The sequence below is a fragment of the Roseicella sp. DB1501 genome, from assembly GCF_013112485.1.
Taxonomy (GTDB): Bacteria; Pseudomonadota; Alphaproteobacteria; order Acetobacterales; family Acetobacteraceae; genus Paracraurococcus.
This window is the reverse complement of the sequence record NZ_JABFHG010000005.1, coordinates 111,843-168,113: the sequence shown is the minus strand read 5'-3', so window position 1 is coordinate 168,113 and position 56,271 is coordinate 111,843. Positions and strand designations below refer to the sequence as shown.

The following is a 56,271-nucleotide window of genomic DNA, read 5'->3' as shown; positions in this document are numbered from 1 at the left end:
CCGCCGATGCGTCTCTTGCGATCGCTTCTGCTGATCCCGTTGCTTGCGGGGCTCGGCGGCTGCGCCGTCTATCCCGCCCCCTATTACGGGCGGCCCTATGCCGCGCCGCCGCCACCGCCCGCCTATTACGCCCGCCCCTATTACGGCTGGGGCCGGCCCTATGGCTGGGGCTATCGCCGCTGGTAGCGGCGGCGCCGCGCCGGCGGCAGCTGCCGGGCTAGAGCGTGATCGCTTGAGGCGGACTCACCGAAAAGCGTGCATCACGCGATCAAACAACGGCCTGGACCATGATCCGCGACCCTGTGCGAGCGGATCATGGTCCAGCGCATCTTCCGTTCGCCTGCGTTCACGGCAGATGCTTTAGCCTATTGTTTTCAGGGTATCTTCACCCGCTCGAGTGTTTCCGCTCGAACGGGATCTGCTCTAGCGGAGCTCGCACCAGACCGGGGCGTGGTCGCTCGGCTGCTCCTCGGCCCGCGCGGCGACATCGACGCCGCATTTGGTGAGCCGCTCGGCCAGTTCCGGGCTGAGCAGGATGTGGTCGATCCGCAGACCTCGATTGGATTCGAAGGCCGGGCCGTAATCCCAGTAGGTATAGGGCGCGTCCTGCGGATGCAGCGCCCGCAGCGCATCGGTCATGCCGGCATGCAGCAGGATGCGGAACCGGGCCCGGCTCTCCAGCCGCACCAGCGCATCGGTTGGCGGCAGGGCGCCCGGCGCCAGATCGGCCTCGGTCGGGCAGACATTGAAGTCGCCGAGCAGGGCGAGGGGCTGGAAGGCGTCGAGCCGCGCCTGCGCCCAGTCGGAGAGACGCTCCATCCAGCGCAGCTTGTAGGCGAAGCCCTCGGCACCGCCGGAATTGCCGTTGGGCAGATAGAGGCCGGCGATCTCCATCGCCTCCGTGCGCACCGCGATGAAGCGTGCCTGGGCATCGCCGTCATCGCCCGGCAAGGCCTCCGCCGTCACCTCGAAGGGAATGCGGCCGAGCACCGCGACGCCGTTGCGCCCGCCCGTCTGGCCAACGGCGTGCAGCCTGTAACCCTCCGCCGCCAGGGCCGCCGGAACCTCCTCCGTGCGGCATTTCAGCTCCTGCAGGAAGACAAGGTCCGGGCTGTGCCGGGCCAGGAAGCGCTGCAGGTGCGGGACGCGCCGGCGGATGGAGTTGACGTTGAAGGTAGCGAGGCGGGTCATGCGCCCAGCATCGCCGCTGCCGCCCCGTTTGATAAGCCGTCAGGCGACGGCGAAGCTCACCCCGCAGCCGCAGCCGGAGACCGCCTGCGGATTCCGGATGGTGAAATGGGCGCCGATCAGCGCCTCGTTCCAGTCGAGTTCGGCTCCGGCCAGCAGGTCGAGCGAGACCGGATCGACGAAGACGCGGGTCTCGCCGGCCGCGACGACGAGATCGTCCGGCGCCGCCTGGTCCTCCAGGGCGAAGCCATACTGGAAGCCGGAGCAGCCGCCGGCGCTGACAGAGACGCGGAGCCCGGCCGCCGGGCGGCCCTCGCGGCGGGCGATCTCCGCCACCTGGGCGGCCGCGCGGGGCGTCACGCGGAAGGAGGGCAGGTCGGAACCATCGGGCATCGATCTCTCCTGGCGGCCCCGCTACGCCGGGCCGCCGTCATCTTTGCCCGTGAAGATAGGGGGCAGGGCACCGGAATTCCAACCGGCGGCGCTGTTGCGGGCCCCTGGCCGGCCTGTTAGGCAACCGGCATGACGCACGAGGCCCGCGCCGAGCCGACTGTCCAGCCCCTCGGCGAGCCGCTCGCCCCTTGGGCCGTCCGGCCCGAGACCTCCCGCGGCCGGCTGCATGCGGAGCCGGCCGGCGACCCGCGCTCGCCCTTCCAGCGGGACCGCGACCGCATCATCCATACCGGCGCCTTCCGCCGGCTGCAGTACAAGACCCAGGTCTTCGTCTTCCATGAAGGCGACTACTTCCGCACCCGCCTGACCCATTCCATCGAGGTGGCACAGATCGCCCGCGCCATCGCCCGCCGGCTGCGGCTGGACGAGGACTTGGCGGAGGCGCTGGCGCTGGCGCACGACCTCGGCCACCCGCCCTTCGGCCATGCCGGGGAGGAGGCGCTGGACGGCCAGATGCGCCCCTATGGCGGCTTCGACCACAATGCCCAGTCGCTCAAGGTCGTGACTCTGCTGGAGGCGCGCTACGCCGCCTTCGACGGACTGAACCTCTGCTGGGAGACGCTGGAGGGGCTGGCCAAGCACAACGGCCCGGTGCGGCGCCCGGCCACCTATGTCGCGGAATACGACGCTCGCCACCCGCTCGACCTCACCAGCCATGCCTCGGCCGAGGCGCAGGTCGCGGCGCTGGCCGACGACATCGCCTACAACAATCACGACCTGGATGACGGGATCCGCGCCCGCTTCTTCACCCTGGAGGAGGCGGCGGCCCTGCCGCTGATCGGCGATGCCTATCAGGAGGCGCGGGCCAACCACCCGACGGCGGCGCGCGAGCGCCTGACCACCGAGACGGTGCGCCGGGTCATCAACGCCATGGTGCAGGACGTGGTGCGCGAGACGGCGCGCCGCATCGCCGCGATCGCGCCGCGCAGCGCCGACGACATCCGCGCCGCGCCGGAGCCGGTCGTCGCCTTCTCGGCGCCGATGCAGGAGGCGAACCTGCTGATCCGGGATTTCCTGTTCCACCGCATGTACCGCCACTGGCGGGTGAACCGCGCCATGCAGAAGTCGAAGCGGGCCAGCCAGATGGTCTTCCAGCTCCTGCATGGCGGGCCCCAGATGCTGCCGGACGAGTGGCGCGAGAGGGCCGGCGAGCCGGGCTCGCCGCAGGCGGCGCGGGTGGTCTGCGACTACATCGCCGGCATGACCGACCGCTACGCGCTCGAGGAGCATCGCCGGCTGACCGATCCGAACATCCCGGGCTGACCGGGCGCGGGTCGCTGCCGGTCCGGCGCATCACCCCGCCACGACCTCCTCGCCGACCGCCGCGCGCAGCAGAGCGTCGAGCTCCTCCATGCGGAAGGGCTTGCGGAGCAGCGTCCGCACCGCCTCCGGCTTCCCGCCCGGCAGGCCGGCGGCATAACCGGTGATCATGATCACCGTGAGCCCTGACCGCCGCGCGCGGATCGCCAGCGCCAGCTCGGCGCCGGTCATCTGCGGCATGGCATAGTCGGTGACGACGACCTGCAGTTCGGGCCGCTGGTCGAGGACGATCAGCGCCTCGGCGCCGTCGCGGGCCTCCACAACCTCGTGCCCCATCTCCCGCAGGGCGGCGGCGGTCGCCAGCCGGGCCAGCGCATCGTCGTCCACCAGCAGGATCCGGGCGCCGGCCTGGCCGTCCGCAGCCTGGGCGGGCCCGGGCGGCGGCTCGGTCGCCTCGGGCATCGCCGGCGCCTGCGGCAGCCACAGGCTGACGCGCGTGCCCCGGCCGGGTCGGCTCTCGATGCGCATCGTGCCGCCCGACTGGGTGACGAAGCCATGCACCATGGAAAGGCCGAGTCCGGTGCCTTTGCCGACCGGCTTGGTGGTGTAGAAGGGCTCCAACACCCGCTCGAGCACCTCGGGGGTCATGCCGATGCCGGTGTCGGAGATGGTGAGGACGACATAGTCGCCTGCTCCCGGAGGCCCTTCCGCCGAGCCCAGCGGCGCGTTGCGGGCGCCGATGGTGAGCGTGCCGCCCTCCGGCATGGCGTCGCGCGCATTGATCGCCAGGTTGAGCACCGCCAGCTCGGCCTGGGTCGGGTCGACCAACACGGGGGCGATGTTGGGCTCGATCGCCGTCTCGATGACGACCGGCACGCCGACCGCCTTCGGCAGCAGCTCGCCGACTCCCGCCACCAGGGCGCGCGGATCCACCGGCCGCGGCTGCAACGCCTCGCGCCGCGCGAAGACCATCAGCTGCCGCACCAGCTTGGCGCCGCGATCGACCGCCTGCAGGCTGGCATCCAGCACCTTGCGGGCGCTGTCCGGCACCTTCGGGGCGAGCAGGAAGAGGCCGCTGCGGATCGCCTGCAACAGGTTGTTGAAGTCGTGCGCCACCCCGGCGGTGAGCTGGCCGACGGCGTCGAGCGTCTGCGCCCGCCGCAGCGCCGCCTCGGCCTGCTCGCGCCGCGCGATCTCGGCCGCGAGCTGCTCCGCCATGTCGCGCCAGCGCCGGGAGTCGCGCCGCTGCTCGCGGTACTGCCGCATCACCATCAGCGCCATGCCGAGCAGCGCGGCGACGGCGAGGGCGGTGTAGAGGCCGAGCAGCGCCACGCGGTCGCGCCAGCCATCGAGCGCCGCCGCGGTCTCGACGGAGAAGGCCAGGTGCAGCGGATAGTCGCGGACCTGCGAGAAGGCGGTCAGCCGCTGCACGCCGTCGATCGGCGAGGCGCCGCTGTAGCTGCCCTCCCGCTGCGCCACGGCGCGACCGAGGAAGGGGCCGGTGGGCGAGAGCCGCTCCACCTCGCGGTCGGCCGGCCCGCGTGTGATCACCCGGCCGTCGCTGCGGGCCAGGGTGACGAGATAGCGGATGGTCGGGGCGTAGCGGGCCCAGAAGGTGGTGAACTGGGCGACCGGGATGCTGACACGGAGGATGCCGTCGAAGCGCCCGTCGGCGTTGATCCGGCGGCGGCTGAGGGTGATCTGGCGCGGCGCCAGAGGCGTCTCCGGCTGCAGGCCGACGAAGGGCAGGCTCTGCCGGGCGCGCAACGCCTCGAACTCCTCGCTCCCCAGCAGGCTGTCGCCGCGGGCGGCCGGGAAGCGGATGGTGGTCATCCGCACCCGGCCTTCGCCATCCGCCAGGGTGATATCGATCTGCTGGCCGAGATCGCCGGCGACGCGTTGCAGGTAGTTCCAGAGGCGGATGTCGCGGGCGATGTCGTCCCAGCCCAGCCCCTCGGTCTGCCGGCCGACTTCCGAGAGGACCAGCTCGCTCGTGTCGAAGACCCGGGCGGCGTGCTCGTGCAGCACCGCGATGGTGCGCCGGGCGGCGTGCTCGGCATCCTCGAGCGCCTGGCGGCGTTCGCTCCAGGCCGTCCAGACGAAGAGGCCGAGGGGCAGGAGCACCGAGAAACCGAGCAGCAGCAGATGCGTGGGCGCATGGCGCCCCGGATGATGCGGCGGCGCATGGCCCCCTGGGCGGCGCGACGCCGTGACCGGCGTCGCGCCGCCTGGCTCACCGTCGGGGCTCTGCTTCTCCCGGCGGAACATCATGGCGCGGAGCTTAGTCGTCACGGGCCTGTGCGCAAGCGCATTCGGGCACAGATTCCCCGGAACGGCGTTCGCGAGGGAGGGCATGTGCCGCAAGCCGGCCATGGTCCTCGAAGGGTGCGGTGCCAGGGATCCCGGTGGATGACCGGGTGGGGCCATCAAAGCCAGCGGAGGGAGTTAGGGCCATGGGCGAATCCTTGTTCGGCCGTTCGGGCGGCGGACTGGCGGGCGGCTTGCCGACCGGGGTGAAGATGGCGGCGGTGGCGCTGCTGATTCACATGCTGATGAAGAACTCGCGGAGCAGCCAGGCTCCGGCGCCAGCCCCAAGCCAGGCGCCGCCGCAGGGCGGCTCGGCAGGTGGCGGCCTCGGCGGGCTGCTCGGCACCATCTTCGGCGGGAACGACACCGGCTCCTCGGCGCCACAGGGCCCGGCGCCGTCCGGCGCCTGGGGCCGCCAGGCTGGCGACGCCACGCCGGCGTCCGGCACCTCTGCCGGTCCCTGGGGCCAGCAGGGCGGCGCGGCGCAAGGCCCATGGGGCGGTGGCGGCCAGCCGGCCAATGCCGGCGGCGGGCTTGGCGGCCTGGGCGGCCTGCTTGGCGGGCTGCTTGGCGGCGCGGCCGGGGCTGGGGCGCTCGGTGGCCTCGGTGGGCTGCTATCCGGTCTGCGTGACCAGGGGCTGGGCCGGCAGGTCGATTCCTGGGTGGGCACCGGCCAGAATGAACCCGTCTCGCCTCAGGATCTGGAGCAGAACTTCGACCCGCGAGAGCTTGACGAGGCGGCGCAGCGGGCCGGCACCGATCGCGGCACGCTGCTGCAGGAGCTCAGCACCCTGCTGCCGCAGATGATCGACCGGATGACGCCCGGCGGCCAGGTGCAGCAGCCCCAGCAGCAGCATCAGGCGAGCGGCGGCAGCGGCATCGACGACCTGCTGCAGAACGTCTTCGGCAGCCTCGGCGGCGGTCCCGACCGGCGCTGACCCTCGGGTCGCGGCATTCGCGGGAGATCCCGCGGATGCCGCGGATCGGCGGGCCTGCCGCGAACCGAGTTTACGGTGAGGGCTGCGGCGCGGCGAAGCCTGCGGCCGCCGGCGCCGCGGCATTCATCGCAACGAGCCCCGCGGCGAGGCGCACCAGGATCCGGGCAGCGCGCAGCCGCACCGCCTCCTGACGCTCGATGCCCTCGGGCATGGTGCAGCCCGCCAGGGTGATGGCGGTGCCGAGCAGCCGCGCCTCGAGCGCCGCCGTCACCGCCTCGCATCGCGCCTCGCGGCCGAACTCGGCATCAATCGCCTCGCCGGCGCGGTCGATCTCGGCCTCGACCCGCGCATCCTCGGCGGCGATGGCGAGGATCTCCGCCGGCGGGTCGGGCTCCTCGCCGGCCTGGAGCGCCAGCAACCCCATGCTGGCGATCAGCAGATGCAGCGGGCCGCCATCGCCAGCCCGCGAGGCGAAGGCGCCGAAGGCCACCGCCAGGGCAGCCTCGCCAAGCCCTGCGCGCAGCTCGTCATCCATGCCGGCGAGGCCCGGGTCCTCCCCGGCATCCGGATGGTCGCCGGGACGGTCGGGTATCCCGCCATCGGCGAAGGCGTGGGAGATGGTCCGCAACGCCTCGGACAGGCGTTGTTCGGAGACAGGCGGCATGCTGGTCCTCCACTGGGCAGTCGTCGCGTCACGGCAGAACGACCGGGAGCGGGACGGGATGCGCGTGTCGTGCCGCCGGCCTACTCGGCCGGCAGCAAAGCAGGGGTGGGGCGGCGTCGACCGATGCCGTCCAGAGCCAGGTACACCACCGGCGTCGTGTAGAGCGTCAGCAGCTGCGACAGCAGCAAGCCGCCGATGATGGTGATCCCGAGCGGCTGCCGCAGTTCGGCGCCGGCACCGTTCGCCAGGGCGAGTGGGATCGCGCCGAAGACCGCGGCCAGCGTGGTCATCAGGATCGGCCGGAAGCGCTCGCGGCAGGCTTCGAGGATCGCCGCCTCGCCGCCGAGGCCGTGCTCGCGCTCATGCTCCAGGGCGAAGTCCACCATCATGATGGCGTTCTTCTTCACGATTCCCATCAGCAGGATGATGCCGATGAGGGCGATGACGGTGAAGGGCGTGCCGGTCAGCAGCAGCGCCAGCAGGGCGCCGATGCCGGCCGTGGGCAGGGTGGAGAGGATGGTGATCGGGTGCAGGACGTGCTCGTAGAGCATGCCGAGCACGATGTAGATGGTCGCCAGCGCCGCCAGGATCAGCAGCGGCTGGCCACGGGCGAAGGACTGGAAGGCACGGGCATTGCCGGCGAACTCGGTGCGCATCGTGTCCGGCAGGCCGATCTCGGCGGCGGCGCGCTCCACCGCGGCGGTCGCGTCGCCGAGCGAGACGCCGGGACCGAGGTTGAAGGTGATGGTCGAGGCCGGGAACTGGCCCTGATGCGTGACGGAGAGCGGCGCCGAGCCGGCTTCGAGCGTCACCAGGGAGGCGAGGGGCACCTGCACGCCGTTGCTGCTGCTGAGCCAGATATCCTCGATCTGCCCGGGATACTGCTGCAGCTTCGGCTCGACCTCCAGCACCACCCGGTACTGGTTGCGGGAGCGGTAGATCACCGAGACCTGGCGCTGCGCGAAGGCGCTGTTCAGCGCGGCGGTGATGGCCGAGACGCTGACGCCGAGCCGCGCCGCCGCCTCGCGGTCGATCACCAGCCGCGAGACCGGCCCGGCGCGCTGCTGGTCGGAGGAGACGTCCTGGATGCCCGGCACGGTCCGCAGCTTCGCCACCAGCTTTTCCGACCAGATCTCCATCCCCTCCAGATCGGGCGAGAGGAGGACGAACTGGATCGCGGCATTGCCCGCCCGGCCGCCGATGCCGATATCCTGCACCGCCCGCATGAAGGTCTGGATGCCGGGAATGCTGCCGAGCGCCCGGCGCGTGCGGTTGATGACGTCATTGGCGCTGACGCCGGGCCGCTCGCCGATCGGCTTGAGGCTGATGAAGAGGCGCCCCTGGCTGACCGAGGCATTGCCGCTGCCGCTGCCGACCGCCGAGGCGATGCTGGCGATCGCCGGATCCTTGCGCAGCGCCTCGACCACCCGTTCCTGCAGCCGCATCATGGTGGCGTAGGAGGTGTCGGGCGCGGCGCGCGTCGTGCCCATGATCAGTCCCGTATCCTGGTCCGGGAAGAAGCCCTTCGGCACGATCACATAGAGCCAGACGGTGAGGCCGATGAGGCCGAGGGTGAGGGCCAGCATCGTGCGCCGCCAGCGCAGCAGGGCGGCGAGGCTGCGCATGTAGCCTGCGGTCAGCGCCGCCATCGCGCGATCGAAGGCGCGGCCGAACCGGCCCGGGGGCGGCGGCAGGCTGCGCGCCGAATGCGCCGCCATCATCGGCGTCAGGCTGAGGGAGACGATGCCCGATATCGCCACGGCGAGGGCGAGGACCAGGGAGAATTCCCGGAACAGCCGGCCGACGACGCCGCCCATGAAGAGCAGCGGGATGAAGACGGCAATCAGCGAGACGGTGATGGAGACCACCGTGAAGCCGATCTGCCGCGCGCCTTCCAGCGCCGCCTCGAAGGGGCCGAGGCCGCGCTCGCGCAGGCGCGACATGTTCTCGATCATGACGATGGCGTCGTCGACCACGAAGCCGACCGAGATGGTGAGCGCCATGAGCGAGAGGTTGTCGAGCGAGAAGCCGGCCAGCCACATCACCGCCAGCGTGCCGAGCAGCGAGAGCGGCACGGCGGTCGCGGTCGCGGCCACGGCGGAGACGCGGCGGAGGAAGACGGCCACCACCATGATCACGAGAAGGATCGAGATCAGCAGGGCATGCTGCACGTCGCGCACGCTGGCGCGGATCGTCTCCGACCGGTCGCGGATGGTGTGGATCACCACGCCGCCCGGCAGCCATCGCTCAAGCTGCGGCAGGACGGCCTGGATGCCGTTCACCACCTCGAGCACATTGGCGTCGGCCTGCTTGAAGATGATCATCATCACCGCCGGGCGACCGTCCACCGACCCGCCCTGGCGGCGGTCCCGCACGTCGAGGGTGGCGCGGCCGATGGAGGACAGGCGGACCACCGCGCCATCCTGCTGCTTGACGATGATGCTGTTGTAGTCCTCGGGCGTGTTCAACCGGTCGTTGACGCTGAGCGCGGCCGTCTGGTCGGTGCCGTCGATCAGGCCGATCGCCTGGGTGACGTTGTTGGTGCTGATCGCCTGCCGCACCGTCTCCATGCTGATGCCCGCCGCCTTGGCTGCCGCGGGATCGACGGTGACCCGGATGGCAGGCTGCTCCGAGCCCTGGATCTGCACCTGCGAGACGCCGGGAACCTGGGCGAGCCGCGGCGCCACCACGCTGTCCGCCGCGTCGTAGACCGCGCCGGGCGAGGCGGTCTCCGAGGACAGGGCCATGATCAGCACCGGCGCGTCGCCGGGGTTGAATTTGCGCATGGTCGGCGGCGAGGGCAGGCCCGAGGGCAGGTCGCTGCCGGCGGCGTTGATCGCCGCCTGCACGTCCCGCGCCGCGCCGTTGATGTCGCGCGAGAGGTCGAATTGCACGACGACGGCGACGCTGCCGAGCGAGGAGGTCGAGGTCAGCTCGGTGACGCCGGCAATGGCGCCGAGCCGGCGCTCGAGCGGCGCCGCGACGGAGGAGGCCATGGTCGCCGGATCGGCGCCGGGCTGGGTCGCGGTGACGACGATGGTCGGGATGTCGGCCCGCGGCAGCGGCGCCACCGGCAGGCCGAAATAGGCGACGATGCCGGCCAGGGCGACGCCGATCGCCAGCAGGGCGGTGCCGATGGGACGACGGATGAAGGGTTCGCTGATCGACATGTTGCCTACTCGGCCGGCACCGTCGCGCCGCAGCGGCGCGGGCGCCGCAGCCGCTGTTGCAGCCGCTCCATGGCGAGGTAGATCGCCGGGGTGGTGTAGAGGGTGATCACCTGGCAGAGCAGCAGCCCGCCGATGACGGCGATGCCGAGCGGCTGGCGGAGCTCGGAGCCGGCGCCGGTCTCGACCGCCAGCGGCAGCGCGCCGAAGACGGCGGCGACCGTCGTCATCAGGATCGGCCGGAAGCGCTCGCGGCAGGCCTCGAGGATCGCCGCCTCGGCGCCCCGGCGCTCGGTGCGCTCGTGCTCCAGGGCGAAATCCACCATCATGATGGCGTTCTTCTTCACGATTCCCATCAGCAGGATCACCCCGACCAGCGCGATGACCGAGAAGTCGAAGCCGAAGAGGCGGAGCGCCAGCAGGGCGCCGATGCCGGCGGTGGGCAGGGTGGAGAGGATGGTGATCGGGTGCAGGACGTGTTCGTAGAGCATGCCGAGCACGATGTAGATGGTCAGGATCGCCGCCAGGATCAGCAGCGGCTGGCTGCGGGCGAAGGACTGGAAGGCGCGGGCATTGCCGGCGAACTCGGTGCGCATCGTGTCCGGCAGGCCGATCTCGGCGGCGGCGCGCTCCACCGCGGCGGTCGCGTCGCCGAGCGAGACGCCGGGACCGAGGTTGAAGGTGATGGTCGAGGCCGGGAACTGGCCGCGATGGGTGACGAAGGTCGCCGCGGTGCCGCGGTCGAGAGTGACGAGGGCCGAGAGCGGCACCGGCCTGCCGTCGCGGCCGGTCAGCCAGATATCGTCCACCTGCTCGGGCGCCTGCTGCCGTCCCGGCTCGACCTCCAGCACCACCCGGTACTGGTTGCGCGCGCGGTAGATGATCGAGACCTGGCGCTGTGCGAAGGCGCTGTTCAGCGCCTGGGCGATCGCCTGCACGCTGATGCCGAGCCGGGCCGCGGCGTCCCGGTCGATGGCGAGGCGGGTGATCGGCCCGGGATGCTGCTGGTCGGAGGAAACGTCGTTGATGCCCGGCACGCTGCGCAGGCGCCGCACCAACCGCTCGGACCAGGTCGCCAGGGCGGCGGTGTCGGGGGCGAGAAGGACGAACTGGAAGGCCGCGCCGTCGCTGCGGCCGCCGATATTGATCTCCGGCACCGCCCGCAGCGAGGTCTCGATGCCCGGGATCGTCGCCAGCGGTGCCCGCAGCCGCTCGACGACATCGCCGGCCGAGACCCCCGGCCGCTCCGCCAGCGGCTTCAGGCTCAGCAGCACCCGCCCCGAGGTGACGGAGCCGTTGCTGTTGCCGACGCCGGTGATGGAGGCGACGCGGGCGACAGCCGGATCCTCCCGGATGGCGGCGACGACCTTGTCCTGCAGCCGCACCATCGCCCCGTAGGAGGTATCGGGTGCGGCGCGGGTCGTGCCGGAGATGAAGCCGGTATCCTGGTCCGGGAAGAAGCTCTTCGGCGCGGCGAGATAGAGCCAGACCGTCGTCCCGATCAGGCCGATTGTCCCGAGCAGCATCAGCCGCTGGTGCCGGAGGGCGCGGCCGAGGCTGCGCACATAGGCGGCGGTCAGACCGGCGAGGCCCCGCTCGATGGCGCGGCCGAGCCGTCCCGGCGGCGGCGCGGCCTGGCGCGCCAGATGCGCCGCCATGGCCGGGGTGACGGTGAGGGAGACGAGGCCGGAGGCGGCGACCGCGATGGCGAGAGTGAGCGAGAATTCCCGGAACAGTCGGCCGACGACGCCGTCCATGAAGAGCAACGGGATGAAGACGGCGATCAGCGAGACGGTGATCGAGATGACGGTGAAGCCGATCTGCCGCGCGCCTTCCAGCGCCGCGGCGAGCGGGCCCATGCCGCGCTCCCGCAGCCGGGCGATGTTCTCGATCATGACGATGGCGTCGTCGACCACGAAGCCGACCGAGATGGTGAGCGCCATGAGCGAGAGGTTGTCGAGCGAGAAGCCCGCCAGCCACATCACCGCCAGGGTCGCGAAAAGCGAGAGCGGCACCGCGATGCCGGTCGCCATGATCGCCGAGACCCGGCGCAGGAACACCGCCACCACCAGCACGACGAGCAGGATCGAGACCAGCAGCGTGCGCTGCACGTCGTGCACGCTGGCGCGGATCATGTCCGACCGGTCGCGGACATTCTCGATCCGCACCCCGCCCGGCAGCCAGCGCTCGAATTGCGGGACCAGGGCCTGGATGCCATCGAACACCTCGATGACATTGGCATCGGCCTGCTTGAAGATGGTCAGCAGCACCGCCCGCTGGCCGTCGAGCGTCGCGCCCTGGCGGCGGTCGCGCGCCTCCACCCCGACCTGGCCGATGGCGCCGACCCGGACGACGGACTGGCCCTCCCGCTTGACGATCATGCGGGCATAGTCCTCGGGCTCGGTGAGCCGGTCGTTCACCGAGAGAGGGGCGAATTGCTCCCGGCCATCGGCGATGCCGGTCGGCTGGGTGACGTTGTTCTCGTTGATCGCCTGGCGCACCCGCTCCATGCTGATGCCGGCCGCCTTGGCCGCGGCGGGGTCGATGGCGATGCGGATGGCCGGCTGCTCGGCGCCCTGCAGCTGCACCCGCGCCACGCCCGGCACCTGGGCGATGCGGGGCACCACGATGCTGTCCGCGAGATCGTAGATCGCGCCCGGCGTCAGCGTCGAGGAGGTCAGCGACATGATCAGGACCGGCGCGTCGCCCGGGTTGAACTTGCCGACCCAGGGGGGCGAGGGCAGGGGCGCCATGTCGGTGCCGGCGGCGTTGACCGCCGCGTGCACGTCGCGGGCCGCCCCGTCCGAATCCCGGCCGAGCTCGAATTGCGTGACGATGTAGAAGGCGCCGAGCGAGGACCAGGAGGTCATCTCGCTGACCCCGGCGATGGCGCCGATCCGCCGCTCGAGCGGCGCGACGACGGAGGCGGCGATGGTCTCCGGATCGGCGCCCGGCAGCACGCCGCCGACCGCGACCGTCGGCAGGTCGGTGCGCGGCAGCGGCGCGATCGGCAGCAGGGCATAGGCGAGCAGGCCGAGCAGCGCGACCCCGACAGCGAGCAGGCCGGTGCCGATCGGCCGCAGGATGAAGGGGGTGCTGAAGGACACGCTATTCCGCCGGGACGGGGATGCGCGGGCGGTGCAGGCGCTGCACGCGCTCGCGCAGGCGCTCCATGCCGAGATAGATGACGGGCGTGGTGTAGAGGGTGATCACCTGCGACAGCAGCAGGCCGCCGACCACCGAGACGCCGAGCGGCAGCCGCAGCTCCGAGCCGGTGCCATTCTCAAGCACGAGCGGCAGCGCCCCGAGCAGGGCCGCGAGGGTGGTCATCATGATTGGGCGGAAGCGCAGCAGGCAGGCCTCCTCGATCGCTTCCCGCGGCGTCTTGCCGTGGTCGCGCTGCGCCTCCAGCGCGAAGTCGATCATCATGATGGCGTTCTTCTTCACGATGCCCATCAGCAGCACGATGCCGATCAGCCCGACCACGGAAAGGTCGAGCCCGAACAGCCGCAGCGCCAGCAGGGCGCCGATGCCGGCGGAGGGCAGGGTGGAGAGGATGGTGATCGGGTGGATCAGGCTCTCGTAGAGCACGCCGAGAACGATGTAGATGACGACGATGGCGGCCAGGATCAGCCAGGGCTCGCCCCGCAGCGAGCGCTGGAACTCGGCGGCATCGCCGGCGAAGCTGCCCGCGATGGTGTCGGGCAGGCCGATCTCCGCCTCCGCCGTGCGGATCGCCGCCACCGCATCGCTGAGCGAGGCGCCGGGGGCGAGGTCGAAGCCGAGGGTGACGGCCGGGAACTGGCCCTGCTTGGTCACGGTCAGCGGCCCGGCGGTGCGGTCGATGCGGGCGAATTCCGAGAGCGGCACCTGCGCCGTCCCGGCCGCGGACTGCACCGGCGTGCCCTGCGCCGTCGCCGCCTGGCCGGCGGTCGCCGGAACCCGCAGCAGGCCGATCATGGACGGGTCGTCGCGCAGCGCCGGCGTCGCCTCCAGCACCACCCGGTACTGGTTGTTCTGGGTGTAGATGGTGCTGATCTGGCGCTGGCCGAAGGCGTCGTAGAGCGTGTCGTCGATGCCCTGCATGGTGACGCCGAGCCGGCCGGCCTTGTCGCGGTCGACATCGACCGTCACTCGCAGCCCGCCGTCGCGGCGATCGGAGGAGACGTCGCGCAGCACCGGCAGCTCGCGCAGCCGCCGCTCCAGCACCGGGGCCCAGCGGCTGAGCTCCGCCGCATCGGGGTCCATTAGCGTGTACTGATAGGCGGTGCTGCCCGGCCGGGCGCCGATCTGGATATCCTGCACCGGCGCGAGATGCACCGAGAGGCCGGGCAGCGCGTCGAGCCGTGGCTGCAGCCGGGCGATGATCGCCGCGGCATCTGCCGCGCGCTCCTCCCGCGGCCGCAGCACCGCGGTCAGGCGGCCGGTGTTCTGCGCCGGGTTGACGATGCCCGCGCCGATCACCGAGGTCACGGAGACGACGTCCGGATCGGCCAGCAGCACATCCGCCGCGCCGTGCTGCAGCCCGGCCATGCGGCTGAAGGAGGCGTCCTCCGGCCCCTCGATGGTGGCGACGATCAGGCCGGTATCCTGCGAGGGCAGGAAGCCTTTCGGCATCATCACGTAGAGCGCGACGGTGCCGGCGACGGTCAGCGTCGCCAGCAGCAGCATCAGCCCCTCCCGCCGCAGCGCCCAGCGCAGGCTGCGGGCATAGGCGTCCCGCATCCCGTCGAGGCTCCGCTCGGTCAGGCGGGAGAGGCGGCCGGGCCGCTCGGCCCCGGCCGGGCGCAGCAGCCGGCCGCACATCATCGGGGTCAGCGTCAGCGAGACCAGCATCGAGACGACGACGCTGATGGTGAGCACCAGGGCGAATTCCTGGAACAGCCGCCCGACCACCCCCGGCATGAAGAGCAGCGGGATGAAGACGGCGACCAGCGAGACGGTGAGGGAGACGACGGTGAAGCCGATCTGCGCCGCGCCCTCATAGGCGGCGGCGAGCGGGTGCTTCCCCTCCTCGATCAGCCGGACGATGTTCTCGATCATGACGATCGCGTCGTCGACCACGAAGCCAGTGGCGATGGTCAGCGCCATGAGCGAGAGGTTGTCGAGCGAGAAGCCGCAGAGCGCCATCACCCCGAAGGTGCCGATGATCGAGAGCGGCAGGGCGATGCCCGGGATCAGCGTCGCCCGGCCGCTGCGCAGGAAGACGAAGATCACCGCGACGACCAGGGCCACCGCGAGCACCAGGGTGAACTGCACGTCGTGCACCGAGGCGCGGATGGTCGCGGTGCGGTCGGAGACGATGGAGAGCTTCGCCCCCTGCGGCAGAGCCCGCTCAAGCATGCCGAGCTGCGCCCGCACATCCTCGACGGTGGCCACGATGTTCGCCCCGGGCTGGCGCTGCACGTCGATCAGCACCGCGGGGCCGCCATTGTACCAGGCGCCGTTCAGGGTGTTCTCGAGATCCTGCACCGCCTCACCCACATCGGAGAGGCGCACCGGGGCGCCGTTGCGCCAGGCGATGATCAGCCGCGCGAAATCCTCCGGCGAGCGGATCTGGTCGTTCGCCATGATCGAGGAGGCCTGGCGCGGCCCGTCGACGCTGCCCTTCGGCGTGTTGACATTGGCCGCGGCGATCGCGGTCCGCACATCCTCGAGCGAGAGGCCATAGGCGGCGAGCCGCACCGGATCGGCCTGGATCCGCACCGCCGGCCGCATCGTGCCCTGGACGATGACGCGGCCGACGCCGCTCACCTGGCTGAGGCGCTGCGCCAGCAGCGTGTCGGCGGCATCCGAGAGCCGCCAGATCGGCAGCGTCCCGCTGGTGAGCGCCAGGGTGATGATCGGCGGGTCGGCCGGGTTCACCTTCGCATAGGTCGGCGGGTAGGGCAGGGTGCTCGGCAGCGTGCCCTTGGCGGCATTGATCGCCGCCTGCACGTCCTGCGCCGCGTCGTCGATGTCGCGCCCGAGGTTGAACTGCAGGGTGATGCGCGAAGTGCCGGGGCCGCTGGTCGAGACGATGTCGGTGAGCCCGGCGATCTGCGCCAGCTGCCGCTCGAGCGAGGCGGTCACCAGCAGCGCCACCGTCTCCGGCGAGGCGCCGGGCAGGGTCGTCGTCACCTCGATGGTCGGAAAATCCACCTCCGGCAGGGCCGAGACGGGCAGGCGCAGATAGCCGAGCAGCCCGGTCAGCAGCACCGCGATGGCGAGCAGCGTGGTGGCGATGGGCCGGGCGATGAAGGGGGCGGAGACGCCGCGGAAGCGCCCGGCCGCCCCCGGCCCCGAGCCCGAGCCCGAGCCGGGCCTTCCGGCGCCGCCATCCGCCGCCGGGCTCACGGCCGCGCATCCGCGGCTTGGCGCGGCCGCCGGCGCGGCTCGCCAGGGGGCGGGGCCGGGCCAGGGCCGTTGCCGCCCGAATCGTTCACCATCACGGTCGTGCCGGGGCTGAGGCGCAGCGCGCCCGAGGTCACCACCTGCTCGCCCGCCCGCAGCCCCTGCTGCACCACCGCCTCGGTATTGGTCAGGGCGCCGAGGCGGAGCGGCCGCTGCTCCACCGTATGGTCGGCGCCGAGGACGAAGGCGAAGGCCCCGTCCGGGCCGCGCTGCACGGCGACCAGCGGCACGGTGGTCACGCCCGGCAGGCGCTCGACCTCGAGCCGGACATTGACGAAGGCGCCGGGCCAGAGCCGGAAATCCTCGTTGGCGAAGGAGGCTTTCAGCTTGATCGTGCCGGTCTGCGCATCGACCGCGTTGTCGATGGTCAGCAGCTCGCCCTCGGCCTGCACCGTCGCGTCGCGCGGCGGCGGCAGGGTGCCCGCCGCGGCGCCGAGGCTGGGGCCGGAGCGCACCACCTGCACCGGCACCTTGCCGCGCTGCATCGCCGCCTGCACCCGGCCGAGCTCCTGCTGCGGCAGGGTGAAGACGACGGCGATCGGCTGCAGCTGCGAGACGGTGACGATGCCCGTGGCGTCGCCGGAATGCACCACATTGCCCTGGTCCACGAGCCGGAGGCCGACCCGGCCGTTGATCGGCGAGCGGATGGTGGTGAAGGAGAGCTGGGTGCGCGCCGCGTCGATCGCCCCCTGGTCGGCGGCCACCTGCGCCTCGTACTGCGCGACCAGGGCCCGCTGCGTGTCCTGCTGCTGCCGCGAGATGCCCTGGTTCTGCGCCAGGCTGGTGTAGCGCTGCAGGTCGAGCCGGGCATTGGCCAGCAGCGCCTCGTCCTGCGCCTTCTTGGCCACGGCCTGGTCGAGCGCCGCCTGGTAGCTGCGCGGGTCGATGCGGGCGAGCAGGTCGCCCTGCTTCACCATCTGGCCTTCCTGGAAGGCGATCTCCACCAGCTGCCCGTCCACCTGCGGCCGGACGGTGATGGTGTTGAAGGCCTGGACGGTGCCGATCGCGTCCAGGCTGATCGGCACGTCCTGCACCTTCGCCGCGGCGGCGGTCACCGGCACCGGGGCGCCGGCGCCGCGGAAGCCGGGCCGGCCGCCCTCCTGCGCGGTCGGGGCGGCCTGGCGCTGGTGCCAGACCCAGGCGCCGGCGCCGGCGAGGACCGCAAGGCCGAGGAGGATGAGGAACGGACGACGCATGGACAGGATGGGGACCTCGAGGCTCGGTGCTTCACATACGCCTTGCGGGGCCGAATCCCATGGCCCGGCGCCGGAGGGGCGCGCTCACGCCGGCGTTCCCCAGCCGCCGCCGAGGGCGCGGAACAGGCCGACAGCCGCCTGCAGCCGCGCCAGCCGCGCCTGGGCCAGCGTATTGCGCGCCGAGAATAGGGTCTGCTGCGTGTTCAGCAGGGTCACGAGGTCGATGGTCCCGGCGCGGAGCTGGGCCTCGGAGATGGCATAGGCGCGCTCGGCCATGCGCACGGCATTGGCCTGCAGGGTCTCCTGCTCGGTGGTCTGGCGCAGCGTCACGAGGGCGTTCTCGGTATCGACCAGGGCGTTGAGGATGGCGAAGCGGTAGGTGGAGAGCAGCTCCTCCGCCTGCGCCTCGGTCAGCTGCACCTGGCCGCGCAGCGCGCCGCCATGGAAGATCGGCTGGGTCAGCCCGGCGGTGAGGTTGAAGATCAGGCTCTCCGGCCGGGTCAGCGTCTCGAGGGCGAGGCTGGTCCAGCCGCCCGAGCCGGTGAGGGTGACCGAGGGCAGAAGCTGCGCCCGCGCCACCACGATATTCGCATTCGCCGCGGCGAGCGTCGCCTCGGCATTCAGCACGTCCGGCCGCCGCGCCAGGACCTCGGCCGGCAGGCCCGGCCGCACCGGCGGGACGTCCAGGCGGTTGAAGGTGCCGCCGCGCAGCTGGATCTCCTGTGGCGGGCGGCCGATCAGCGTGCCGAGCGAGTTGCGGTTGGTCTCGACCTGCTCGACCAGGGGCGGGATCAGCGCCTGCTGCTGCGCCGCCACCGTCTCCTGCTGCGCCAGGTCGAGGCCGGTGCCGGTGCCGACCGAGACCCGGTCGCGGATCACCCGCAGCACGCGCTGCGCGGTGGCGAGGTTGTCCTGCTGGATCGCCAGCTGCTCCTGCGCGCCGAGCATGGCGAAATAGGTGTTGGCGACCGAGGCCTGGGTGGTCAGCGTCACCGTCCCGACATCGAAGCGGCTGGCCGAGGCGGATTGCTGCGCCGCCTCGGTCGCGGCGCGGTTCTTGCCCCAGAAGTCGATCTCGTAGCTGGCCGAGAGCAGCGCCCGGTTGCTGGCGGTGACGCGGACCCGGCGGCTGGTCACGCCGGTGATGCTCGCGGTGTTGACGCTGCCGGTCTGCGACCGGGTCGCCTGGCCGCTGCCGTCGACCGTCGGCAGCAGCGCCGCGCCGGCGATCCGCACCTGCGCATCCGCCTGCCGCACCCGGGCGACGGCGCCGGCGATGTCGGTATTCGCCGCCATGGCCTCGGCCATCAGCGTGTCGAGCTCGGCAGAGCCGAAGCCGCGCCACCAGTGCGGATCGGGCCAGAGGGCGGCGGCCGCCGGATCGGTCGCCACGAGCCGGCCGGGCAGGGTCACGCCGGAGGAGGTCGCCGGCGGGGTCAGCCAGGCGCAGCCCGACAGCAGCGATGCGGCCGCGAGCAGGGCGGCCCGGCGGCCGGGCAGGAACGGCGCCATCGGCCTAGCGCCCCTGCCGGCGCGCGGCGGCGATCTGCGCCCGCCCTGTCGGCGAGACGGCCTGCATGGCATGCACCATGGTGCCGTTGAAGGCGGCGTTGAAGGCCGCCCAGCGCTCCGTCCAGGCATCGAGCGCCGCATGCAGGGCGGCGGCATCGAAGGGCTCGCGCGCCGTGGCCTCGTCCACCTTGCCGCTCGCGGCGCGCAGCGCGGCGAGCTGCGGGGCGTAGCGGTCGCGCTCGGCATCGAGCACGGCGCGGAATTTCGGCCGGTCCTCGGCCGGCAGCGCCGCCTCGATCCGGCTCACCAGGCGATCGAGGCCGCGGCCGCGACGCTCGTGCGGGCCGCCGGAGAAGACCAGGAAGGCGCCGAGCACCAGGTTGACGGCAAGGGATGCGCCGAGCGCCGCGACGAGCAGCGACCGGCCGGATGGCCAGCGGATCAGAGCGGATCCTCCGCGAGAGGCAGGGTCTGCAACGGCGCCAGCGGGTCCCCGATCGGGTCGCTGACCGCCGGCGAGGGGGCGAGGCTGAGCCAGAGCGCGCAGGTGGCCATCGCCGCCAGCGCGCCATAGCCCGCAGGCGCGGCCGGTCGCAGCGCAAGGCCGAGCCGGGCCCAGGCGTGGGCCCAGGGGTGGGGCGGCGCCGGCAGGGGCGAGCGGGCGATCTCCCGCGCCACCCGCGCCTGCAGCCGGGCCAGCGCCGCCGGCGAGGGCTGCGGCAGCGCCCGCTCCAGCGCCGCATCGAGGCGCTGCGCCGCGGCGAGCTGCCGCCGTGCCTCGGCCGAGCGGCCGAGCAGCGCCTCGGCCTCGGCGCGGCGGGCCGTCGGCCAAGCCTCGGGCCGGGCGCCATGGGTATCGAGCAGGCGGGCGAAGCGGGACGGGGTCATGACGTCATCAGCCTCCGCAGCATCAGGCGGGCGCGGCGCAGCAGGCCCTCCAGCGCCCGCTCCGAGACATCCAGCAGCGCGGCCGCCTCGGCGCCGCTCAGCCCCTCCTCATAGGCGAGGGCGATGGCGGCGCGCTGCCGGGCGGGCAGCCGCGCCAGCGCATCGGCCAGGGCGGCGCGATCCTCGGCCGCGACGGCTGCGGCCTCCGGTCCCGGCGCCGGATCGGCGAGTCGGGCCAGGGCCTCCTCGTCGGCATTGACGGCCTTGCCGCGCCGCCGGCTGCGGTCGATCGCCAGGTTGAGGGTGATCCGGTGCAGCCAGGTGGTGAAGCGGGCGCGGGCGGGATCGAAGCTGGCGGCGGCCTGCCAGGCGCGCAGGAAAGCCTCCTGCGCCACCTCCTCCGCCTCCTCGGCATTGCCGAGGACGCGCAGCGCGATGCGCAGCGCCCGCTCGCCATGTCGGGCCACCAGCACGCCGAAGGCGGCGCGGTCGCCGGCTGCCGCCCAGGCCATGAGCGTGTCGTCCTCCGCCGCCTCCCGCGGCATCAGCCCGGTCGGCCGCACGGGCGGGGCAGCCGCCCGGGGCAGGGCGGCGAGGAGGTCGGCCCGGCGCAGCAGGGCCTCGGCGGCGTCGGGGGATTGGGCGAGCGGGATCGGCATCGGCGGTTGCGGCATGGTACGCGCGCCGCCCGCCCAACCCACGCGGCGCGCCCCGCGATCCTGGCCGGGCGCCGCCCCGGCCCGGTCATGGAGCAGGGAAAAGCGCGTCCGTGCGGCCCATGAGCCAATAGGCGGCCAGCCCGACCCACTCCCGCGTGCCCCATTCGAAATCCCGCAGCCGGGCCGGCAGGGTCCCGTCGAGCCAGACCTGCGGGTCGAGGCTCGTGCGGTAGTTCACCGGCCAGGCGATGATGCCCGCCCAGCCCACCCGGCGGAACACGCCCATGCTGCGCGGCATGTGGCTGGCCGAGGTGATCAGCAGCCAGGTCTCGCCCGGCTTCGGCCCGACCATGCGCAGGGTGAAAGCGGCATTCTCGAAGGTGTTGCGCGACCGGGTCTCGAAGTCCATGCGATCGGGCGGCACGCCGAGATCGAGCCAGAGCCGTCGCGCCACATCGGCCTCGGTGCTGCCGTCGGGGGCGAGGCTGGCGGAGCCGCCGGTGAAGACCAGCCGCGCCTCCGGATGCCGGCGCATGAGCGCGACCGGCTCGGTCATCCGCTCGGCGGCGCCGTTCAGCGCCGGGATGCCGTGCGCCTTGGTCAGGTGCTGCTCCACCGCGCCGCCGAGCACGACGATGCCGTCGACATGCGCCGGCTCCTGCGCCGGGCGGGGGAAGCGGTTCTCCAGCGGCCGCAGCACCGGCTGGTCGAGGGGCAGCAGGGCGAGGAGGGCGAAGAAGCCGATGCCAAACAGCGCCGGCCAGCGCCCGGCGCGCCGGCCGCGCCACAGCAATGCGAGGCCGATGATGGCGAGCAGGATGGCGGCGGTGCCGGGCCGCACCGGCCACCAGAGCAGCTTGGAGGCGAAGAAGGCGACATCCTGCACCGGCTAGAGCTCCAGGATCCGGCCCGGCGTCACGCGGCCCCGCGCCCAGTCGGCGAGGGCGATCAGGTTGCCGCGGAACCGCCCCCAGCGATCCGCCCAGGGTTCCGGCCAGGGGGCGCGGAGCGCGTTCTTCAGCGTATGCCGCAGCAAGCTCGGCAGGGCATGCGACCAGGGATAGGTGCCCTTGCGGGCGAGGTAGACCGAGTTCGCCACCTGCGAATAGCCGAGCCGCCGCCCCGGGGTCCGGCCGAGCTTGGTGCCGAGATGCACGCCGCGCGCCCCGGCGAGGCGGAGAATGCGGCCATGCCGGCCGAGCTGCCGGGTGAAGTCGATGTCCTCGTACCAGGCATAGAGCGGCAGCGCCTCGTCGACGCGGATGCCGTGCCGCCGCACGACCGCCATGCGGACCGCCATGTTGCAGCCATAGCCGTTGAAATGCGGCGCGACGGCGAGCGGATCGCCGGCCTGGCCGTCCCGGGCGAGGATGGCGCGGCCCTCGGCCGGGGTGAAGCCGGGGCCGTTGGCGCCGTCGGCCAGCACGGTGCCGGTGGTGACCACGCAATCGGGCAGGCTGGCGAAGACCTCGGCGGTCACCTGCAGGTAGTCGGGCGCCGGCAGGAAGTCGTCGTCGAGGAACAGCACCAGGTCGCAATCCCCGGCGGCGTCCAGGATGGCGTTGCGCTGCCGCGGCAGGCCGGCGGCGCCCTGCAGGTACTCAACGCCCGGATGCGGCGGCCCGATATCGGCCGGCGCGGCATGGCTGACGATGATGCGCTCGGGCGGCCGGGTCTGCCGCGCCAGCTCGCGCAGGGTCTCGGCCAGGATGGCGGCCCGGCCGCGCGTGGCGATGCCGATGGCGATCCGCATGCTCAGGCTCCGGTCGGCGCCGGCAGGGTCGGGGCGGGCAGGGTTGCGCTGGAGGGGGCCGTGCCAGAAGGGGCTGCGCCCGAGGGGGCGGCGTCGGGCAGGGCCGGCAGGGGCAGGCCGGAGGCGGCATCCGGCGTCAGGAAGCCGGCGATCCGGCCGCGCAGCGTCGCGGCGTAGTAGCGCGCTGCCAGCCCCTGGCCGCGCGCCGCGGCGAGCAGCGCGCCGCCGAGCGGGCGCATCAGGAAGGGCAGCCAGGTGCCCGCCGGCACCGCATGCCGCCGCAGCACGAAGCCCATGCCGCGGCCATAGAGCGCGGCGCGCTGCACCGCGACCGGCGTCAGCCGCTTGTCCGGATGCAGGACGCGCTGCGCCGGGTCGTAGCGCGCCGCATGGCCGGCGCGGATGGCGCGCAGCACCAGGTCGTTGCCCTCGGTCGAGCCGAGCGGCGTGCCCGGGCCGAGGCGCTCGTCGAAGCCGCCCATGGCGAGGGCAACGGCGCGGCGGAGGAAGAGGTTGAACTCGATCACGCTGGTCCAGACATTCGTCGCGTCGATGGCGCCGGCCTCGGAGCGCCAGCGGCCGGAGCCGAGCCCGCCCGCCGGCGAGGCGGCGGGGCCGGTGAGGATCGCCAGGCCCGGATCGGCGGCGAAGCCGGCGAGGACGCGGGCGACCAGGCCGGGCGGGAACAGGCAGTCGTCATCGGGAAAGCCGACGATCCCGCCGCGCGCCAGCGCCAGGCCCAGGTTGCGCGCGTGATTGGCATGCGCCCGCGCGCTGCGCCGCCAGGTGATCGCCAGCCGGTCGCGCCAGGCGGCGACGATGGGCGCCAGCCGGTCATCGGCATTCTGGTCGACCAGGATGACCTCGAGCGCCGGCTCCGCCTGCGCGGCGAGGCTCTCGAAGAGTGCGCCGAGCTCGCGGTCGCGGCCCCGCGTGGCGACGATGAGGCTGAGCTTCATGCCGCCGCCGCCTTCCGCTCCTCCATCAACCCCTCGACATGCGAGCGGAAGCGGGCCCGGAAGGCCGAGACCGAGAAGCGCATGGCATTCGCCCGGCAGCTTCGCGGGTCCATGGCCGGCGCCAGCGTCTCGAAGCGGCGCACCGCGGCGGCGATCGACTCCGCGCTCTGCTCGCCGAAGAGCAGCCCGGTGCCGGGGCGGACGATGTCCCGCGCCCCGCCGCGGCCAAAGGCGATCAGCGGCGTGCCGCAGGCCTGCGCCTCCACCATGCCGATGCCGAAATCCTCCTCGGCGGCGTAGACGAAGGCGCGGGCGCTGCGGGTGAGGGCGATCAGCTCGGTCTGCGGCACCCGGCCGCGCAGCTCGATGTTCGGCGCGCCGGCCGCGGCGGCGCGCACCTGGGCGAGGCCCGGCCCGTCGCCGCAGATGACAAGGCGCCGCTCCGGCATGGCGCGGAAGGCCTCGGCCACCAGCTCGACGCGCTTGTAGGGCACCATGCGGGCGGCGATCAGGTAGTGGTCCTCCCGCGATTCGCTGAGCGCGAAATGGTCTACATCGACCGGCGGATGGATCACCGTGGCGTTGCGGCGCCAGGTCTTGGCGATGCGGTCGGCGATATAGGTGCTGTTGGCGACGATGGAATCGACCCCCGCCGCCGAGGCCCGGTCCCAGAGCCGCAGCCGGTGCAGCAGCCAGCGCGTGTAGAGCGACATCGGCCCGCGCTCGAGCCCGGTCTGGCGGAGATACTGGTGCTGCAAGTCCCAGGCGTAGCGCATCGGGCTGTGCACGTAGCTCACATGCAGCTGGCCCGGCCCGGTGATGACGCCCTTGGCGACGGCATGGTTCGAGGAGAGGACGAGGTCGTAGCCGGAGAGATCGAACTGCTCGACCGCCAGCGGCATCAGGCCGAGATACTTGCGGAAATGCCGCCGCGCGAAGGGCAGGTCCTGGATGAAGCTGGTCCGCACCTCCCGCCCGCGCAGGAAGCCGCGCTCGTTCTCGGGCAGCATGTCGCAGACCGCGAAGAGATCGGCATGCGGCCAGAGATCGAGCATCTGCTCGACGACGCGTTCCGAGCCGGAATAGCTCTCCAGCCATTCGTGGATGATCGCGACCCTCACCACCCGCGCTCCCCTGGCAGCAGGGCGAGCAGCCGTTCCGCGGCGGCACGCCAGGTGAAACCCGCAGCCCGGGCCAGGCCCTGCTCGCGCAGGCTGGCCGCCAGGCCTTCCTCCTGCAGCAGCCGCGCGAGGGCGGCTGGCAGGGCATTCTCGGCCGCCGGATCGAACCAGAGCGCGGCCGCGCCGCAGACCTCGGGCACCGCGCCGGAGGCGGCGGCGACAACCGGGCAGCCGCAGGCCATGGCCTCGAGCGGCGGCAGGCCGAAGCCTTCGTAGCGGGAGGGAAAGAGCAGGCACAGCGCCGATTCGTAGAGCGCGCGCAGCTCGGCATCGCTGACCCGGCCGAGCGCCCGCACCGCCGCGGCGCCGGCATCCACCCCGCCGCCCTGGCGGTAGACTGCGGGATCGGCGGCGCCGGCGACGGCGAGGAGGCAGCCATGCCGGGCCAGCAGCCCGGCGCAATCGGCCAGCGCCGCCAGGTTCTTGTGCGCCGCGGGGTTGCCGACGACGAGCGCGTAGCGGCCCGGCTGCAGGCCGTGGCGCGCCAGAACCTCGGCCGCGGCCGGCGCCCGGTGGATGTGTTCCGCCCCTTCCGGTAGCACGCCGATGCGGGCCGGATCGAGCCGGAGATGATGCGCGATCCGGCCGCGGGAGAATTCCGAGACGGTGACGATGCGCGCGCCGGCCCGCGCCAGCGCGAGATGCAGCGCCCGGTACCAGCTGCGGAAGGCGGTGGAGTAGCTCTCCGGCGTGTCGAAGGCACCGGCGTCGTGGATGACGACGAGCTGGTTGCGGCCCATGGCGAGAGGCGCGGTGTTGCCGAGACTGACCAGGGTGCAGCCGCGGGCGCGCAGCGGCAGCTCGAACTGCTCCCAGCCCTGGCCGCGGAGCAGCGCCGCGGCGCCGTCGCGCAGCGCCCGGAAGGGCGAGGCGCCGGTCCCGGCGGGGCGCAACAGCCGCGCATCGGGCAGCCGGAACTCGCCGGCCAGCGCATCCAGGGCGCGGGTGATCTCGCTGGCGAAGCGCTGCACGCCGGTCACCCGCTGGCCGAGGAAGCGGCCATTGATGGCGATGGGCATCAGACGCCGCTCCCGGCGCGCAGCGCCCCGCCCGGATGTCGCAGCAGGCCGCGCAGCCGGGCCTTCTCCTCCGGCTCCAGGCTCCGCAGCGCCAGCAGCCCGAAGCCCGCGAGGCCGGCGAGGCCGAGCAGCGCCGCCGGCGCGAGGCCTGGCACGGCCGGCAGCAGGGCGAGCGCGCCGGCTGCCAGGGCGAGCGGCGGCAGCAGCCGGGCCGCCGCCTCCTGCACCGCCGGATAGAGCCGCCCGGCGAGCCAGAGCTTGCCGAGCGCGTCCACGGCGCAGCGGACCGTCCAGGCGATGGCCGCGCCCTCGATGCCGAGCCAGAGCAGCAGCAGCGCGGCGAGCGGCAGGTAGAGGAGCGCCTGCAGCAGGGCGAAGCGCGCCGTCGCATCCGGCCGGCCGATCGCGTCGATCAGCGCCGCCGGCACGAAGGCGAGGCAGGAGAAGAAGATGCCGACGCCGAGGATGCGCAGCACCTGGCCGCCACCGGCGGCGAACTCCGCCCCGAGCCAGAGGCCGAGCACCTGCTGCCCGCCGCCCGCCAGCAGCAGCCCGACCGGCAGCACCAGGCCCATCACCATCAGCCCGCCGCGGCGGAGCAGCGAGGCGGTCTGCCGCGGCATGGTGGCATAGGCCGAGGCGAAGGCCGGCAGCAGGGTCTGCGCCACCGCCACCGGCAGCATCCAGACCCGCATGACGAGGTCGAGCGGCGTGGCGTAGTAGGCGACCGCGGTGAGCGAGAGCAGCGCGCCGATCAGGAAGCGGTCGGCATAGAGCAGCGCCTGGGTCAGCAGGCCGGAGAAGGTCATCCAGCCGCCGATCCGCAGCAGCGGCAGCACCAGCCGGAGCCGCAGCGGCGTCGTCAGCACCTGCCGGACCAGCCGGCGCAGCAGCAGCAGGTAGGAGAGGGTGTTGGCCAGCCGCACCGCGACCAGCGCCAGCATCACCGCCGCCAGGCTATCCCAGACCAGCAGGACGAGAACCGGGCCAAGATAGTAGAAGAGGTTGACCGGGATGGTCACCAGATTGGCGGCGCGGAAGCGTTGATAGGCCGCCAGCACGCCCCAGAGCGCGGCGTTCAGCACGATCAGCGGCGCCGCGGCGGCGAGCACGCGCAGTCCGGCCACGGCCTGCGGCTGCAGCGCCGGCGGCACCCGGAGCCCGCGCTCGACCAGCCAGGGGATGCCGAGCCAGAGGCCGAGCGCCATCACCAGGCTGATTGCGGCGAGCACCGCGAGGGCGGCCCCGACCAGGCCAGCGGCCTCCTCCTCGCGCCCGGCGCCGATGCGCTCCGACAGCGCGCGGGTCAGGGCCTGGCCGACGCCGAGGTCGAAGACGCCGAAGACGCCCACCATGGCCAGCGCCAGGGTGAAGAGGCCCCAGCGGTCGAGGCCGAGCTGGTGCACCAGGATCGGCGTCAGCAGCAGGGCGAGCAGCAGCGGCAGGCCGCGCCCGGCAGCGTTCCAGGCAATCCCGGCAACCATCATGCGCGCCCGGGTGCGGGTTTCGGGATGGTCCATGAAAACCTTCATCCGGCGGCAGGGCCGGGCACGCCCGGGCGGCGGGGGGTGCCAGCCGGGCCCGCTTGGGTCAAGGGCGACAGGTCAGTAGGCGCCACGGCGCAGCAGCACCACGAACGGCGTCCGCAGCAGGATGGCGAGATCGGTCCGCAGCGAGGGCGAGCGGGCGTAGTGGCTGTCGAGCGCGACGCGGGTCGCGTAGCTCGTGTCGCTGCGGCCGCTGATCTGCCACAGGCCGGTGACGCCGGGACGGAGGGCGAGATAGTCGCGAGCCGCCTCGCCGTAATGCTCGGCCAGCTCGCTCGCCACGACCGGGCGGGGGCCGACGAGGCTCATCTCGCCGCGCAGCACATTGAGGAGCTGCGGCAGCTCATCGAGGCTCGAGGCGCGCAGGAAGCGGCCGATGCGGGTGACCCGCGGATCGTCCTTCAGCTTGCGGGTCGCCTCCCACTCGGCGCGGGCGGCCGGGTCCGACTCGAGCAGGGCGGAGAGGCGGGCGCCGGAATCCACCACCATCGAGCGGAACTTGAGGCAGCCGAAGCGGCGGCCGCGCCGGCCGATGCGCTGATGCGCGAAGAAGACCGGGCCCCCATCGGCGCGGATCAGCAGCGCCAGCGCGAAGAAGGCCGGCGCCGTCAGCAGCAGCAGCGAGCCAGCACCGATGAGGTCGATCGCCCGCTTCGCCGCGGCCCGCAGCCGATGGCGCCGGGCCGGACGCGCCGGGGTCGCGGCGGAGCCGGCCAGGGCCGCCAGCGCGGCCTCGGCGGCCAGGGGTTCGCAGAGCTCGACGCCAAGCATGGCGGGCCGGTCCTTCCTCGCTCCGGAGCGCATCGGGGCGCCGCCGGGATGATCCATCCGCCGGGCCTCCCGGCTCGGAAGCCGAACAACCCGATGTCGAGGGTATGACCCGGCAGCATCGCCGGAATGCGACGTGGTTGCGGCCGGATTGTGGCGGCGCACAACTCCGCGATCCGGCCTTAGTAAGGCATCCAAACCTCGCCTAGGGATTTACGGTTGAATTAGGATGTGTGAGCAATGCTTGTAACGAGAAAGAACGGGTTGCACCCGGCCTGACGGCCTGGATCGATGCGGGAGGACGCCATGTATTCAAAAGGAGCGGATCAGGAGGAGGACGCCCAACTCGCCTATCCGGTCGAAGCCATCCGCGGCATCGGCCTGGCGCTGATGCTCTCCTCGGTGCTCTGGGTCGGCCTCGCGCTGACGCTCAGGGCGCTGTGGTAGGCGCCGGCGGCCCCGCTTGAAGGAGGTGGGGCGGAATGGATCGGGTGCCGCCATCCCTCGGGCAGCGGACGACCCGTCGTGCTGCCGTCAGTCGGCGCTGACCCGGATATGGATGCGTCCGGCGCCCTGCAGTTGCGGCCGCGGCACCAGGGCCGCGATCTGACCGACGAGGGAGGCGAGGCCGGGGGGCAGCAGGCCGGCGATCGCCTCGCGCTCCGCCGGCGGCAGCCGGCCGAGGCGCTGCCCCGCGGCCGAATAGGCTTCGATGCTGCGGCCATCCTGCAGGATGCGAAGCTCGACCGGATCGCCGACCCGGGGATGCGCCACGTCGGGGCCAGGTTCCCCGCTCAGATAGGTCAAGAGGTCGAAGCGGTCCGGCACGCGTACTGTCCTGTCTCTGGGCCGAGCTTCAATATCGGCCGGGCAGGTCGGGTTCTCGCACGCGTCCATGACAAATACGAGTAGAATTTCGCCTTACAGTTTATAAGGCGTCAAGGTTTCAGCGCCATGTCAGATCGCACTATTGCGGAGCCTTGGGCCGCCCGTCACCGGTCCCAGGATGCCACCATCTCCGCCGCCAGCGCCCCGAGGGCGAGCGAGGCGGTCAGCCCCGGGCTCTCGATCCCGAACAGGTGCAGCAGGCCGGGGACACCATGCACCTCCGGCCCCATCGGGGTGAAGTCCTGCCCGGGCGCGCCGGGCGGCACGATCTTCGGGCGGATGCCGCTATAGCCCGGCGCCAGCGCCCCGTCGTGCAGCCCGGGCCAGTAGCGGCGGATGGCGGCGTAGAAGCTGTCGCCGCGCCGCGGATCGACCTCGTAATCGAGGCCCCGCACCCATTCGACATCCGGGCCGAAGCGCGCCTGGCCACCGAGATCGATCGTCAGATGCGTCCCCAGGCCGCCCGGCACCGGCACCGGGTAGATCAGGCGGGAGAAGGGATTCCTTCCGGTGAGGGTGAAGTAGTTGCCCTTGGCGTAATAGGCGGTGGGGACGAGCTGGCTCGGCATGCCGGCGATGCCGCGGGCGAGTTTCGGCGCGTGCAGCCCGGCGGAGTTCACCAGCACCCGGCAGCGGAGCGCCATCGGCTCGACGCCGCCCACCTCGACGACGATCCCCTCCGGCACCGCCCGCCCGCCCAGCACCGGGGCATGGAAGACGAAGCCGGCGCCGGCATTCTCGGCATCGCCCTGCAGGCTCAGCATATAGGCGTGGCTGTCGATGATGCCGGTCGAGGGCGAGAGCAGGGCGGCGGTGCAGTGCAGTTCCGGCTCGAGGGCCAGCGCCTCCTCGCGCGTCAGCGGCGTCAGGTCGGGCACGCCGTTGGCCGCGGCGCGCGCCTGGATCGAGGCCAGCCGCTCCGCCTCGGCCTCGTCGGTGGCGACGATCAGCTTGCCGCAATTGGCATGCGGGATGCCGCGCTCCTGGCAATAGGCGTAGAGCTGGTGCTTGCCGGCGACGCAGGTCCGCGCCATCAGGCTGCCCGCCGGGTAGTAGATCCCGGCATGGATGACCTCGGAATTGCGCGAGGAGGTCTCGGTGCCGATCCCCTCCGCCGCATCCAGCACCAGCACCTCGCGGCCGGACAGCGCCAGGGCCCGCGCCACCGCCAGCCCGACCACGCCGGCGCCGACCACGATGCAATCGACTTCGTCCATCCTGTCCTCGTCCCGTCGCCTGCGGCGTCAGCGTCCGCGGAAGACCGGCTTGCGCTTCTCCTTGAAGGCGGCGAGCCCCTCGCGGATGTCCTCGCTCTCCTTGGCGGCCTTCATCCGGGCCTCCAGCGCCGGCACGTCCAGCGCCCCGTGGCCGATCTCGTTGATCGCCCGCTTGGCCCCCTGGACGGCGAGCGGCGCCAGCTCGCCGAGCCGGGCGGCGATGGCGTCGATCCGCGCATCGAGCTCGGCGGGGGCGACCAGATCCGTCAGGTAGCCGATGTGCAGCAACTCCTCCGGGCTCTGCTCCTCGGCCAACATGAAGAGCCGCTTGGCGTGGTTGAGGCCGAGCCGGGAGACGTAGCGGCGCAACCCGCTCTCGTAGTAATGCACGCCGATCCTGGCCGCCGGCATGAACATCACCGTCCCCGGGCTGGTGCCGACGCGGAAGTCGCAGGCGAGGGCGAGGTCGGTGCTGCCGCCATAGACCCCGCCATGCAGCCGGGCGATGGTCGGCACGGTCAGCATCTCGATCCGGTTGATCATGTCCTCGAAGCCGGCGCCGCCGGTCTCGCGGATGCCGCCGGCCTCGGCCTGGCGCGCCATGTCGCCGAGATGCGCGCCGGCCGAGAAGGCCTTGCCGGAGGAGGCGATGACCAGCACGCGCACCGCCGGGTCCTGCTCCGCCGCGGCGACCAGGCGCAGGATCTCGGCGATGTCCTCCGGCTGCACCCGGTTCATCACGGCCGGCCGGTTGAGCCGCAGCGTCGCACGGCTGCCGGTGATCTCGAGGGTGGGCAGGCTGCCCTCGTCCCGGGTCTTCGCGGCGGCGCTCATCGCGGCTGTCTCCTCCTGGCTCCCTGCCTTGTGCCGGCGGCGGGCGGGGCGGGCAAGGGTGGGGGCGGCGGATTCCACCTAGCCCTGGCCTTGCCCTTGGTCCTGCCCCTGGTCCTACCCCTGGCGCTGGCCGCCGGCGCGCGCCACTCTCGGGCGAAATCTGCCAGCGGAGGGCGCCATGTCCGATCTTCCCCGGACCGTCGAGATCCATGAGGAGGGTCCGCGCGAGGGCTTCCAGATCGAGCCCGGCCCGATCCCGACCGCGGAGAAGATCGCCCTCATCGAGGCGCTGGCCCGGACCGGGCTGCGCCACATCCAGATCTGCTCCTTCGTGAACCCCCGTCTGGTGCCCGGCTGGGCGGATGCCGAGGCGGTGGCGGGCGGCTTCCGGCCGGAGCCGGGCGTCCACTACACCGCGCTCTGGTTCAACGAGAACGGCCTCAACCGGGCACTGGCCTTCGCCGACCGGCTGAGCCTCGGCGGCTCCATCTCGCTCGCCGCCTCCGACGCCTTCTCCATCAAGAACCTGAACCGGCCGCATGCCGAGAATCTGGAGGCGATGCGCAAGCAGACCGCGGTGCACCGGAAGCACGGCATCAAGGTCACCCGGATCGGGGTGATGGCCGCCTTCGGCTGCAACTACCAGGGCGATATCTCTCCGGAGCAGGTCGTCCGCACCGTCGCCGACGGCCTCGCCCTCGCCGCCGAGGCGGGCGAGACCATCACCGATGTCTCGCTGGCCGACACCATGGGCTGGGCGACGCCGATCCGCATCGAGCGCGGCATCGGCGCGGTGCGCGAGCGCTGGCCCGATCTCCGCATCGGCCTGCACCTGCACGACACGCGCGGCCTCGCCGTTGCCAATGCCCATGCCGGGCTGCGGCTCGGCGTCACGCGGTTCGACAGCACGGCGGGGGGCCTGGGCGGTTGCCCCTTCGCCGGCCAGAAGGGCGCGGCCGGCAACATCGCCACCGAGGAGCTGGCGCTGCTCTGCGAGGAAATGGGCATCGACACGGGCATCGACCTCGATGCGCTGATCGAGGTCGGGCGCATGGCCGAGCGCATCGTCGGCCACCAGCTCCCCTCCGAGCTGCTGCGCGCCGGCAGCCTCGACGCCTTCCGCCGGCAGGCGGCATGAGCGAGGCCGCGGCCGGGCCGCAGCCGCTGCGCGGGCTGCGGGTGCTCGAGTTCAGCCATACCATCATGGGGCCCTGCGCCGGCCTGCTGCTCGCCGATCTCGGCGCCGACGTGATCAAGGTCGAGCCGGCGCCGCAGGGCGACCACACCCGCCGACTGCCGGGCTTCGCCTCCGGCTTCTTCGCCACCTTCAACCGCAACAAGCGCAGCCTCGCCCTCGACCTGAAGCGGCCGGAGGGGCTGGCGGTGGCGCATCGCCTCGTCGCCGCGGCCGATATCGTGCTGGAGAATTACGGGCCGGGCACGATGGAGCGGCTCGGCTGCGGCTGGGAGCAGCTCCGCGCCGTCAATCCGCGGCTGGTCTACCTGGCGCTGAAGGGCTTCCTCGCCGGCCCCTACGAGCACCGGCCGGCGCTCGACGAGGTGGTGCAGTTCCAGTCCGGCCTGGCCTACATGACCGGGCCGCCGGGCCGGCCGCTGCGCGCCGGCGCCTCAATCATCGACATCCTCGGCGCCGTCTTCGGCGTCACCGCCACGCTCGCCGCGCTGCGCGAGCGGGACCGGACCGGGGAAGGACAGCGCGTCTGCTCCTCGCTCTTCGAGAGCGCGGTCTTCCTGATGGGCAGCCACATGGCCGGCCTCGCCGCGACCGGCGAGGCGCCGCCGCCGATGCCGGCGCGCCGCGGCGCCTGGGGCATCTACGACACCTTCCGCACCGCCGACGGCCAGCTCTTCATCGGCGTCACCAGCGACCAGCAATGGGCCCGCTTCACCGCCGCCTTCGACCTCCCGGCGCTCGCCGCCGATGCCCGCCTCGCCACCAACGCGCAGCGGGCGCGGGAGCGGTCCTGGCTGCTGCCGGCGCTGCAGGAGGTGATCGAGACCCTGCCGCAGGCCGAGGTGTCGCGGCGCTGCGAGGCGGCGGGGATCTCCTGGGCGCCGGTCGGCCAGCCGGCCGATCTCTTCCAGGATCCGCATCTGCTGGCCGGCGGCGGGCTGCTGCAGACGGCGATCTCGGCGCTCGGCGGCGGCGCCGAGGTCGGGCTGCCGGCACTGCCGCTGGAATTCGGCGCCGGCCGGGAGCGGGTGGCGCTGCGCCGGCAGCCGCCGCGGATGGGCGAGCACAATGCCGAGGTGCTGGCCGAGGCGGGCTATGCCGCGGCGGAGATCACCGCCCTCTCGGCCGCCGGCGTGGTCGCCGCCCCGGTCCCGCCGGCCGATCCCTGAGCGGGCGGCGCGGGCGGGCTCGTACCGGCGGACCGGTCGGAGGCTCAGGACGGGGCACGCGTAGCGGCGCGACGCGACGGCCCGGGCAAACCGGAGGATTGCGCCCGGCGCCCGAGGACCGTTGGAATCAGCCCGTCGCCGCCAGCCGTCCGGCGGTCGCGGCGAAGCGGGTCAGGGCGCGCAGCCGCCGCAGCAGGTGCCGCTCCGCCGCGCGCGGCAGGGCGGACACCGTCTCCTCGCCGAGCTGCGAGAGCAGCAGCGGGCCAAGCCCGCGGCCGCGCAGCCGCCGGTCCTCGCTCGTCGCCGTCAGCCAGCCGCGATGCCCCGGCACCGCATAGACCGCGGCGACGACCCGCCGGCCGCAGATGGCGCCGAGCACGACCAGGCGCGAGCAATCGATCGCCGCGCCGGCGGCCGCGAGGCTTTCCGGGTCGCAGAGCGGCGGCTGCCAGGGCTCCGCGGCGGCGACCCGGCGCAGATGCGCGGCGAGGGCGGCGCGGTCCGCCGCCTCCAGCCGCCGCAGCTGCAGCCAGGGCACGGGCAGCTCGCGGGCGATGGCGTAGAGGCGCGACGGGGCGCGGCGGCGCGGGCGGCGAGGCGCTTCGGCGTCGGGCAGGCTGCGATCGGCCATACGCGTCTCCATTGGGATCGGTGCGGGCCTGCCCGGTCGGTCCTCGATGAGGACATAGCCGAACAGGGGGGCTTCGACTGTGCGGTGGCGCACGGAGTGGTTGCCGGGCGGTGAATCGCGCCGCCTGCGCCGGGCCGGTCAGCGATCCGGCGGCCGGCGCTGCGCCCGCCCGCGCCAAGCGATCAGCGCGCCGAGCGCCGGCAGCCCGGCCAACGCCGCGAAGGCGAGGGCATAGGAGCCGACCGCGCCCACCAACAACCCGAGCAGCGAGGGGCCGACGACGACGCCGGCGAAGGCGACGGCGAGCACGCCGCCGGTCGCCTCGCCGGCGCGGCCGGGCGCGGCCAGCCGGGCCGCCTCGGCCATCAGCACGCCGTTCCAGCCGGTGGCGCTGCCGCCGAGCAGCACGAAGAGGGCGATCACCGCCGCCGGCGGCCAGCTCGGGATGAAGGGCAGCAGCACACCCCCGGCCAGGGTGATGGTGCCGATCACCGCGAGCGTGCGCATCCCGTCCCGCCAGCGATCGGCGACGGCGCCCCAGAACAGCCGCGCCGCGGCGCCCACCGCCTGGGTCACCGCTGCGACCAGCCCGGCGGCGACCGGGCTCCAGCCTGCCTCCTCGACCAACATCGCCACGGTCATCGAGCCGAGGGCGAGCTGGAAGCCGGAATAGAGGCCGGAGATGGCGGCGAGCCCGGCCATGCCCGGCTGCTCCCGCAGCGCCCGCCAGCCGCCGCCGGCGCCGCGCGGCAGCGCCGCCCCGGCCTCGCGTTCCGCTGCCCAGGGGTGATGGAACAGGCCGGCGGCAAGGGCGGCGAGAAGCAGCAGCGCGGCCAGGGCGAGCAGGGCGCCGCGCCAGCCCAGCGCCTCGGCGAGCGAGGGCAGCAGCAGCCCGGCCAGGGCGCCGCCGATCGGCACGCCGGTCTGCTTCACCGCGAAGACCATGTTGCGCCGCCGGGCCGGGGCGAGCCGTGCCAGCACCTCCGTCGCGGCCGGATTGGTCAGGCCGTAGCCGAAGCCGGTCAGCGCCGCGCCGATCAGCGTGCCGGGCAGCCCGGCGAGCGGCACCAGCAGGCAGGCCAGCGCCGCGGCGGCGAGGGCGAGTTGCGTGCAGCGCGCCGAGCCATGGCGGCGCAGCGCCCCGGCCGAGAGCATGGAGGTGGCGCTGGCAGCGAGGTAAACCGCAGCCACCTGCCAGCCGATCCAGTGCGGCGCCACGCCGAGATCGGGCGCCACGATCGGCGCCAGCACCGGCAGGGCGAAGACGGTGAGCGTCGCCAGGGCCTGCGCCGCCGTCGTCGCCAGCAGCGCGGCCGTGAGACCGCCGAGCCAGCCCGCCGCCGGGTCGCCCCGCCCGGCCCCGCTTCGCCTCGCCAAGGCCGCGGCGCGGCCGCTACTGCGGCGGCAGCCGGAGCGCGCCGTCGAGCCGGATCGTCTCGCCGTTCAGCATCGGGTTGTCCGCGATCGCCAGCACCAGGCGGGCGAAGTCGCGATCCTCGCCGAGGCGCTTCGGGAAAAGCGGCAATTTCATGAGCGCCTCCCGCGCCGGATCGGGCAGGCCAGCCAGCATCGGCGTCTCCATCAGCCCGGGCGCGATGGTCATCACCCGGATGCCGCTGCGCGCCAGCTCGCGCGCCGCCGGCAGCGCCAGCCCGACGACGCCGGCCTTGCTGGAGGCATAGGCGCACTGGCCGAACTGCCCCTCATAGGCGGCGATGGAGGCGGTGTTGACGATCAGCCCGCGCTCGCCATCCGGCCCGACGGGATCGAGCGCCTGCATGCGCGCGGCGGCGAGGCGCAGCACGTTGAAGGTGCCGATCAGGTTCACCCGGATCACCCGCTCGAAGAGGGCGAGGTCGTGTGGCCCGTCGCGCCCGACCACCCGGGCCGGCGGCGCGATGCCGGCGCAGGAGACGACGAGGCGGAGCGGGCCGAGACCGGCCGCGGCGTCGAGCGCCGCCTCCACCGCGGCCGGATCGGCGACGTCGCCCGCAACGGCGGTGCCGCCGATGCGGGCCGCGACCGCCTCGGCCGCCTCGGCGCGCATGTCGAGAAGGACGGGCTTCGCGCCGGCGGCGGCGAGGGCCTCCGCCGTCGCCGCGCCGAGGCCCGACCCGCCGCCGGTGACGAGTGCCGAGATGCCCTGCAATTCCATGTCGCGCCCCTCGCTGCCGTGCCGGTCGGCGCCCGCGGCGCCGGGCACCGAGGCTCCCGCCAAAGCGGCGGCCGGTCAACGCACCCGGTCAACGCACCCGGTCAACGCACCCGGTCAACGCGGCGCGCGGCGCCTCAGAGCGCGACGGCGTATTCCTCCGGGCTCACCGGATCAGGCTCGGCGCCGGCGGTGTATTCGAAGACCACGCGGGAGACGGCGATGGCGAGCATGCGGCGGTCGCCGCTCTCGCCCTCGTCGGCGGGGCAGCCGCCGGTCTGGCTTGCCAGGCGGAGCAGGCGGACCGGCTGCGGGCCCTGCGGATGCACCAGCCGCACCGAGAAGGTGCCGCCCTCCCTGGCCGTCACGCTCACCTCGGCTGCGGCGTCGTCGAACTGCGCCACGAGGGCCGGCGCGGCGGCGCGATAGAGGCCGGTGACCTCGAGCGTGACCGCGCCGAGCGCGCGCTCGGCGACCGGGTTCAGCAGCAAGCCGCGCGGCCCCATCCAGCGGAAGGAGCCGTGCGGATAGACCTCCTCGCGGTGCCAGCCGGCGCCGAACAGCCCCGAATCGAGCGGCAATTCCAGCCGCTCCGCCAGGCGGTCGAGCATCGGCTCGCCGGCCGCCACGGCGCCGCCGCTCGCCAGCAGGCCGCGCAGCGCATCGGCGCAAGCGGCCGGCGCGCCGGCGAGGCGGTCGAAGAGCAGGGTCGAGGCCGCGGCGATGAAGGCGTCGATCCGCTCCTGCTGCAGGGCGAGCCGGCGCTCGAGCGCCGATTGCAGCCCCTGCTGCGCCGTGGCCGCGTCCTCCTCGATCTGCCGCAGCCGGCCATCGAGCTCGGCCAGTCGTCGCTCCGCCGCGCCGGCGCCGTGTCGGGTCCAGGCGAAATGCGCGACCGGCGTCTCCTGGCCGATGAGCAGCAGCGAGACGGACAGCCCCGCCTCCGTCAGGTCGGCCGGATGGATCGGCAGCGCGAAGCGGAAGGCGCAGCCGCCCTCCGGCAGGCCGACCGGCGATTCGATGCTGACGATGCGCGCCCCGGCGCCGTTGATCCGGGCATAAAGCACCGGCTCGAGCAGACCGTTGCGCGCCTCGCGCGCCGTGCCGCGCAGCACGCCGTGATCCATGCGGAGATCCTCGATCCGGATCTCCGGCGGCCCGAGCAGCGAAAGGGCCGCGTCGGCGCTGTCGATGCGCCAGGGGGTGGCGAGGTCGCGGCCGTCGCGCGTGGCGGCGATGCGCAGCTCCGTCGGCAGCGGCACCCGCGGCAACCGTGTGATGGGGATGGCGCAGAGTTCGCCCTGCTGCAGCCCGGCCGGCAGGTGGAGACGCCCCACTTCGATGCCGCGGCAATGCAGCAGCAAGGTCTCCGCCTCATGGAAGGGGCGCAGGGCCCGCAGGCTCAGCCCATCGGGCCCGAGACCGAGCGGAATGAGAGGGCAGAAGATCGCCTGGAAGCCGTCCATGACCTCGGCGGTTACCATGACGTAATGCCAAGTTACAAGAGAACAATACAAAAGATAATCAACCATTGGTTCACGAACCGCCGTTCAGGGTCGAACGGCCTGAACCGACCGGATCATGACCGCCGCGCGAGACACCTTGACCGTCTGGACGCCCTTGCCGCCCGAGCGCAACGGCATTGCCGACTATGCCCATGGACTGCTCGGCGGGCTGGACGGGCATTACGACTGCCGGGCGGCCTGCGACGACTGGCTGGCCCGGGCGCCGGAGGGGGTGGCGCTGGTCGATCCGGCGCTCGCCCATCGCGGGGCGGGGCCGCGCGTGCTGCACCAGATCGGCAACAATCCGGGGCATGGCTTCGTCTTGCGCGGCCTGCGCCGCATGCCGGGCGTGACCACGCTGCACGATCCGGGCCTGCTGTACCTCTATGAGACCACCGGCGAGCCGGCCGCCGCGATCGATGCCGGCATGGCGGCCGCCTTGCCGGGGCTGGCGGCGGTCTATGGCCGGCACCGGCGGGAGGAGGGGCTGCAGAGCCGGGCCAACCACCTCCTCTTCGACCTCGCCGGCGAGGTCCTGGCGCGGTCGCGGGCGGTCGTCGTGCATTCCCGCTTCGCCCGCAACCGCCTGCGCCTGGCGCACGGACCCGCGGCGACCGCGCATGTGGCGGTGATCCCGCATTTCATGCCGCCGGGGCAGATGCCCTCACGCGGCGCGGCGCGCGCCCGGCTCGGCCTTGAGCAAGGGGAATTCCTGGTGCTCACGGCGGGCTTCGCCACCGCGGCCAAGCGCTTCGACTGGCTGATCGCGGCGCTCGACATGGCGCTCGCCCACGGCGCGCGGCTGCGCTGGATCCATGCCGGCGCCGAGCGGGCGGAGGAATACGCCCTCGGCGCCGCCATCGCCGAGCGGCCGGCGGTCGCCGCCATCGCCCGGGTGACCGGCTACTGCGAGGAGACCGTGCTCGATGACCACATCGCGGCGGCGGATGTGCTGGTGAACCTGCGCTTCCCCTCGAGCGGCGAGAGCTCGGGCTCGCTGGCGCGCGCCTTCGCCGCCGGCACCTGCTGCATCGTGTCCGAGACCGGCGCCTATGCCGAGCTGCCGCGCGACGCGGTGCTGCAGCTGCCGCTGACCGGCACGCCGCGCATCCTGGGCGAGACGCTGCGGGCGCTGGCGGCGGCCCCCGACCGCGCCGCCGGGATCGGCGCCCTGGGCCGGCGATTCGCCCTCGCCGAGATGGCCCTCCCGGCCGTCGCGGCGCGCTACCGCGAGGTGATCGAGGAGTCGCTCGACCGGCCGGTTGCCGGCACGGCCCTGCCGGACCCGCCGCCGCTGCTGGTGCTCGAGGCCGGGGCGGGGCTGCGGCCGGCGCAGGTCGCGGCGATGCTCGCCGGGCGGCAGGGCCGCTGCCGGCTGCTGCTCGCCATGCCTGACCTGCCCGGCTTGGCCGCGCTGACGCTGGACCGCCCCGCGCTGCTGCGCGGCCTGCTGCCGGCCTCGGCCGACCTGCTGGCGATGCGGGTCCAGCGCACGCCTCGGCCCGGCCTGTTGCTCGACCTCCAACTCGGCTGGCCGGCATGAGCGGCGGCGGTGTCCTCGCCTGCCTGCTGCGCGAGGCCCTGCCGGCGCTGCGCCTGCTCGATCTCGGCCTGCCCGCGGCGCCGCTGCTCGGCTGGTGGCCGGGGGCGCTCTGCGGCATCGCCGATCCGGCGCGGCTGGCACCGGCCGAGGCGGCGCTGCTCGGGCGCTTCCGGCAAGGAGCGCATGGGGGGGCATGGGGGGGACCGCAGGGCATGCCGATCTTCGGGCTCGACCCGGCGGCGGATGCGGCGCTCCTCGCCACGCTGGAGAGCGAGGCGGCTCTGCTGCTGGCGCTCGACGGCGTCCCCCCGCCGGCCCTGGCACGGCTGCTGGAGGCCGGGGCGCTGCTGCTACGGCACGGCCGGACCGAGGGCCTGCCGCCGCCGCCCGGGCCGGAGCGCGGCCGCATCATGCTGCTCGTCGGCACGCTGGCGCGGATCGAGCGCTGGGACCTGCTGCTGCCGCCCGATGCGGTGGCGCCGGTCTTCACCCGGCTGCAGGATGCGGCGCATGGCCTCGCCGCCCAGCTCGGCGGCGGCCGCGCCTGGCAGGTCGGCGGGCGGCTGGTGACGGGTGGCCTCGCCAGCCTCGGGATGCTCGCCATCGGCGCCGAACGGGCGCCGTCGCTGCGCTTGCCGGGCGCGACGCTGTGGCACGACCTGCCCGCCGCGCCGGCGGCGGGGATAGAGGCGGGGGAGGGGCTGCGCCTCGGCGCGGCGCGGCAGGTCCGGCTGCTGCTCGGCGGCATGCCCGCCCGCCAGGCTTGGCTGCGGCTGCGGCTGCGCGGGCTGTCGCCGACGCGGATGCCGGCCCTGTTCCTCGATGGCCTGCGGCTGCAGACGCAATGGCGCGCCGATGACGAGGGGAGCGTGGTGATCGAGGCGCCGGCGCGGATGCAGGCCGGCCAAGCCAGCCTCGTCGGCCTCGCTCTGCCCGCCGAGGCACCGGCGGGCGCGGTCCTGCTCTCGCTGGAATTCGCCGCATGACGCGCAGCCCGCGCCTGCTGGTGGTCTCGCCGGCGCCCTCGCATCCCACCGACCAGGGCAATTCCGCCCGCATCCAGGGGCTCGGCGCCGGGCTGATGGCCCGCGGCGTGGCCTGCGACTTCCTCTACTACGCCACCGAGGGCTGCAGCCCGGCGCAGCGCGACGCCATGGCGGGCTTCTGGCGGGCGCTGCATCTCGTGCCGCCGGTGCCGACGGGCGCCATGCGCTTACCCGGCGTCTGGGGGCTGGACGACTGGTGCGACGCCTCGCTCGTCGAGCATGTCGCCGCCTTGCAGAGGCAGGCGCGCTACGATGCGGTGCTGGTGAACTATGTCTGGATGTCACGGGTGCTGGAGGCGGTGCCGGACGCCTTCCGCATCATCGACACCCATGACCTCTTCGGCGACCGGCATCTCGTCGCGCTGGCCGCCGGCATCGACCCCTCCTGGTTCTTCACCACCATCGCCGAGGAGGGACGGGGCTTGGCGCGCGCCGACCTCGTCATCGGCATCCAGGAGGAGGAGTCGGAGGAGTTGCGGCGGCGGTCCGCGACGCCGGTGACGACCATCGGCCACATGCCGCCGCTGCGCTTCCTCGACAGCATGCCGGCGGGGCCGCCCCGCTCGCCCTTCGGCTATCTCGGCAGCGCCAATCCCTGGAACATTGCCTCGGTACGGGCGCTGGACGCGGCGCTGGCGGAGGCGGGCGGCATGCCCTGGCTGCTCGCCGGGCGGATCCTGCAGCGGCACGACCTGGTCCTGGCCAGCCACCCGCAGCGGCTGGGCGAGGTGGCGGACCCGGCGATCTTCTACGACGCCGTCGATTGCGTGCTGAACCCGATGGTCCCGGGCACCGGGCTGAAGATCAAGACCGTGGAGGCGCTGGCGCATGGCCGGCCGATTCTCGGCACGCGGCACGCCTTCGCCGGGCTGCCGGCCGAGCATCCGGGCCATGCCGCGGCGGATATCGCGGAGATGGTTGCGCTGATGCGGGAATGGCGCGCCAGCCCCGCCTTCCGCGATGGGCTGGCGCGGGCCTCGCGGCTAATGGCGCTCGGCTATGCCGCCGATCTCGCGCTGCAGCTCGATGCGCTGGCGGCACGGCTGCACGCCCTCGCCTGAGCGCCGCGCCCCGATCGGCGGGCCGCGGGTCATGGGCCGCGGGGGGGCCGGGATTGCCCCCCGCCGCCGCCGCGGTCAAAGTGCGCGGCCAAGGCGCCCCGGCGCAAGGTCGGGGCTGGAGGAGAACCGCCGATGGCCTATCCGAACGTCCAGCTCTACATCAATGGCGAATGGCGCAATGCCCGGTCCGGCCGGACGGGCGAGGTCATCAACCCGGCGACCGAGGAGGTGATCGGCACCTACGCCTATGCCGGCAAGGAGGACCTGGACGAGGCGCTCGACGCCGCGGAGAAGGGCTTCGCCCAGTGGAAGAAGGTCTCGGCCTTCGACCGGTCCAAGGTGATGCGCAAGGCCGCCGACATCCTGCGCAGCCGCGCCGACGCCATCGCGCGCATCATGACCCTGGAGCAGGGCAAGCCGCTGCCCGAGGCGAAGATGGAGGTGATGGCGGGCGCCGACGTCATCGACTGGTTCGCCGAGGAGGCCCGCCGCGCCTATGGCCGCGTCATCCCGGCCCGCGCCGAGGGCGTCTATCAGCTCGTGGTGAAGGAGCCGGTCGGCCCCGTCGCCGCCTTCACGCCCTGGAACTTTCCGATCAACCAGGTGGTCCGCAAGCTCTCGGCCGCCGTCGCCACCGGCTGCTCGATCATCGTCAAGGCGCCCGAGGATACCCCAGCCTCGCCGGCCGAGCTCATCCGCGCCTATGCCGATGCCGGACTCCCGGCCGGGGTGATGAACCTCGTCTATGGCAGCCCGGCCGAGATCAGCGAGTACCTGATCCCGCACCCCGTCATCCGCAAGGTGACCTTCACCGGCTCGACCCCGGTCGGCAAGCAGCTCGCCGCCCTGGCCGGCCAGCACATGAAGCGGGTGACGATGGAGCTCGGCGGGCATGCGCCGGCGATCGTCTTCGACGATGCCGATCTCGACCTGGCGGCGAGGACGCTGGCCGCGGCCAAGTTCCGCAATGCCGGCCAGGTCTGCGTCAGCCCGACCCGCTTCCTGGTGCAGGAGGCGCTCTACGAGCCCTTCGTCGAGAAGTTCGTCGCCGCGGCCAAGGCGGTGAAGGTCGGCAACGGGCTCGAGGAGGGCACCCAGATGGGCCCGCTCGTGCATGAGCGGCGCATCCCCTGGGTCGACGGGCTGATGGCCGATGCGCGGCAGAAGGGCGGCGAGGTGCGCACCGGCGGCGAGCGCATCGGCAACAAGGGCTATTTCTACCAGCCGACCGTCGTCACCGGCCTCTCCAAGGAGGCGCGGATGATGAACGAGGAGCCCTTCGCGCCGGTCGCCATGATCGCGCCCTTCAAGGAGTTCGAGGAGGTGGTGGCCGAGGCGAACCGGCTGCCCTACGGCCTCGCCAGCTACGCCTTCACCCGCAGCGCCAAGACCGCCAACGCCATCGCCTCCAAGGTCGAGAGCGGGATGATGACGATCAACCATCTCGGCCTGGCTCTGCCCGAGGTGCCCTTCGGCGGCATCAAGGACAGCGGCTATGGCTCGGAGGGTGGGCTCGAGGCGATCGAGGCCTATCTGAACACGAAGTTCGTCAGCCAGGCGGGCCTCTGATCATCTCCCCATGACACCGCGGTGCGGCGTCATGGGGGCCCCGTGAGGCGCTTCTGATCCCAGAGACGTCACAGCCTGCCGCGGCTTCGCCGCGGCACGGCAACGGGCAGCAATGGTTGCGGCGCAGGGCGGCAAGGCCCGGACGCGCCGTGCATCATGGCTCGATGCCGGACGCCGTGAAGGCGCGCCGGGCCTCGGAGCCGGCGAGGAATTGCAGCAGCGCCTCGCCCGCGCCGTCCGGCAGCGCCGCCGCGCCATAGGCGGTGTAGCTCTGCAACGCGTCAGGCAGCGGGCCGAGCGCCTGCAATGCCGGCACCTGGGCGATCTCGGTCGTGGCGCCGAAGCCGAGCTCGGCGCCGTCCCCCTGCAGCAGGTGCTGCATCACCTCCGCCCCGGTCGCATAGCGCCGTGCCTTTTCCGCCAGCAGCGCGGCGAGGCCGAGCCGCGCGAAGAGCCGCTCCATCGCCAGGCCGGTCGAGGCGCGGTTGAACACCACCGCATCGGCCGACTCGACGGCTGCGCGCAGGGTCGCCGCGTCGCGGATCGCCGGGGCCGGCGCGCCCCGGCGCACCACCACCCCGATCCCGACCCGCCCGAGCGGCAAGGCGGGCCCCGCCAAGCGGTCGCCGAGGCTGTCGAGCAGCGCCGCCGGCGCGACCAGGAGATCCGGCCGCTCGCCGGCGAGCATCCGCTCCCGCAGCTGCGGCGCCGTGGCATAGGCGATCTGCACCGCCCGGCCGGTCTGCGCCCGGAAGGCGGCGACGGCCGCGGCGATGCCCGGCTCGACCGCGCCGGCGCTCAGCAGCCGGATCGCCGGCTCGCCGCCGGCGGCGAGCAGCAGCGGCGAGAGGCCGAGCAGGAGGCGCCGGCCGGGGACGAGGCGCCTCATTCCCGCGTCGGGATCCAATTGGACAGGGCAAGGCCGCCATCCACCACCACCGTCGTGCCGGTGACATAGGCCGAAAAGCGGTCGGCGAGCAGGGCGACGGCCATGCGCGCGACATCCTCCGCCTGGCCGAGCCGGCCGAGCGCGATCCGCGCGGCGAGCGCCGGATCGGCCTGGAAGCCGCCGCCGGCGATGGCGCCGGGCGCGATGGCGTTCACCCGGATGCCATGGGGGCCAAGGGCGCGCGCCAGCTCCTGCATCACCATGGTCAGCCCGGCCTTGCTGGCGCTGTAATGCGGCAGGTTGCGCGGCGAGCCGGCATGCAGCGAGGTGACGTAGAGCATCCGCCCGCGCGGCCCGCCCGCCGCCGTGTCCCGCATGTGCCGCCCCGCCAGCTGGCCGAGCTGGAAGCCGGCCTCGAGATTGACCGCGACCATCTGCCGCCAGGCCTCCGGCGACACGGCAAGCGCCGTCTCGCCTTCCTGCCGCTTCGGGCTGGCGCTGTGGACCAGGAGGCTGACGCGGCCGAGCCGCTCGCGCGCGGCCTCGAACAGCAGGGCGGCGCCGTCGGGGCGGGCGAGATCGGCCGCGACGGCCTCCGCCGCTCCGCCGGCCGCGCGGATCGCCGCAGCCGCGGCCTCGCCGCCGGCGGCATCCCGGTCGGCCAGGAGCAGGCGCGCGCCCTCGGCGGCTAGGGCGGCGGCGATCGCCCGCCCGATGCCGTTCGCCGCGCCGGTCACCAGCGCGGCATCGCCCGCGAGCAGCCCGTCCGCCATGCTGTCCTCCTTCGCTTCCCCCGGATGGAGTGGCCCGAGGCGCGGGAGGCGGCAAGCGCCATCCCTTGCGGCGAGGCGCCGGCCGCCGCCATGCTGGCCCTAAATCAGGTAGGAGGACCGCCCATGCGCGCCAATGCCATTCGCGTGGAACCCGTTGTCGGCGCAGTCGGTGCCGAGATCCATGGCCTCGACCTCGCCGTCCCGATCGGCGAGGCGGAGGTGGCGATGATCCGCGAGACGCTGTTCGACCGCGGCGTCGTCTTCTTCCGCGACCAGACGCTGACGCCGGAGCAGCACATCGCCTTCGCCACCCGCTTCGCGCCGATCAACGTCAACCGCTTCTTCCGCCATGCCGAGGGCTATCCCGAGATCGCGGAGGTGCGGAAGGAGCCGGGCCAGACGAAGAATATTGGCGGCGGCTGGCACACCGACCACAGCTATGACCAGGTGCCCGCCATGGGCTCCATCCTGTTGGCGCGCGAGCTGCCGCCGACCGGCGGCGACACGCTCTTCGCCAGCATGTACGCGGCCTATGATGCGCTGTCGGACGGGCTGAAGGCGACGCTCGCGGGGCTGCGCGCCGTGCATTCCAGCCGGCATGTCTTCGGCGCCTCGGTGCAGCGCGAGCAGCAGCAGGACGGGCGGCTGCGCAATGCCGACCTCGCCGTGCAGGATGCCGCGCATCCGGTGGTGATCCGCCATCCCGGCAACGGCCGGCAGGCGCTCTACGTCAATCCCGGCTTCACCCTGCGCTTCGAGGGCTGGACCGATGAGGAGAGCCGGCCGCTGCTCGACTATCTCTACCGTCATGCGGCACGGCCGGAATTCCAGTGTCGCTTCCGCTGGCAGGAAGGCTCGATCGCCTTCTGGGACAACCGCGCCACCTGGCACTATGCGGCGAACGACTACCAGGGCGAGCGGCGGCTGATGCACCGCATCACCCTGGAGGGCGAGGCGCTGTCCTGATGACGTGACCTCGGTCGCCGGCGCCACCTCCGGTGGCTCGGCTTCGCCGCGCCGCGGGGTCAGGCCTTGACCAGCGGGCAGCCACCCTCGGCGAGCGGCCGGAAGGCCTCCTCGCCGCGGATGGTCTCCGCCACCTCCAGCAGGTCCCATTCGCCGCGCGACTGCCGCGGCTGCTTCACCCGCAGCAGGTAGACGTCGCGCACCACGCGCCCGTCGGCGCGCAGCACGCCGTCCTTGGTCATGAAGTCGTTGATCGGCATCTCGCGCATCTTCGCCATCACCGGCGCGGTCGCATCCGTGCCGGCCGCCTGCACCGCCTTCAGGTAGTGCATGACGGCGCCGTAGGAGCCGGCCTGGAAGGCGGTGGGCGGCCTGCCATGCGCCTTGGCGAAGCGCGCGGCGAAGGCGCGGGCGGCGTCGGTCTGGTCCCAGTAGTAGCTCGCCGCATAGACCATCCCCTGGCCGGTCTCGAGGCCGATGGAGCGGATATTGGTCAGCGAGCAGTTCAGCGCCGCGGGGACGATGCCGCGGCGGATCAGGCCGAACTCGCCCATCTGCTTGGCGATGTTGATCATGTCCGTGCCGCCGGCGCAGATGCCGACCGCCTGGGCGCCGGAGGCGGCGGCGCGCACGAGGTAGGAGGAATAGTCGCTCTCGCCGAGCGGGGCGCGCACGCTGCCCACCACCTCGCCGCCCAGACCCTTCAGGATCGCGCCGGCATTCGCCTCCAGCGAGTGGCCGAAGGCGTAGTCGGAGGTGATGAAGAACCACTTCGTCTTGCCGCCGCGCACCAGCGCCGTGACCGGCCCCTTGGCCGCCGAGTAATTGTCGTAGACCCAATGCGCCGTCCAGGGGCCGCAATCCTTGCCCGTGAGGTCGGTGGTGCCGGCCGACATCGGCACGACGATCCGCTGCTTCTCCTTCGACAGCGTCTGCACGGCGAGGGCGACGGCGGAATTGCCGAGGCCGGTGATGATGTCGACCTTCTCTTGGTCGAACCAGCGACGGGCGATGCCCATGCCGATATCGGCGCGGTTCAGCAGGTCGCCGTGCACCAGCTCGATCGGGGCGCCGAGCACCTTGCCGCCCATATCCTCGATCGCCAGCCGGGCGGCCACCACCTCGCCCATGCCTTGCTGGTCAGCGAAGACGCCGGTCATGTCGTTCAGCACACCGATCTTCACCACGCCGTCGGAGACTTGGCTTTGGGCGCGCCCGGGCAGAATGTGGACGAAGGGCAGCGCGGCGGCGGTGCCGAGCAGGGTTCTGCGACGCATGCGGATCTCCTCCCTCGGCCGTTCGGTACGGCTTCGTTGCGGGCAGGCTAGAGCGCATTCACTCTGACTGGAAAGACGGAATGCGCTCCATCCACGTTACTTGCAGAGCAGATTCACGCCTCCGGGCGGTTCCGCCCTGCGGCGATCTGCTCCGGGCGGGGAGGAGGGAGCCCGGCAAGCCCGGCACCCGCTATTCCAGCTTCACCCCCGCCTGCCGGATCACCGCCGCCCAGCGCGCCCGCTCCTCGCCGAGAAAGGCGGCGAAGTCGGCCGGCTGGTTGCCGGCCGGCACCGCGCCCTGCTCGCGCAGCAGCCGCAGCACCTCGGCATCGGTCAGCGCGGCGGTCGCGGCCCGGTGCAGCCGCGCCAGGGCCTCGGGCGGGGTCCCGGCCGGCGCCAGCAACCCGTGCCAATTGTCGGTCATCACCGAGGGCAGGCCGATCTCGGCCATGGTCGGCACCTCCGGCAGCAGCGGGTCGCGCGCCTTGCCGCCGATGGCGAGCGCCCGCAGCGCGCCGACGCGGACATGCGGCAGCAGGATCGGCAGGTCGGCGAAGCCGAGCTCGACCTCGCGCGCGACCAGCGCCAGGGCGAGCGGGGCGCCGCCCTTGTAGGGAACGTGCGTCAGCCGGATGCCGGCGGCGAGCTGCAACAGCTCGCCCGCCAGATGCGGCATGCCGCCCGGCCCGGTCGAGCCGTAGTTCAGCTCGCCCGGCCTCGCCTTCGCCGCCGCGACCAGCGCCTCGACGCTGCGCCAGGGCTGCGCCGCCGGCACCGTCAGCGGCTCGTGCACGATGACCGCGAGGCTGATCGGCGCGAAGTCCCGCGCCGCGTCATAGGGCATGGCCGGCTGCAGCGAGGGCGAGATGACCAGCCCGCCGGCGCTGCCCATGCCGATGACATGCCCGTCCGGCGGCGCCTTCGCCACCGCGTCGAGGCCGGTGACGCCGCCGGCGCCCGGCCGTGCCTCCACCACCACCGGCTGGCCGAGCTCGGCCGACATCCGCGGCACCAGCAGCCGGGCGATGATGTCGCTCGGCCCCCCGGTGGCGAAGGGGACGATCAGCCGGACCGGCCGGTCGGGGAAGGGTGCCGCCAGGGCCGGCGCGGCGGCGAGGGCGGGCAGCGCCAGCACGGCGCGGCGGTGGAAGCGCATGGTTCCTCCCCAGATCCTGGCCGGGGCTTTCATGGCCCTCGGCGGGCTGCGAGTATGGCCCCCGGCCGCCGGCCCCGGCGAGGGCCGGCGGCCCAGCGAGAGGGAACAGGACCGCGTCCATGCGCATCACCGCCGTCACCGGCCATATCCTCAGCAGCCCCTTCACCTATGGCGGCCCGGCCGGGCCGGGCGGCAACCTGCATCTGCGCGACATCGACACGCTGCTGGTGCGCGTCGAGACGGATGCCGGCATCACCGGCTGGGGCGAGGCCTTCGGCTTCAACCTGGTCCGCACCACGCGGCAGGCGCTGACCGAGCTCATCGCGCCGGTCTGCCAGGGCGAGGCGGCGGGCGACATCGCCGGGCTGATGCGCCGGCTGCAGCGGCGCTTCCACAATTTCGGCCGCAACGGTGCCGTCACCTTCGCGCTTTCCGGCCTCGACATCGCGCTCTGGGACATCGCCGCCAAGGCGGCCGGCAAGCCGCTGCACGCGCTGCTCGGCGGCGCCCGGCGGGAGCGGGTGCCGGCCTATGCCAGCCTGCTGCGCTACGGCGATGCCGGCCATGTCGCGCGCAACACGGCGGAGGCGATCCGCCGCGGCTATCGCCGCATCAAGCTGCACGAGGTCGATCTCGGCTGCATCCGCGCGGCGCGCGAGGCGGCGCCGGCGGAGGTGCCGCTGATGCTCGACATCAACTGCGCCTGGGACAGCGTGGAGCAGGCGGTCGGCTTCTGCCGGGCGGTGCAGGGGATGAATGTCCGCTGGGTGGAGGAGCCGGTCTGGCCGCCGGAGGATTTCGCCGCCATCGCCGCGGTGCGCCGGGCGGGCGGCACCGGTATCGCGGCGGGGGAGTGCCTCGGCAGCCCGGAGAGCATCGGCACCATGCTGGCGGCCGGCGCCGTCGATGTGGTGCAGCCGAGCGTGACCAAGGTCGGCGGCGTCTCGGCCATGCTGGCGGTGCGCGACCTCGCGGCCCGGCATGGCGCGGCGCTGGTGCCGCACTGCCCCTATTACGGCCCTGGGCTGCTGGCGAGCCTGCATGTTCTCGCCTGCGCCGAGGTGGAGGAGCCGCTGGAATACTATTTCGCTGACCTCGCCGCGCCGCCCTATCCGGCGCTGATCCCGCGCGACGGCTATGTCGCCGTGCCGCAGGGACCGGGGCTCGGGCTCGAGATTGATCCGGCGCTGCTCGCCGGCGCGGGCTGAGCGCGCCGCCACCGGGTTTTCCACCGCTGGCCGATCCGTTCTAAACGCCGCCGCATGATCGGATCGCTCTCGGCCCCGGCGCTCGCCGCGGGGCTGCTCGCCGGCTTCGTCGGCTTCGCCTCCTCCTTCGCCGTGGTGCTGCAGGGGCTCTCGGCCATGGGCGCGAGCCCGGCCCAGGCGGCGTCCGGCCTGATGGCGCTCTCCATCGCCATGGGGCTGTGCGGCATCGTGCTCAGCCTGTGGCGGCGGATGCCGATCAGTGTCGCCTGGTCGACGCCGGGCGGGGCGCTGCTCGCCGCCTCGGCCCTGCCGGCGGGCGGCTTCGCCGAGGCGGTCGGCGCCTTCCTCATCGCCGGCGCGCTGATCCTGCTGGCCGGGCTGTGGCGGCCGCTCGGCCGGGCGGTCGCCGCCATCCCGCCGCCGCTGGCCAATGCCATGCTCGCGGGCGTGCTGCTCGGCCTCTGCCTGGCGCCGGTGCGGGCGCTGGCGGAGGCGCCGCTGCCGGGCCTCGCCATCCTGCTCGGCTGGGCGCTGGTGGCGCGGGTCAACCGGCTGCTCGCCGTGCCGGCGGCGGTGCTGATCGCGGTCGTTGCCATCGCCATGACGGTGACGCTGCCCTCCGGCCTGCTGGCCGCGGCGGGGCCGGCGCCGGTGCTGGTGATGCCGCGCTTCTCCCTCGCCGCCCTGATCGGCATCGCCCTGCCGCTCTTCCTCGTCACCATGGCGTCGCAGAACATTCCCGGCATGGCGGTGCTGACGGTGAACGGCTACCGGCCGGCGCCCGGGCCGCTCTTCGCCGCCACCGGCCTGTTCACCCTCGCCGCCGCGCCCTTCGGCGGCCATGCGGTGAACCTCGCCGCCATCACCGCCGCGCTCTGCGCCAGCCCCGAGGCCGATCCCGATCCGCGCCGCCGCTGGCAGGCCGCGGTGGTGGCGGGGCTGGTCTATGTCGCCTTCGGCCTGCTCGCCGGCATGGCGACCCGCTTCGTCGGCGCCGCGCCGCCGATCCTGATCCAGGCCGTGGCCGGCCTCGCCCTGCTCGGCGCCTTCGCCGGCGCGCTGCAGACGGCGCTCGCCGTGCCCGAGACGCGGGAGGCGGCGGTCATCACCTTCCTCGTCACCGCCTCCGGCCTCACCATCCTCGGCATCAGCGGCGCCTTCTGGGGGTTGCTGGGCGGCGGGGCGATGCTGCTGCTGCATCGCCGGCGCGGCTGATATCAATGGCCCTCAAGCGCCGGGCGCGAACCTCCGGCTTGCCTGGCTACGCGGCATGGGTCGCGGGCCCCGTTCGGGGCCTCGGACCGGTCAAAGGACCGGCCCGTTGGTCTATTCCGGCGACCTATTCGGCCTTCACGCCGGCGGCCGCTACCGCCTCCCGCCAGGTCGCGGAGTCCGCGCGCACCAGCGCGGCGAAATCCTGCGGCGAGGTCCAGGCCGCCTCGGCGCCCTGCGTGCTCAGCCCCTGGCGCAGGGTGGCGTCGGCGCTCGCCGTCCGCAGCGCGGCGGAGAGCTGGGCGGCGATCGGTGCCGGCAGGCCGCGCGGCGCGACGGCGCAATACCAGTTCTCGGCGAGAAGCTGCGGATAGCCCTCCTCGCCGGTGGTGCGCAGCTCGGGCAGCGAGGGGCTGTGCTGCCGCGCGGCGAGGGCGAGGGCGGTGATGGCGCGCGCCTTGATGTGCGGCAGGATCACCGGCAGGTCGGCGAAGAGAAGCTGGATCTGCCCGGCCACTAGATCCGTCACCGCCGGGGCGGCGCCGCGATAGGGCACGATCTCCGCCTGGATGCCGGTCTGCGCCCGGAAGCGGTGCGCCGTCAGGTGGCTGATGCCGGCCGCGCCGGCGGTGCCGATGTTGAGCGTGCCGGGGCGGCGCCGCGCCAGTTCCAGCAGCGCCGGCAGGCTGGTCACGCCGAGGCCGGGATGCGCGACCAGCGCCTCCGGCACCGTCGCCACCACGCTGAGCAGCGTGACATCCTCCGGCACCCGATAGGGCATGCTGGGCTGGGTGTGCGGCGCGATCACCAGCGAGCCGCCATCGACGATGCCGAAGAGGCTGCCATCCGGCGGCGACTTCAGGACCGCGTCGGTCCCGACCACGCCGGAGCCGCCGGCGCGGTTCTCGACCAGCACGGTCTGGCCGAGGGCGGCGGTCAGCGCCGGGGCGTAGAGCCGGGCGATGATGTCGTTCGGCCCGCCGGGCGGGTAGGGGACGATGGCGCGGATGGGGCGTGCGAGCCAGCCGGTCGCCGCCGCATCCTGGGCCCGGGCCTGGCCCAGTGGCAGCGCCGGCAGGGCGCCGAGCAGCACACGTCGTCGCATTCCCTTCCTCCCCTCGTTCCGCGACGCATGCTGCCCGCCGGGCCGCGATGCGGCCAGGGGCGGCGGCCTCAGTCGAGGGGCAGCGCGTAGGGGTCGAAGGCCGGGTAGGGGTCGGTATAGGGGTTGGGCGGCGGGGGTTCGGGCGCGGCATAGGGCGCTGGGGGATAGGCCGCCGCGGCCGCCTGCTCGCGGTCGAGCCCGTTGCCGACCACCCCGCCGAGCAGCGCCCCGGCAGCGGCGCCTCCGAGCACGCCGAGGCCGCGGTCATGCGGGCCGGCGGCGACGCCGCCGATCAGCCCGCCGGCCAGGGCGCCCGCCGTGGCGCCCGCCCCGGCATTCGGGCCCAGCGACGGCGCATAGCCATAGGGCGGATAGGCGGGCTCCTGGACATAGACGCAGCCGCCCAGGGTGAGGACGAGGAGGGCAGCACCAATGGGGCGGAAGCCGGTCATGCGCCCAGCCTGCCGCCCGCCCGCGGCCTTCCGGCGGCGCGAAGGTGGCGAGGCCAAGGCAGAGAGGCCGGGGCAGGCGAGTCGGCTCGACAGCCCGCCGCCGCCGGGGGAGAAGCGGAGACCCCCAGCCAGGCGGACCGGCCGTGTCGAACTCCCAGCGCCCGCAGGCGCCGCTCCTCGAGATCCTGCGCGTCTTCGGCGCCATCGGCATGGCCAGCTTCGGCGGCGGGCTGCCAGGCTGGATGCATCGGGAGATCGTCGAGAAGCGCGGCTGGATGGCCGAGGAGCGCTTCCTGGCCGGCATCGCGCTCGGCCAGGTGCTGCCGGGGCCGAACAGCGTCAACCTCGCCCTCTATATCGGCCAGCAGCTGCGCGGCTGGGCCGGCGCCGCCATGGCCTTCCTCGGCATCCTCGGGCCGCCCTTCCTGTTCATCCTCGGCCTCGCCCTGCTCTACGGCCGGCTCGGCGGCATGGCCGGGCTGGGCGTGGTGCTCTCCGGCGTCGCCGCGGCGGGGCTTGCCAACTCGCTCACCGTCGGCCTGCGCACGGCGCGGCGGATGCGGGGGCTGTGGTCCTGGGCGGTGGTGCTGGCGACCTTCCTCGCGGTCGGCGTGCTGCGCCTGCCGATGGTCCCGGTGATGCTGGTCCTCGGCCCGGTCAGCATCGGCCTCGCGGCGCGGTTCGGCCGGCATGCCTGAGCGCCTGCTCGCGCTGATCCTGGTCTTCGCGCCGCTCTCGCTCGTCTCGCTCGGCGGCGGGCCCTCGATCTTCGCCGAGATGCAGCGCCAGGCGGTCGAGGTGCATCGCTGGATGCCGGCGGGGATGTTCACCGATCTCTTCGCCATCTCGCGCGCCGCGCCCGGCCCCGGCTCGCTGATCGGCGCGCTGGTCGGCTGGCAGGCGGCGGGGTTCCTTGGCGCGCTGGTCGCGGCGCTCGCCCTCTACCTGCCCTCCTCCCTGCTGCTGCTCGCCATCGGGCATTGGTGGCACCGGCGCGGCGACGGGCCGTTGCGGCGGGTGATCGAGCGCGGGCTGGCGCCGCTCGCCGTCGGCCTGATCTTCGCCGGGGTGCTGACCCTGCTGCGCGCCGACGGCGCCGGCTGGCTGGAGCTGGCGACGCTCGGCGTCAGCGCCTGGGCCCTGCTGCGCGGGGTCAGCCCCTACTGGGTGTTGCTGGCGGCGGGGCTGTTCTACGCGATGCTGCAACAGCTCGGGGCGATCGGCGGCGGTTGACGCGGACGGGACGGGGCACGAGACTGCGGCCCGAGCACACACCCGAAATCAAGAACTTACGGAGGGGAGCCATGGCCGGAGAGCCGCAATTCGTCGAGCATGCGCGGGACGGCGACATCCATGTCCTCCGCATCGCCAATCCGCCGGTGAACACGCTGCGGACCGAGGTCCGCGCCGGCCTGCTGGACGGCATCCAGGCGGCGACGCGCGAGGGCGCGCGGGCCATCGTGCTGATGGGGTCGAACCGCAATTTCTCGGCCGGCGCCGAGATGACGGAGTTCGGCAAGCCGCGGAAGCCGCCCTCCCTGCCGGAGGTGTTCGACGCCATCGAGCAGTCGAAGGTGCCGGTGATCGCCGCCATCCACGGCAATGCGCTGGGCGGCGGGCTGGAGCTGGCGCTGGCCTGCCATGCGCGCGTCGCCGCGCCAGGGGCGCAGCTCGGCCTGCCGGAGGTGAAGCGCGGCTTCGTTCCGGGCGCGGGCGGCACGCAGCGCCTGCCGCGGCTGATCGGGATGGAAGCGCTGCGCCTCATCGTCTCCGGCGAGCCGGTGACACCGGAGGAGGCCGAGCGGCTCGGCTTCGTCGATGCCGTGCTGAGCGGCGAGCTGGAGCACGCCGCCATCGCCTGGGCGCGGGAGAATGCCGGGACGTCCTTCACCCTGGCCCGCAACCGGACGGACAGGATCGCCGGCTATGACGCCGCGCAATTCGACGAGGCCGCCAAGAAGCTCACCGCCCGCAGCCGTGGCCAGGAGAGCCCGCTCGGCTGCGTCGCGGCGGTGCGCGCCGCCTTCACCATGCCCTTCGAGGACGGGCTGAACGTCGAGCGCGAGCAGTTCACCCGCCTGGTGCAGGGCGAGCAGAGCCAGGCGCTGCGGCACATCTTCTTCGGCGAGCGCGAGGCGCAGCGCATCCCCGACCTGCCGGCGGAGGCGAAGCCCCTGCCGGTGAACCGGCTCGTCGTCATCGGCGGCGGTACCATGGGCGGCGGCATCGCCATGTCGGCGGCGAATTTCGGCCTGCCGGTGACGATCGTCGAGACCTCGGAGGAGGCGCTGCAGAAGGGCCTCAAGCGCTGCGAGGCGAATTGGGAGCGTACCGTGAAGTCCGGCCGCCTTTCCCAGGCCGAGTACGAGAAGCGCCGCGCCCTGCTCTCCGGCACCACCGAGTTCGAGAAGGCGGTCGGCGAGGCCGATCTCGTCATCGAGGCGGTGTTCGAGAACATGGCGGTGAAGAAGGAGGTCTTCGCCCGGCTCGACAAGGCGGCGCGGCCGGGCGTGGTGCTCGCCTCCAACACCTCGACCCTCGACATCGACGAGATCGCCTCGGCGACGAAGCGGCCAGAGCTTGTCATCGGGATGCATTTCTTCAGCCCGGCCAATGTCATGCGGCTGCTGGAGAACGTGAAGGGCAAGGCCTCCAGCCCGGCGACCATCGCCACGGCCACCGAGGTCGGCAAGCGGATCGGCAAGCTGCCGGTGCTGGTCGGCAATTGCGACGGCTTCGTCGGCAACCGCATGACCGGCAAGCGCGGCCCGCAGATCGAGAAGCTGCTGCTGGAAGGCTGCCTGCCGCAGGATATCGACCGGGTGATGGAGGGCTATGGCATGGCCATGGGCCCGCTCGCCACCGGCGACCTGGCCGGGCTGGATATCGGCGCGGCGGTGCGCAAGGCGCGCGGCACGGTCGCACCCGTGGCCGATGCGGTGGTCGCGGCCGGGCGGCTCGGCCAGAAGACCGGCAAGGGCTATTACGACTACGACGAGAACCGCAAGCGCATCCCTTCGAAGGAGGTCGAGCGGATCATCCTCGACCTGGCCGAGAAGATGCAGGTGCGGCGCCGCAAGATCGAGGATGGCGAGATCCTCGAGCGGGTGCTGCTGCCGATGGTCAACGAGGGCGCCCGCATCCTGGAGGAGGGGATCGCCTATCGCCCCATCGACATCGACGTCATCTTCGTCAACGGCTTCGGCTGGCCGGCCTTTCGCGGCGGACCGATGTTCTTCGCCGATCGGCTCGGGCTGAAGGCGGTGCGCGACAAGCTGGCGCATTATGCCGAGACCACCAACGACCCGAACCTGAAGCCGGCGGCGCTGATCGAGCGGCTGGCGAAGGAGGGCGGCAGCTTTGCCACGCTGAAGGGCGCCGCGAAGGGCTGATGACGCAAGGGCGCCCCTTCCCCTGGGAGGCGGCCTATCCGCCCGGCCTCGATTGGGGCGCCCCCATCGAGACCGGGACGCTCGGGCAATTGCTGGCGCGGAGCGCGGCCGAGCACGGGCCGCGCGTCGCGCTGCGCTACCGCGACGCCGCGATCACCTATGCGGAGTTGCAGGCGATGGCGCGGCGCGTCGCCGGAGCGCTGCTCGCGCTGCCCGCGGCGCGCAACGGCATCGCGCTGCTGCTCGGCAACACCGCCTTCCATCCGGCGGTGGTCTTCGGCGCGGCGCTCGCCGGGCTCCGGGTGACGCAGCTCTCGCCCCTCGATGCGCCGCGCACCATCCGCCACAAGCTGCAGGACAGCGGCGCGCGGCTGCTGGTGACGCTGGCGCAGGAGGGGCTGTTGCGGCTCGCCGGCCTGCTGCAGGCCGAGGGGCTGGTGGAGGCGCTGGCGGTCGGCGACGACGCCCGTTGGGGCGAGGGGCCGGCCTCGGCGCCGGTGCCGCCCGGGGCGCTGCGGCTCGAGGACTGGCTGCGCGCGCCCGAGCCGGCATCACTGCCAGCCGTCGCGCCCGGCGACGTCATGCTGCTGCAATATACCGGCGGCACCACCGGCCTGCCCAAGGGCGCCATGCTGACCCATGGCAACCTGACCGCCGCCTGCGCGCAATACGGGCTCTGGAATGGCGGCCGCGGGCCGGAGGCGGAGCGGCGGCAGCGGCGCGTCATCTGCGTGCTGCCGCTGTTTCACATCTACGCCTTCACCGTCGATCTGCTGACCTCGCTGCGCCGCGGCGACGAGATGCTGCTGCATGCCCGCTTCGACGCCGATGCCGTGCTGCGCGACATCGAGGAGCGGCGGGCGAGCGACATGTGCGGCGTGCCGACCATGTGGATCGCGCTCGCCAACCATCCGCGGATCGACCGGGCCGACCTTTCCTCGCTGAAGGGCGCGGCCTCGGGCGGCGCCGCCCTGCCGGCGGAGGTGGCGGCGCGGTTCGAGCGCATCACCGGCAAGCGCATCGGCGCCGGCTGGGGCATGACCGAGACGGCGCCGGCCGGCACGAGCCAGCCGAACTGGGAGGGCGCGCCGCCCCGCCCCGGCACGGTCGGCGTGCCGCTGCCGGGGATCGAGATGCGCATCGTGGCCCTCGACGATCCGGGGCGGGTGCTGCCGCCGG

The 56,271-nt window shown here is 73.3% G+C and carries 49 protein-coding genes (1 of these 49 cut by a window edge); 17 read left to right on the top strand and 32 right to left on the bottom strand.

Going from position 1 to position 56,271, the window contains the following annotated elements; all coding sequences use genetic code 11:
• The first annotated feature begins 6 nt into the window (after positions 1-6).
• Complete coding sequence (locus HJG45_RS11690) at positions 7-186, top strand: hypothetical protein (protein ID WP_171612305.1); 180 nt, start codon at positions 7-9, stop codon at positions 184-186.
• 237 nt (positions 187-423) lie between these two features.
• Here the strand turns inward: HJG45_RS11690 and xth are convergent, their stop codons facing one another.
• Entirely contained in the window at positions 424-1,191 is a 768-nt protein-coding gene (xth, locus tag HJG45_RS11685) for an exodeoxyribonuclease III (protein ID WP_171612304.1), read from the bottom strand.
• A 39-nt stretch (positions 1,192-1,230) separates the two neighbouring features.
• Positions 1,231-1,581 (bottom strand): iron-sulfur cluster assembly accessory protein, encoded by a 351-nt coding sequence (locus HJG45_RS11680; RefSeq protein WP_171612303.1) that lies wholly within the window; start codon positions 1,579-1,581, stop codon positions 1,231-1,233.
• 129 nt (positions 1,582-1,710) lie between these two features.
• Between HJG45_RS11680 and HJG45_RS11675 the strand changes: the two genes are divergently transcribed.
• The gene (locus HJG45_RS11675; protein ID WP_171612302.1) at positions 1,711-2,904 is read left to right on the top strand and encodes a deoxyguanosinetriphosphate triphosphohydrolase; all 1,194 of its coding nucleotides are present in this window, start codon (positions 1,711-1,713) and stop codon (positions 2,902-2,904) included.
• Positions 2,905-2,934: 30 nt separating this feature from the next.
• Here the strand turns inward: HJG45_RS11675 and HJG45_RS29425 are convergent, their stop codons facing one another.
• A complete protein-coding gene (locus HJG45_RS29425; RefSeq protein ID WP_171612301.1) occupies positions 2,935-5,193 on the bottom strand; it encodes an ATP-binding protein in 2,259 nt (752 codons plus the stop codon).
• A gap of 161 nt (positions 5,194-5,354) precedes the next feature.
• On the opposite strand from HJG45_RS29425, the gene HJG45_RS11665 reads away from it, so the two are divergent.
• Positions 5,355-6,146 carry a YidB family protein gene (locus tag HJG45_RS11665; RefSeq protein ID WP_171612300.1) on the top strand — a complete coding sequence of 264 codons (792 nt, stop codon included), beginning with the start codon at positions 5,355-5,357 and terminating at the stop codon, positions 6,144-6,146.
• A gap of 70 nt (positions 6,147-6,216) precedes the next feature.
• Here the strand turns inward: HJG45_RS11665 and HJG45_RS11660 are convergent, their stop codons facing one another.
• From HJG45_RS11660 to HJG45_RS11585, 16 genes are all read right to left on the bottom strand, one after another.
• Positions 6,217-6,810 (bottom strand): hypothetical protein, encoded by a 594-nt coding sequence (locus tag HJG45_RS11660; RefSeq protein WP_171612299.1) that lies wholly within the window; start codon positions 6,808-6,810, stop codon positions 6,217-6,219.
• Positions 6,811-6,890: 80 nt separating this feature from the next.
• Positions 6,891-9,980 carry an efflux RND transporter permease subunit gene (locus HJG45_RS11655; protein WP_171612298.1) on the bottom strand — a complete coding sequence of 1,030 codons (3,090 nt, stop codon included), beginning with the start codon at positions 9,978-9,980 and terminating at the stop codon, positions 6,891-6,893.
• Positions 9,981-9,985: 5 nt separating this feature from the next.
• Positions 9,986-13,084, bottom strand: coding sequence for an efflux RND transporter permease subunit (locus HJG45_RS11650; protein ID WP_171612297.1), 3,099 nt, complete (start codon positions 13,082-13,084; stop codon positions 9,986-9,988).
• A 1-nt stretch (position 13,085) separates the two neighbouring features.
• On the bottom strand, positions 13,086-16,214 hold the full coding sequence (locus tag HJG45_RS11645; protein WP_368040578.1) for an efflux RND transporter permease subunit: 3,129 nt from the start codon (positions 16,212-16,214) through the stop codon (positions 13,086-13,088).
• Between the two features lie 95 nt (positions 16,215-16,309).
• On the bottom strand, positions 16,310-17,566 hold the full coding sequence (locus tag HJG45_RS11640) for an efflux RND transporter periplasmic adaptor subunit (RefSeq protein ID WP_171612295.1): 1,257 nt from the start codon (positions 17,564-17,566) through the stop codon (positions 16,310-16,312).
• A gap of 84 nt (positions 17,567-17,650) precedes the next feature.
• Positions 17,651-19,078: an efflux transporter outer membrane subunit gene (locus tag HJG45_RS11635; protein ID WP_174890445.1), complete on the bottom strand. Its 1,428-nt coding sequence runs from the start codon at positions 19,076-19,078 to the stop codon at positions 17,651-17,653.
• A gap of 4 nt (positions 19,079-19,082) precedes the next feature.
• A complete protein-coding gene (locus tag HJG45_RS11630) occupies positions 19,083-19,496 on the bottom strand; it encodes a periplasmic heavy metal sensor (RefSeq protein WP_302479746.1) in 414 nt (137 codons plus the stop codon).
• A gap of 23 nt (positions 19,497-19,519) precedes the next feature.
• On the bottom strand, positions 19,520-19,966 hold the full coding sequence (locus HJG45_RS11625; RefSeq protein WP_171612292.1) for a hypothetical protein: 447 nt from the start codon (positions 19,964-19,966) through the stop codon (positions 19,520-19,522).
• Complete coding sequence (locus HJG45_RS11620; RefSeq protein WP_254452452.1) at positions 19,963-20,640, bottom strand: sigma-70 family RNA polymerase sigma factor; 678 nt, start codon at positions 20,638-20,640, stop codon at positions 19,963-19,965. Before HJG45_RS11620 ends, HJG45_RS11625 begins: the two co-directional genes overlap by 4 nt.
• 70 nt (positions 20,641-20,710) lie before the next feature.
• Positions 20,711-21,511, bottom strand: coding sequence for an ElyC/SanA/YdcF family protein (locus HJG45_RS11615; RefSeq protein ID WP_171612291.1), 801 nt, complete (start codon positions 21,509-21,511; stop codon positions 20,711-20,713).
• A 3-nt stretch (positions 21,512-21,514) separates the two neighbouring features.
• A complete protein-coding gene (locus HJG45_RS11610) occupies positions 21,515-22,378 on the bottom strand; it encodes a glycosyltransferase family 2 protein (RefSeq protein ID WP_171612290.1) in 864 nt (287 codons plus the stop codon).
• A 2-nt stretch (positions 22,379-22,380) separates the two neighbouring features.
• Positions 22,381-23,337: a glycosyltransferase family 2 protein gene (locus HJG45_RS11605; protein ID WP_171612289.1), complete on the bottom strand. Its 957-nt coding sequence runs from the start codon at positions 23,335-23,337 to the stop codon at positions 22,381-22,383.
• The gene (locus HJG45_RS11600) at positions 23,334-24,458 is read right to left on the bottom strand and encodes a glycosyltransferase (protein ID WP_368040568.1); all 1,125 of its coding nucleotides are present in this window, start codon (positions 24,456-24,458) and stop codon (positions 23,334-23,336) included. The genes HJG45_RS11605 and HJG45_RS11600 overlap by 4 nt, the downstream gene beginning before the upstream one ends.
• A complete protein-coding gene (locus tag HJG45_RS11595; protein WP_171612288.1) occupies positions 24,455-25,537 on the bottom strand; it encodes a glycosyltransferase family 1 protein in 1,083 nt (360 codons plus the stop codon). Before HJG45_RS11595 ends, HJG45_RS11600 begins: the two co-directional genes overlap by 4 nt.
• Positions 25,537-27,057 carry an oligosaccharide flippase family protein gene (locus HJG45_RS11590; protein ID WP_171612287.1) on the bottom strand — a complete coding sequence of 507 codons (1,521 nt, stop codon included), beginning with the start codon at positions 27,055-27,057 and terminating at the stop codon, positions 25,537-25,539. Before HJG45_RS11590 ends, HJG45_RS11595 begins: the two co-directional genes overlap by 1 nt.
• An 84-nt stretch (positions 27,058-27,141) precedes the next feature.
• Positions 27,142-27,855, bottom strand: coding sequence for a sugar transferase (locus HJG45_RS11585; RefSeq protein ID WP_217362905.1), 714 nt, complete (start codon positions 27,853-27,855; stop codon positions 27,142-27,144).
• 303 nt (positions 27,856-28,158) lie between these two features.
• Between HJG45_RS11585 and HJG45_RS11580 the strand changes: the two genes are divergently transcribed.
• Positions 28,159-28,299: a hypothetical protein gene (locus HJG45_RS11580; RefSeq protein ID WP_171612285.1), complete on the top strand. Its 141-nt coding sequence runs from the start codon at positions 28,159-28,161 to the stop codon at positions 28,297-28,299.
• Positions 28,300-28,386: 87 nt separating this feature from the next.
• Here HJG45_RS11580 and HJG45_RS11575 read toward each other — a convergent pair whose 3' ends face one another.
• The 3 genes from HJG45_RS11575 to HJG45_RS11565 all read right to left on the bottom strand — a co-directional run bounded on the left by HJG45_RS11575 (position 28,387) and on the right by HJG45_RS11565 (position 30,791).
• Positions 28,387-28,680, bottom strand: a complete 294-nt coding sequence (locus tag HJG45_RS11575) for a hypothetical protein (RefSeq protein WP_171612284.1) — start codon at positions 28,678-28,680, stop codon at positions 28,387-28,389.
• Between the two features lie 164 nt (positions 28,681-28,844).
• Complete coding sequence (locus tag HJG45_RS11570; RefSeq protein WP_171612283.1) at positions 28,845-29,957, bottom strand: NAD(P)/FAD-dependent oxidoreductase; 1,113 nt, start codon at positions 29,955-29,957, stop codon at positions 28,845-28,847.
• A gap of 27 nt (positions 29,958-29,984) precedes the next feature.
• Positions 29,985-30,791, bottom strand: a complete 807-nt coding sequence (locus HJG45_RS11565) for an enoyl-CoA hydratase/isomerase family protein (protein ID WP_171612282.1) — start codon at positions 30,789-30,791, stop codon at positions 29,985-29,987.
• Between the two features lie 178 nt (positions 30,792-30,969).
• Between HJG45_RS11565 and HJG45_RS11560 the strand changes: the two genes are divergently transcribed.
• Both HJG45_RS11560 and HJG45_RS11555 read left to right on the top strand, forming a co-directional pair.
• Positions 30,970-31,929 (top strand): hydroxymethylglutaryl-CoA lyase, encoded by a 960-nt coding sequence (locus tag HJG45_RS11560; RefSeq protein WP_171612281.1) that lies wholly within the window; start codon positions 30,970-30,972, stop codon positions 31,927-31,929.
• On the top strand, positions 31,926-33,155 hold the full coding sequence (locus tag HJG45_RS11555; protein WP_171612280.1) for a CaiB/BaiF CoA-transferase family protein: 1,230 nt from the start codon (positions 31,926-31,928) through the stop codon (positions 33,153-33,155). The genes HJG45_RS11560 and HJG45_RS11555 overlap by 4 nt, the downstream gene beginning before the upstream one ends.
• A 127-nt stretch (positions 33,156-33,282) precedes the next feature.
• On the opposite strand, the gene HJG45_RS11550 is transcribed toward HJG45_RS11555, so the two are convergent.
• The 4 genes from HJG45_RS11550 to HJG45_RS11535 form a co-directional block, all read right to left on the bottom strand.
• Complete coding sequence (locus HJG45_RS11550) at positions 33,283-33,786, bottom strand: hypothetical protein (protein WP_171612279.1); 504 nt, start codon at positions 33,784-33,786, stop codon at positions 33,283-33,285.
• A gap of 138 nt (positions 33,787-33,924) precedes the next feature.
• Complete coding sequence (locus tag HJG45_RS11545; protein WP_171612278.1) at positions 33,925-35,163, bottom strand: MFS transporter; 1,239 nt, start codon at positions 35,161-35,163, stop codon at positions 33,925-33,927.
• 16 nt (positions 35,164-35,179) lie between these two features.
• A complete protein-coding gene (locus HJG45_RS11540) occupies positions 35,180-35,941 on the bottom strand; it encodes an SDR family NAD(P)-dependent oxidoreductase (protein ID WP_171612494.1) in 762 nt (253 codons plus the stop codon).
• A gap of 134 nt (positions 35,942-36,075) precedes the next feature.
• The gene (locus HJG45_RS11535; RefSeq protein ID WP_171612277.1) at positions 36,076-37,422 is read right to left on the bottom strand and encodes a hypothetical protein; all 1,347 of its coding nucleotides are present in this window, start codon (positions 37,420-37,422) and stop codon (positions 36,076-36,078) included.
• Between the two features lie 97 nt (positions 37,423-37,519).
• On the opposite strand from HJG45_RS11535, the gene HJG45_RS11530 reads away from it, so the two are divergent.
• The 4 genes from HJG45_RS11530 (at position 37,520) to HJG45_RS11515 (ending at position 42,662) form a co-directional block, all read left to right on the top strand.
• Complete coding sequence (locus HJG45_RS11530; protein WP_171612276.1) at positions 37,520-38,986, top strand: glycosyltransferase; 1,467 nt, start codon at positions 37,520-37,522, stop codon at positions 38,984-38,986.
• Complete coding sequence (locus tag HJG45_RS11525) at positions 38,983-39,972, top strand: hypothetical protein (RefSeq protein ID WP_171612275.1); 990 nt, start codon at positions 38,983-38,985, stop codon at positions 39,970-39,972. Before HJG45_RS11530 ends, HJG45_RS11525 begins: the two co-directional genes overlap by 4 nt.
• Positions 39,969-41,093, top strand: a complete 1,125-nt coding sequence (locus HJG45_RS11520) for a glycosyltransferase (protein ID WP_171612274.1) — start codon at positions 39,969-39,971, stop codon at positions 41,091-41,093. The genes HJG45_RS11525 and HJG45_RS11520 overlap by 4 nt, the downstream gene beginning before the upstream one ends.
• Before the next feature lie 132 nt (positions 41,094-41,225).
• Positions 41,226-42,662 carry an NAD-dependent succinate-semialdehyde dehydrogenase gene (locus HJG45_RS11515; protein WP_171612273.1) on the top strand — a complete coding sequence of 479 codons (1,437 nt, stop codon included), beginning with the start codon at positions 41,226-41,228 and terminating at the stop codon, positions 42,660-42,662.
• Between the two features lie 154 nt (positions 42,663-42,816).
• Here HJG45_RS11515 and HJG45_RS11510 read toward each other — a convergent pair whose 3' ends face one another.
• Positions 42,817-43,551 (bottom strand): substrate-binding domain-containing protein, encoded by a 735-nt coding sequence (locus HJG45_RS11510; RefSeq protein WP_171612272.1) that lies wholly within the window; start codon positions 43,549-43,551, stop codon positions 42,817-42,819.
• Positions 43,548-44,324, bottom strand: a complete 777-nt coding sequence (locus HJG45_RS11505; RefSeq protein WP_171612271.1) for an SDR family NAD(P)-dependent oxidoreductase — start codon at positions 44,322-44,324, stop codon at positions 43,548-43,550. The genes HJG45_RS11510 and HJG45_RS11505 overlap by 4 nt, the downstream gene beginning before the upstream one ends.
• A 123-nt stretch (positions 44,325-44,447) precedes the next feature.
• Here HJG45_RS11505 and HJG45_RS11500 point away from each other — a divergent pair, with 123 nt between their 5' ends.
• Positions 44,448-45,290, top strand: coding sequence for a TauD/TfdA family dioxygenase (locus HJG45_RS11500; RefSeq protein ID WP_171612270.1), 843 nt, complete (start codon positions 44,448-44,450; stop codon positions 45,288-45,290).
• 59 nt (positions 45,291-45,349) lie between these two features.
• On the opposite strand, the gene HJG45_RS11495 is transcribed toward HJG45_RS11500, so the two are convergent.
• A complete protein-coding gene (locus HJG45_RS11495; protein ID WP_171612269.1) occupies positions 45,350-46,567 on the bottom strand; it encodes an ABC transporter substrate-binding protein in 1,218 nt (405 codons plus the stop codon).
• A 190-nt stretch (positions 46,568-46,757) separates the two neighbouring features.
• Positions 46,758-47,723, bottom strand: coding sequence for a tripartite tricarboxylate transporter substrate binding protein (locus HJG45_RS11490; RefSeq protein WP_171612268.1), 966 nt, complete (start codon positions 47,721-47,723; stop codon positions 46,758-46,760).
• Positions 47,724-47,842: 119 nt separating this feature from the next.
• On the opposite strand from HJG45_RS11490, the gene HJG45_RS11485 reads away from it, so the two are divergent.
• Positions 47,843-48,931, top strand: coding sequence for a mandelate racemase/muconate lactonizing enzyme family protein (locus HJG45_RS11485; RefSeq protein WP_171612267.1), 1,089 nt, complete (start codon positions 47,843-47,845; stop codon positions 48,929-48,931).
• A gap of 54 nt (positions 48,932-48,985) precedes the next feature.
• Positions 48,986-50,146: a benzoate/H(+) symporter BenE family transporter gene (locus HJG45_RS11480; protein ID WP_171612266.1), complete on the top strand. Its 1,161-nt coding sequence runs from the start codon at positions 48,986-48,988 to the stop codon at positions 50,144-50,146.
• A 124-nt stretch (positions 50,147-50,270) separates the two neighbouring features.
• Here HJG45_RS11480 and HJG45_RS11475 read toward each other — a convergent pair whose 3' ends face one another.
• Together HJG45_RS11475 and HJG45_RS29210 are read right to left on the bottom strand one after the other, a co-directional pair.
• Positions 50,271-51,248, bottom strand: coding sequence for a tripartite tricarboxylate transporter substrate binding protein (locus tag HJG45_RS11475; RefSeq protein WP_171612265.1), 978 nt, complete (start codon positions 51,246-51,248; stop codon positions 50,271-50,273).
• Between the two features lie 68 nt (positions 51,249-51,316).
• On the bottom strand, positions 51,317-51,700 hold the full coding sequence (locus HJG45_RS29210; protein WP_171612264.1) for a glycine zipper domain-containing protein: 384 nt from the start codon (positions 51,698-51,700) through the stop codon (positions 51,317-51,319).
• A 143-nt stretch (positions 51,701-51,843) separates the two neighbouring features.
• Here HJG45_RS29210 and HJG45_RS11465 point away from each other — a divergent pair, with 143 nt between their 5' ends.
• The 4 genes from HJG45_RS11465 to HJG45_RS11450 form a co-directional block, all read left to right on the top strand.
• A complete protein-coding gene (locus tag HJG45_RS11465; RefSeq protein WP_171612263.1) occupies positions 51,844-52,398 on the top strand; it encodes a chromate transporter in 555 nt (184 codons plus the stop codon).
• Positions 52,391-52,933, top strand: a complete 543-nt coding sequence (locus tag HJG45_RS11460) for a chromate transporter (protein WP_171612262.1) — start codon at positions 52,391-52,393, stop codon at positions 52,931-52,933. The genes HJG45_RS11465 and HJG45_RS11460 overlap by 8 nt, the downstream gene beginning before the upstream one ends.
• Before the next feature lie 71 nt (positions 52,934-53,004).
• A complete protein-coding gene (locus tag HJG45_RS11455; protein ID WP_171612261.1) occupies positions 53,005-55,092 on the top strand; it encodes a 3-hydroxyacyl-CoA dehydrogenase NAD-binding domain-containing protein in 2,088 nt (695 codons plus the stop codon).
• Positions 55,092-56,271 carry the 5' portion of an AMP-binding protein gene (locus HJG45_RS11450; RefSeq protein WP_171612260.1) on the top strand. The gene runs 485 nt beyond the window's last position, so the window shows 1,180 of its 1,665 coding nt (coding positions 1-1,180); its start codon is at positions 55,092-55,094; the stop codon falls past the right edge of the window. Before HJG45_RS11455 ends, HJG45_RS11450 begins: the two co-directional genes overlap by 1 nt.

Excerpts from the sequence above, each read along its gene's own strand:
- HJG45_RS11690 (WP_171612305.1), top strand. The coding sequence starts at position 7 with ATGCGTCTCTTGCGATCGCTTCTGCTGATCCCGTTGCTTGCGGGGCTC.
- xth (WP_171612304.1), bottom strand. The coding sequence starts at position 1,191 with ATGACCCGCCTCGCTACCTTCAACGTCAACTCCATCCGCCGGCGCGTC.
- HJG45_RS11680 (WP_171612303.1), bottom strand. The coding sequence starts at position 1,581 with ATGCCCGATGGTTCCGACCTGCCCTCCTTCCGCGTGACGCCCCGCGCG.
- HJG45_RS11675 (WP_171612302.1), top strand. The coding sequence starts at position 1,711 with ATGACGCACGAGGCCCGCGCCGAGCCGACTGTCCAGCCCCTCGGCGAG.
- HJG45_RS11665 (WP_171612300.1), top strand. The coding sequence starts at position 5,355 with ATGGGCGAATCCTTGTTCGGCCGTTCGGGCGGCGGACTGGCGGGCGGC.
- HJG45_RS11660 (WP_171612299.1), bottom strand. The coding sequence starts at position 6,810 with ATGCCGCCTGTCTCCGAACAACGCCTGTCCGAGGCGTTGCGGACCATC.
- HJG45_RS11655 (WP_171612298.1), bottom strand. The coding sequence starts at position 9,980 with ATGTCGATCAGCGAACCCTTCATCCGTCGTCCCATCGGCACCGCCCTG.
- HJG45_RS11640 (WP_171612295.1), bottom strand. The coding sequence starts at position 17,566 with ATGCGTCGTCCGTTCCTCATCCTCCTCGGCCTTGCGGTCCTCGCCGGC.
- HJG45_RS11635 (WP_174890445.1), bottom strand. The coding sequence starts at position 19,078 with ATGGCGCCGTTCCTGCCCGGCCGCCGGGCCGCCCTGCTCGCGGCCGCA.
- HJG45_RS11625 (WP_171612292.1), bottom strand. The coding sequence starts at position 19,966 with ATGACCCCGTCCCGCTTCGCCCGCCTGCTCGATACCCATGGCGCCCGG.
- HJG45_RS11620 (WP_254452452.1), bottom strand. The coding sequence starts at position 20,640 with ATGCCGCAACCGCCGATGCCGATCCCGCTCGCCCAATCCCCCGACGCC.
- HJG45_RS11610 (WP_171612290.1), bottom strand. The coding sequence starts at position 22,378 with ATGCGGATCGCCATCGGCATCGCCACGCGCGGCCGGGCCGCCATCCTG.
- HJG45_RS11605 (WP_171612289.1), bottom strand. The coding sequence starts at position 23,337 with ATGAAGCTCAGCCTCATCGTCGCCACGCGGGGCCGCGACCGCGAGCTC.
- HJG45_RS11595 (WP_171612288.1), bottom strand. The coding sequence starts at position 25,537 with ATGCCCATCGCCATCAATGGCCGCTTCCTCGGCCAGCGGGTGACCGGC.
- HJG45_RS11590 (WP_171612287.1), bottom strand. The coding sequence starts at position 27,057 with ATGGACCATCCCGAAACCCGCACCCGGGCGCGCATGATGGTTGCCGGG.
- HJG45_RS11585 (WP_217362905.1), bottom strand. The coding sequence starts at position 27,855 with ATGCTTGGCGTCGAGCTCTGCGAACCCCTGGCCGCCGAGGCCGCGCTG.
- HJG45_RS11580 (WP_171612285.1), top strand. The coding sequence starts at position 28,159 with ATGTATTCAAAAGGAGCGGATCAGGAGGAGGACGCCCAACTCGCCTAT.
- HJG45_RS11570 (WP_171612283.1), bottom strand. The coding sequence starts at position 29,957 with ATGGACGAAGTCGATTGCATCGTGGTCGGCGCCGGCGTGGTCGGGCTG.
- HJG45_RS11565 (WP_171612282.1), bottom strand. The coding sequence starts at position 30,791 with ATGAGCGCCGCCGCGAAGACCCGGGACGAGGGCAGCCTGCCCACCCTC.
- HJG45_RS11560 (WP_171612281.1), top strand. The coding sequence starts at position 30,970 with ATGTCCGATCTTCCCCGGACCGTCGAGATCCATGAGGAGGGTCCGCGC.
- HJG45_RS11555 (WP_171612280.1), top strand. The coding sequence starts at position 31,926 with ATGAGCGAGGCCGCGGCCGGGCCGCAGCCGCTGCGCGGGCTGCGGGTG.
- HJG45_RS11550 (WP_171612279.1), bottom strand. The coding sequence starts at position 33,786 with ATGGCCGATCGCAGCCTGCCCGACGCCGAAGCGCCTCGCCGCCCGCGC.
- HJG45_RS11540 (WP_171612494.1), bottom strand. The coding sequence starts at position 35,941 with ATGGAATTGCAGGGCATCTCGGCACTCGTCACCGGCGGCGGGTCGGGC.
- HJG45_RS11535 (WP_171612277.1), bottom strand. The coding sequence starts at position 37,422 with ATGGTAACCGCCGAGGTCATGGACGGCTTCCAGGCGATCTTCTGCCCT.
- HJG45_RS11530 (WP_171612276.1), top strand. The coding sequence starts at position 37,520 with ATGACCGCCGCGCGAGACACCTTGACCGTCTGGACGCCCTTGCCGCCC.
- HJG45_RS11525 (WP_171612275.1), top strand. The coding sequence starts at position 38,983 with ATGAGCGGCGGCGGTGTCCTCGCCTGCCTGCTGCGCGAGGCCCTGCCG.
- HJG45_RS11520 (WP_171612274.1), top strand. The coding sequence starts at position 39,969 with ATGACGCGCAGCCCGCGCCTGCTGGTGGTCTCGCCGGCGCCCTCGCAT.
- HJG45_RS11515 (WP_171612273.1), top strand. The coding sequence starts at position 41,226 with ATGGCCTATCCGAACGTCCAGCTCTACATCAATGGCGAATGGCGCAAT.
- HJG45_RS11510 (WP_171612272.1), bottom strand. The coding sequence starts at position 43,551 with ATGAGGCGCCTCGTCCCCGGCCGGCGCCTCCTGCTCGGCCTCTCGCCG.
- HJG45_RS11505 (WP_171612271.1), bottom strand. The coding sequence starts at position 44,324 with ATGGCGGACGGGCTGCTCGCGGGCGATGCCGCGCTGGTGACCGGCGCG.
- HJG45_RS11500 (WP_171612270.1), top strand. The coding sequence starts at position 44,448 with ATGCGCGCCAATGCCATTCGCGTGGAACCCGTTGTCGGCGCAGTCGGT.
- HJG45_RS11495 (WP_171612269.1), bottom strand. The coding sequence starts at position 46,567 with ATGCGTCGCAGAACCCTGCTCGGCACCGCCGCCGCGCTGCCCTTCGTC.
- HJG45_RS11490 (WP_171612268.1), bottom strand. The coding sequence starts at position 47,723 with ATGCGCTTCCACCGCCGCGCCGTGCTGGCGCTGCCCGCCCTCGCCGCC.
- HJG45_RS11485 (WP_171612267.1), top strand. The coding sequence starts at position 47,843 with ATGCGCATCACCGCCGTCACCGGCCATATCCTCAGCAGCCCCTTCACC.
- HJG45_RS11480 (WP_171612266.1), top strand. The coding sequence starts at position 48,986 with ATGATCGGATCGCTCTCGGCCCCGGCGCTCGCCGCGGGGCTGCTCGCC.
- HJG45_RS11475 (WP_171612265.1), bottom strand. The coding sequence starts at position 51,248 with ATGCGACGACGTGTGCTGCTCGGCGCCCTGCCGGCGCTGCCACTGGGC.
- HJG45_RS29210 (WP_171612264.1), bottom strand. The coding sequence starts at position 51,700 with ATGACCGGCTTCCGCCCCATTGGTGCTGCCCTCCTCGTCCTCACCCTG.
- HJG45_RS11460 (WP_171612262.1), top strand. The coding sequence starts at position 52,391 with ATGCCTGAGCGCCTGCTCGCGCTGATCCTGGTCTTCGCGCCGCTCTCG.
- HJG45_RS11455 (WP_171612261.1), top strand. The coding sequence starts at position 53,005 with ATGGCCGGAGAGCCGCAATTCGTCGAGCATGCGCGGGACGGCGACATC.